Source organism: Streptomyces sp. NPDC000941 (assembly GCF_053599555.1).
In genome coordinates, this window is the sequence record NZ_JBSFMM010000088.1 from 1 (window position 1) to 44795 (window position 44795).

Below are 44795 nucleotides of genomic sequence, written 5' to 3' on the forward strand. Positions count from 1 at the left end.
CGGGCCGTCCTCACCGGACGGCCCGCCCATTCACTCACACTGTGGAGCTAAGGAGAATTGAACTCCTGACCTCCTGCATGCCATGCAGGCGCTCTACCAACTGAGCTATAGCCCCAGGTCTTGCTCCGCCCGGTCCCCCGGCGGCATCGCCTACATTACACGGACCCCACGGCCGTCTGCCAAATCGGTTTCCTTATGCCGTCGCGAAGGAATAGAAGCGCTTCAGGGTGCAGTGCTCGTCGAGGAGCCGTCCGTAGATCGGCTCCCCTTCGAGCTCCCTGTATGTCTCGATCGGGTCGCCCTTGATGATGAGCGCCCGGGCGCACTCCACACACCAGTACTGGTAGTCGGGGTTGAGCGGTTCCATGTCGCGCACGATCGGCGTCCCGCTGCCACACCAGTCGCACTTCCGGCTGTGTGCTCCCAATCTCACTCAGCTCCAGCTGTGGCCGCAGGCCGTACACACGTAGGAAACACCGCCGTTGTCACCAAGACCTTGGGATCCCCCTCCGGCCGCCGATTCTGCCATGGGAGGGCGCCCAGGTCAGCGGAGATACCTCACACGTATCACCAGACCAACAATCGCTCCGCACAGCGCCGCGCCCGCCAGCGCCAGACAGCTCACCCACAGGGCGTCCGCGGAGGCGTCCACGCCCGACCCGTGGCCCAGGAAGACCGCGCCGAAAACGGCGACGCCGCTCAGCAGGCCGAGTTGAGCGGATGTCACCAGCACCCCGCTGGCGTCCGCCGCGTCCTGCGGCCGAACGGTCGCCAACGTCCGGGTCAGCACGGGGCTGTAGGCGAAGGCGAGGCCCATCCCGACGCCCACCAGGGCGACGAACAGCCAGGCGCCGCCGTCGGACCCGTCGCGCAGCGCCAGCCCGACGCCGACGAACGAGACGGCCGCCAGCACGAATCCGGCCGGTACGGTGACGGGCTGCCAGCGCGACGGAAAGCGCTGCCAGTTGAGGCCGACGAGGCCGAACGCCACAGCGGTGGGCGCGAAGGTACAGCCGGCCCGCAGGGCGCTGTAGCCGAGCCCACCCTGCACATGCAGCGTCATCACGAACAGAAAGCCCCCGTTGGCCGCCATTCCCAGCACGATCCGCACGATCGCCAGCGGCATGCCCGGCGCCCCCGCCACCCGCGGCGAGATCAGCGGCGCCCCGCCACGGCCGGCCAGCCGGGCCTCGTACGCCGCGAAGGCCGCCGCCAGGACCGCGCTCAGGCCCAGCATGACCCAGCCCCACAGCGGCCAGCCACGCTCCTGGCCGAGCACCAACGGCACGGTGAACAGCAGCACCGCCGCCGCGAGCAGCAGCAGACCGGTCAGATCCAGGGTTCCGGACCGCCCCGCCGCCGCGCCACCGCCCGCGCCCGCGCCCGCACCACCGCTCCCCGCACCACCGCCCGCGCCCGCCGCCGGGCGCTCCTCGGCGCCGTCCAGCCAGCGCGGTCCCAGGACCAGCAGCGCAAGGCCGATCGGCACATTCACCAGGAAGACCGGGCGCCAGCCGGTCCCGAACAGATCCGCCTGCACCAGCGCCCCGCCCAGGACCTGCCCGACGGCCGCGCCGGAGGCCAGCACCGCCGAATAGGCGCCGAGCGCACGGGCCCGCGAAGCGCCCGTGAAGGTGCGCTGGATGAGGCTGAGCACCTGCGGCAGCATCACCGCCGCGCCCGCGCCCTGGATGAACCGGAAGGCGATCAGCGCCCCCGTGCCGGGGGCCAGCCCGCACGCCAGCGAGGCGGCGGTGAAGACCGTGAGCCCGGCGAGGAACGCCTGCCGGTGGCCGATCAGGGCGCCCAGCCGTGCGCCGGTGATCAGCAGCACGGCGTACGAGATCGTGTAGCCCGCGACGACCAGCTGCAGCCCGGCGCCCGAGGCGTGCAGATCGGTGCTGAGGGCCGGTGCGGCGACGTTGACGATGAAGACGTCGAGGACCGCCATGAGCTGCCCGACCAGGACGATCGTGAGCAGCCGGGCGGGCCCCGGCGCCCTGCGCCGGGGCCGGTTGTCAGTGGCATCGCTTTTACTGGATCCACCGGTGTCGTCCAGCGCGCCGGGCGGCACCGAAGTGGTCGGGGTGGTGTGTGTCATGGGTCGAGCCTGGAGCCGGGCCGGTACGGGTAACGAGAGCCCGCCGATGCTGGTACTGGCAGCACCTGGCAGCCATCCGCCGCGGCGGGGACCATGGCACGATGACAGCGAACACCCGCCGCCGACGGCCGGAGCTGGCCGCCTTCCTGCGCATCCGCCGCGCCCGGGTGACGCCCGCCGATGTGGGCATGGCCCCGGGTCTGCGCCGCCGCACGCCGGGGCTGCGCCGGGAGGAGGTCGCCCAGCTCTCAGGGGTCGGCGTGACCTGGTACACCTGGCTGGAGCAGGGCCGCCCGATCAACGCCAGCGCGCAGGTGCTGGACGCGGTGGCCCGCACCCTGCGCCTGGACCAGGCCGAGCGCGAGCACCTGTACCACCTCGCCGAGGTGCCGTACGTCCCCGACCTGGCGGACGAGGCGCAGACAGTCCGCCCCGAGGTGCAGGGCATCATCGACGCGATCGATCCGCTCCCGGCGGTGGTCTACAACGCCCGGTACGACCTGCTGGCGCTGAACGACACGTACAAGACCCTTTTCCCGTCGCTCGCGATAGCCCCCCGCACCGAGCGGAACGCGCTGTGGCAGCTGTTCTCCCACCCCGGCTGCTGCTCCATGTTCATCAACCGGGCCAATGAACTGCCGCTCATGGTGGCGACGCTGCGCGGCGCATACGGCCGCCATGTGGGCGAGCCCGCCTGGGAGGACTTCATCAACCGTCTGCTGGGCCTCAGCAAGGAATTCGCCCGGATGTGGCACAGCGGGGATGTCGCCCCACCGGGCTCCCGGATCAAACTCGTACGGCACGCCTCGGTCGGCGATCTGCGGCTGATCTCGACCTCGCTGGTGATCCAGGGGGCTCCGGAGAGCCGCGTCGTGGTCTACACGCCGAGCGACGAGCAGAGCCGGGCGTTGCTCGACCGGCTGCGCACGATGGACGACCTGCTCGTCGGCTGCCCCCGGCACGCCCGGCACGTCTCCGAGATCCTGGCGGAGCGGGCGGCGGCAGCGGAGATGGAGGCTGAGGCGGAAGCGGAAACGGAAACGAAAGATCCCGCCTCCCTGTGAGGGAAGCGGGATCGCCGTGGCCCAACTCCTGTGGAGCTAAGGAGAATTGAACTCCTGACCTCCTGCATGCCATGCAGGCGCTCTACCAACTGAGCTATAGCCCCGCTCTCCGTCGCGCCGAAGCGCTTCGAACGAGATGAAGCTTAGCCGGTGACCTGCCGGAAAAGGAAATCCGCCCAGTCGTCGGAAATCCGCTCAGTCGTCGTCGCCGAGCACCGGCTCCGGCAGCGACCCGGCGTTGTGCTCCATGAGCCGCCAGCCGCGCGCGCCCTCGCCCAGCACCGACCAGGAGCAGTTGGACAGCCCTCCAAGAGCTTCCCACGAATTCGGGTCGAGGCCGAGCAGCCGCCCGATGGTGGTGCGGATCGTGCCGCCGTGGCTGACCACGACGAGCGTGCCGCCGTCCGGCAGCTTGTCGGCGGCCTCCGCCACGACCGGCGCGGCCCGGTCGGCCACCTCGGTCTCCAGCTCGCCGCCGCCGCGCCGCACCGGCTCACCGCGCTTCCACGCCGCGTACTGCTCGCCGAACCGCGCGGTGATCTCCTCATGGGTGAGCCCCTGCCACTGCCCGGCGAAGCTCTCACGCAGCCCCGCGTCGTAGTTGACCTCCAGGCCCGTGACGGTGGCCAGCTCGGCGGCCGTCGCCTTCGCGCGGCTGAGGTCGGAGGCGACGATGGCGTGCGGCTTCAGCGCGGCCAGCAGCCGGGCCGAGCGGCGCGCCTGGACGACACCCGTCTCGGTCAGCTCGATATCCGTGGTCCCCTGAAAGCGGCGCTCGAGATTCCAGGCCGTCTGGCCGTGGCGCCACAGGACTATGCGGCGGCCACGGCCGCCCTGCGAGCCGTTCAGCGCAGCTCACCGTCCAGTCCGCCGAGCCCGACGTCGGCGGACTGTGCCTTCGCGTACTCCTCCCCCTTGCCGCGGGTGGCCTTGGCGTCGGCGGGCAGCTCCAGCTGCGGGCAGTCCTTCCACAGCCGCTCCAGGGCGTAGAAGACGCGCTCCTCGCTGTGCTGGACGTGGACCACGATGTCGACGTAGTCCAACAGCACCCAGCGGGCCTCGCGGTCGCCCTCGCGGCGCACCGGCTTGGCGCCCAGCTCCTTGTTCAGCCGCTCCTCGATCTCGTCGACGATCGACTTGACCTGGCGGTCGTTGGGAGCCGAGGCGAGCAGGAAGGCGTCGGTGATCGAGAGCACATCGCTGACGTCGTACGCGATGATGTCGTGCGCGAGCTTGTCGGCGGCCGCCTGGGCGGCGGCGTTGATGAGCTCGATGGAGCGGTCAGTGGCGGTCACAGGCAAGGCTTTCAGTCGGTGGGACGTGATACCCCAAGCGTCTCACGCCCCACCGTCACCCTGTCCGGCTATCTCGCCCCCGGTCAGCTCTTCGGCTTGTAGTCCGGGCCGAGGAGGACCGTGATGTCCGCGTTCGAGGCGACCTTGCCCTTCTTCGCCGCGGCGGTGGCAAGACCCAGCGTCTTGGCGACCTCCTTGGCCTGGGCGGCCTGCTTCGCGTCCGCGTACAGCACCTGCGAGGCCGCCTGCGGAGTGCCGCCCTGCTCGGCGGCGCCGACGACCGTAAAGCCGCCGTTGACCAGGGTGACCTGGGCCTCGTTGGCAGCGCCCCGCACCGAGCCCGCGTTCTTCACGCTGACCCGCGAGGCCGCCTCCTGGTCGGTGTTCTTGACCGCGCCGCCGAGGATGGTCTTGACCACCTTGTCGGTGGACTCCTCGCTGAGCGTGCCGTCCGGCTGGACCGGCAGCATGGTCGTGTCGTACGAACCGCCCTTGGCCTGCTCGGCCAGCCGGGCCAGCGATGCGCCGAGCGCCTTCTCGCTCAGCGACGGGTCCGGGATCTGGGCCAGCGACTCCACGGTGTTCGTGGCGCCGTCCTCATCGCTGGAGATCTTCTTCAGCGCCGCGTGCATGACCTGCCCGAAGCGCGCGAGCTGCTTGGTCTGCGTCTCACCCTGCCCGCGGTAGGTGGCGTACGCGACGGCGGCCTCGCCGCCCAGATCGCGCTGTTTGCCCCGCTCGACCAGCGGGTCGTCGCCCTTCGCGGCGCCCGGGACGGTGGCGTCGGCGTCGAGGGTGATGCCGCCGACCAGCTCGACCAGGTTCTCCAGATACGGGGTGTCCAGCCGCCAGGTGCCCTGGATCTTCGAGCCGAGCAGCGTGTTCAGGGACTCACGGGTGGCGTCGGAGCCCTCGTCGACCACCGACTTGCCCAGGGTGGTCGGGCCGCCGTCCTCGGCGGACAGGGCGAGCGCGTTCGGCAGCAGGACGGTGGTGCCCCGCTTGGTGGTCTCGTTGTCGACCAGCAGCGCGGTGGAGGTGCGCCCGCCCTTGGTCTCACGCAGATTGACCACGATCACATCGCGCTTCTGCGGTCCCCCGGCGGCGGCGGTGCCCTGCTCGTCGTCGGACAGGCCCGGCAGCTTGCCCGCGTACCAGAGGTAACCGACCCCGCCCACCGCGGCCAGGACCATGACCACCACCAGCGCCACCAGGCGGTTGCGGCCCTTGCGCTTGCGCTCGTCGCGCCGCTCGCTGCGGGTCTCGGCGAACTTGAGCCAGTCGATGACGTCTTCGGAGTCCTCGTCCGGCTCCTCGACGAAGGAGAACTGCTCGGTGTGGTACGCCTCGCCGTCGGACTGCTCGGCGGACTTCCCGGCGGGCTGCTGCGCGGACCCCTTGCCGGGTTGCCCATCGGGCTGCCGGTCGGCCTGTCTGCTGGTACGGGCGTCAGCCCGGGAGGGAGCCTGCTCACGCTCGGCGGGGCCGGGCTCCTGGTACGCGTCGCCCGGCGCCTGGGCCGGCGCCTGGGCCGGGGCCGCCGGGTCGCGCTGCGGGGGGACGTTCGGGCGCCCGCCGGGGGCGTAGGGCGTCTCGTAGGGGGCCGCGCCGTAGGGGGTGCCCTGCGAGGTGTCGTACGGGGCGTAGGGGGCACCGCCCAGCGGTAGCTGGGGGACGTAGCCCTGTGGCTGCTGTGGGTCCTGCTGGTGGGGGTACTGCTGCTGTCCGGCGTACGGGTCGTACTGCGGCTGTGCCTGCCCCTGCCCGTAAGGCTGCTGCGTCTGCTGCGCGTACGGGTCGTAGCCGTAACCTTCCTGCGGCGGCTGCTGCTGCGGCTGCCCCTGCGCATACGGGTCGTAGCCCTGCTGCGCGTCCTGCTGCGCGTCCTGCGGCTGGTACACCGGCTGGCCATAGGCGTCGTAGCCGTAGATCTGCGGGTCCTGGGGATAGGAATCCCGCGCGTACGGGTCGTACGGGTCCTGTCGGTCGTTCACCGGTGCCCCTTCAGCAGTCGTGCCGGTACAACTCGCGCTTGTCGATGTAGCGCACCACGCCGTCCGGCACCAGATACCAGACCGGCTCGCCGTGTGCGACCCGCGCGCGGCAGTCCGAGGAGGAGATCGCCAGCGCCGGCACCTCGACCAGCGACACCCCGCCCTCCGGCAGCCCCGGATCGGCCAGTATGTGGCCGGGTCTGGTCACCCCGATGAAGTGCGCGAGCGAGAACAGCTCCTCGGCGTCCCGCCAGGTGAGGATCTGGGCCAGCGCGTCCGCGCCGGTGATGAAGAACAAGTCCGCGTCACTGTTCAACGCGCGCAGATCGCGCAGCGTGTCCGTGGTGTACGTGGCGCCGCCCCGGTCGATGTCGATACGGCTGACCGAGAACTGGGGGTTCGAGGCCGTCGCGATCACCGTCATCAGATAGCGGTCCTCGGCCGGGGACACCTTCTTGTGGCTCTTCTGCCACGGCTCCCCGGTCGGTACGAACACCACTTCGTCGAGGTGGAACTGCGAGGCGACCTCACTGGCGGCGACCAGGTGGCCGTGGTGGATGGGATCGAACGTCCCACCCATCACCCCGAGCCGCCGCTTGGCGTGGCCCATCTGCTCTCCCATGCGAGCAGACCCTACTGGGCCCGGCCGGGCGCCGGGACCCATGGGGACTGTGACCTCGGTCAGCGGTCCCGGTTGAAGCGGGTGGTGACCCACAGCAGCAGGAGGAGGATCACCAGGGCCCCGCCGCCGGTCATGTAGGGGCTGATGCTCGGATGGTTGTCGACGTGCTCGCCCTCGGCGGCGAGGGTCGTCAGGGTGGCGTGCGCGGTGCTGAGAGCGGTCATCGCAGGCAGAACCTATCCGGATCGAGGCGGGCAAGTGCGTCCGCCACATCGTATGCGAGCCGGATCTCAGTCCTGCTTGTACCCGCGCAACAGGAACCAGGCCAGCAGCACGGCGCCCACGATGCCCACCACCAGGACGATGCGCAGCAGCGCGCCCGGCCCTCCGTCGTGCTTGGAGGTGGCGGCGAGCGCTTCTGTGAGACCAGTCATGTCGGGCATGCCTCCACGCTAACCCTCCCCCGGCCGAAGGCCCGCACCAGGCCCTAGGCTGGGAACAGCACGGACCAGCAGTCCAGCGAGGGGGCCAGATGAGCGACAGCAACACGCCTGGGGCCGGGAACGGCGCGGGCGGCGGACAGGAGCGGGTGCCGGGTCGTGACCGGCGGCGGTTCCCGGGCATCTCCTCGCGTGCGTACGAGCATCCGGCGGACCGGTCCGCGCTGGTCGCGCTGCGCAAGCTGACCGGCTTCGACACGATCTTCAGGGCGCTGAGCGGGCTGCTGCCCGAGCGGAGCCTGCGGCTGCTGTATCTGTCCGATTCGGTGCGGGTGAGCGACCGGCAGTTCGCGTACCTCCACGACATGCTCCGGGACGCCTGCTACATCCTGGACCTGGACAAGGTCCCCGCGATGTACGTCACACAGGACCCGCGGCCGAACGCGATGTGCATCGGCATGGACGAGCCGATCATCGTGCTCACCACCGGCCTGGTCGAGCTGCTGGACGAGGAGGAGATGCGGGCGGTCGTCGGCCACGAGGTGGGCCACGCGTTGTCCGGGCACTCCGTCTACCGCACGATCCTGCTGTTCCTGACCAATCTGGCGATGAAGGTCGCCTGGATACCGCTCGGCAATGTCGCGGTGATGGCCGTGGTGACGGCGCTGCGCGAGTGGTTCCGCAAGTCGGAGCTGTCGGCGGACCGGGCCGGGCTGCTGGTGGGGCAGGACCTGAAGGCGTCGATGCGCGGGCTGATGAAGCTCGCGGGCGGCCACCATCTGCACGAGATGAATGTGGACGCCTTCCTGGAGCAGGCGGAGGAGTACGAGGCCGGCGGCGATCTGCGGGACTCCGTGCTCAAGATCCTGAACATGCTGCCGCGCAGCCATCCGTTCACCACCGTGCGCGCCGCCGAGCTGAAGAAGTGGGCCGCCGGGCGCGACTACCAGCGGATCATGGACGGTCACTACGCGCGGCGCGACGAGGACAAGAACACCTCGGTCAGCGACTCCTTCAGGGAGTCGGCGAACCACTACGCGGAGTCGGTGCGCGGCAGCAAGGACCCGCTGATGGCGTTCGTACGGGATGTGGCGGGCGGTGCGGGGGACCTCGGCAGCAAGCTGCGCGAGAAGTTCACCGGCACCGGGGGCGCCTCGGCCGCCAAGGAGCCGCCCAAGGACGGCCCGGGCGGCTCGGGTGGCTCGGGCGGTCCGGGCGGTCCGGGCGGCTCGGGTGGCGACACCCCGCCCAAGGACGGTCCTGAGCCGGACCTTCCGTAACCGTCAGCGTCAGCGTCAGGAAGCGGAACCCGGCAGATGCGGCAGGGCTCCCGGGGACAGGACACCGCACAGGGAGGCCGTGGAGCGGCCTGAGCTGTACGGGTCCGTACCGGGCGGTGCGTCGCCCTTGGCGCTCTGCCCGGCCAGCAGCGGCCGCAGATACCCGGCGGCGTTCGCGGCGCATGCCTGCGGGCCCGCCAGCACGGAGCTGACCACCACCTCCAGGTGGTGGTCGCGCAGATCGTCACGGTCGAAGCGGAACCGCGTCTCGCGCCGCACCGTGAACAGCGAGGCGTGGTCGGTGCCGCCCTCATGGGGCCGCTTGACGGCATAGACGAAGGTGTGGTCGGCGGTGACCTCCAGCGTCGATGCGCTCCGCTCGGTGGCCGTCAGGGTGCCGTGCACCCGTACCGCCGGGGCGGCCAGCGCCGCCTCGGCCGGGTTGAAGCGGGTCAGCCAGCCGGTGGCCGCGTACCGCCCGTCGTCGGCCGGGTGCTCGAGGCTGTGGTCGAACTGGTCGAGCTGGTCCGGGTCGAGCAGCAGCCGTACGGACCGCGCCTCGCCACCGGTGAGCACGGCCGGGTCGAGGGCCGACTTGACGATGTATTCCTTGGCCGTGGTGAGCGCGCCCATCACCTGGCTCTCGGAGAAGCTGTGAGTGCGCCGCACACCGGGCAGGGTGACGCCCGCGGCGCCGGTGGCGAACGCCGCGGCCGGGCTGTTCTCGAACAGGGCCGCGGGCTCCCCGCCGGGCACCTGGCCGCGCGGCGCGAGCGGCACCACGCTGCTGCGCAGCGGCTCGACGGCCTGCGGCGGGGGGCTCTGGTACGGGTGACGCACACCCAGATAGACGGCGGCGGCGAAGGCGAAGGCAATCAGCAGCACCAGAATGACGGCCTGGCGCGAGGCACCCGCCCGCGCCCAGGCGTGCCGGCTGCGCACCGCTCTGGCGTGTTCCCCCATGCGCTCCTGGGCCGAGAATTCCTGGAGCCGGGCAGCGCGAACGAACGACTCGTCGAAAACGACGGAGCGATACTCGTCGTCACCGCCTCCCGGGACGCCCTCGGGTGTCCCCTCAGGAGGGTTTCCACGCCCGGTCATATCTCAAGAGTAGGTCGCGAGGGGCGCCGGTAAACGCGGTGATACTCCACAACTTCCGCTTACGGCGAGCGCGGCACGGTCGTCGCGGCGCCGGTCGGCTCGTCCGTGGCGGCGGCCCCAGCGGACTCATAGGACGAGGCCGGCTCCGACGGCTCCGACGGCTCCGACGGCTCCGACGGCACGGAGCCCGGGCGGTCGGCGGGTGTGGCGTCGACGCCGCTTGTGGCGGGCGGCGGCGACGGGTCCTGGCGGTTTCCGGAGGCGCCGCGGTAGACGGCCGTGAAGGCCAGCGCGACGACCCCTATGCCCATCAGAATCGCCAGCAGCCAGGCCACCGGGCGGTGCCAGCGGGCGTGGCCGCGGTAGGGGCGCCCGGCGCTGCCGTATCGGCCGTACGGGCCATAGGGGTCGTAGCCGTCCCGGCCGTGGCCGAATCCGTCGGCCTGGTCGCTGTCGGGGTCGGCGGCCTCGTCGTCGTATGCGCCATATCCGAACTCGGCGTCGCCGTCGGGGCCGTAACCGTCCTCGTAGAGCTCGTCCTCGGGAGAGACGCCGGCCGAGCGGCGGCGGGACGCCTCGGCGTCGGCGCGGGCCTGGGCGGCGGCCAGCATCCGCTCGATGGCGGTGGGTTCGTGAATCGCGGCGGATCGTACGAAGTCCTCGTCGAAGACCACGGCGGCGAACTCGTCGTTCGCTTCCCCGTGGCTGCGGTCTTCGGGCTCGTCACCGTCCGGGAACGGCTTGCCTCCCACATCGTCCGGCACCCATTCAGAGTAGACCGGACGGGTCAATTTGGGCAGGGTGAAATGCTATTCGGGGGAACAGGCACCTGGAGCGGAGCGGCGGAAGTCCACCCGACCGGAGTACCCCCCGAATGCCCGCGGCGTCCCCCGATCGGGGGACGCCACATGGGGGATGCGACGCGGATGCCGCAGCGGGGAATCCCGCTCAGCGGATGTGGCCGTCGCCGGTGACGATGTACTTGGTCGAGGTCAGCTCGGGCAGGCCCATCGGGCCGCGGGCGTGCAGCTTCTGCGTGGAGATGCCGATCTCGGCGCCGAAGCCGAACTGGCCGCCGTCCGTGAACCGGGTGGAGGCGTTCACCGCGACCGTCGTCGAGTCCACCAACTGGGTGAAGCGGCGGGCGGCCATCTGGGAGGTGGTGACGATCGCCTCGGTGTGACCGGAGGACCACAGCCGGATGTGGGCCACCGCGGCGTCCAGGGAGTCCACGACCGCCGCCGCGATGTCGTACGAGAGGTACTCGGTCTCCCAGTCCTCCACCACCGCCGGGACGACAGTGGTCTTGGAGCCCTCCAACTGCTCCGCGAGGGCCACCACCCGCTCGTCGCCGTGCACCGTCACCCCGGCCTCGGCCAGCGCGTCCAGCGCGCGCGGCAGGAACGCGGCCGCGATGTCCTGATGGACCAACAGGGTTTCGGCGGCGTTGCACACACTGGGCCGCTGCGCCTTGGAGTTCACCAGGATCTCGACCGCCATGTCGAGATCGGCCTGCGCGTCCACGTACACATGGCAGTTGCCGGTGCCGGTCTCGATGACCGGGACCGTCGACTGCTCGACGACCGTACGGATCAGCGATGCGCCACCGCGCGGGATCAGCACGTCCACCAGACCGCGGGCGCGCATCAACTCGGCCACCGACTCCCGGCTCTCGCCCGGCACCAACTGCACGGCGTCCGCGGGCAGTCCGGCCCCGCCGACGGCATCGCGCAGGACCTTCACCAGCGCGGTGTTGGAGTGGTACGCGGAGGACGAGCCGCGCAGCAGCACGGCGTTGCCCGATTTCAGGCACAGCGCGGCCGCGTCCACCGTGACGTTGGGCCGGGCCTCGTAGATGATTCCGACGACGCCGAGCGGCACCCGCACCTGGCGCAGATCGATCCCGTTGGGCAGGGTCGAGCCGCGCACCACCTCGCCGACCGGGTCGGGCAGCGCCACCACGTCGCGCACGTCCGAGGCGATGGCCCGCACCCGCTCGGGGGTGAGGGTGAGCCGGTCGATGATCGCCTGGCTCGTGCCCGCCTCGCGCGCCCGCGCCACGTCCACCGCGTTGGCCTCGACGATCTCCTTGGTCCGCACCTCGAGCGCGTCTGCCATCGCGAGCAGCGCGTCGTCCTTGGCCGCGCGCGGCAGCGGGGCGAGGTCGGTGGCCGCCACCCGGGCCCGGTAGGCGGTCTGGAGGACCGGGGACTTCGGCCAGGGGTCGGTGAGGGGCGAGGTGGGTGCGCTGGTCATGGAGTGAAGCCTACTGAGGGCTCGGCCGTATGCCGTCCGCCGTTCCGCTTTTCGAGACGGAATTCTCACGACGGGAACGGCCGAGCCGTATAGCAGGACACATCGGGCCACATAGGGGCCCTGCCGGTCCCTGCCAGTCCCTGTCGGCCCCTGTCAGTCCCTGTCGGCCCCTGTCAGTGCCCGTCAGTCCCTGTCAGTACGGGTGCACCCCTACCGACGCGGCCGGCGGCGGGCCGTACCCCTCCGCGATGCGCTGATGGTAGGTCTCGCGGTCGATGACCTCGAGGCCGACGATCTCCCAAGGCGGCAGCTTGGCCGTGGACCGGTGCTCGCCCCACAGCCGCAGGGCGACCGCCGCCGCGTCATGCAGGTCCCGGGCCTCTTCCCAGTAGCGGATCTCGGCGTGATCGTTGGCATAGCGGCTGGTCAGCAGGAACGGATGGTCATGCGCCAGCCGCTCGAGCGCCTGCCGGACGTCCCGCAGCGGGGCCTCCGCACCCGAGAGACTGAGGGTGACGTGCCACATCCGGGTGGCCTCACTGGGCACGCCCGGCGCATCCGCCACGTCCACCGCGCCGGGTGCCTCGCCCACCCCCGCGCCCATGGTCCCGACACTGGTCAGGGTGCGCCCCGCCGCTTCTTTGGGCAGCGCCGCCCCTTTGGACAGCGCCCCCGTTTTGGGCAGCGCCCCCGAGCGCCCTCGTCTCACCGGCGGCCTCCTGTTGCTCGCTGCTCCGCTCACGCACCGGCCGGAGCCGGTGTTGTGCTGCGGTTACCCACGGTTCGGTGTACGGGCCCACTGCCGGTGCGGCCCCGTGCAACAAAGTTGACCAGTCCGCGGGAGGCCGCGTGGCGATTTTCCGGAAGCTCTCCGTTGAATGAACGGACTTGTCGGATTTTCTCTCCCCTGAGTGACGTCCGTCACGCGTGCATCATGTGTGCAGCACGACCAGGTCGTCCCGGTGCACGACCTCGCGCTCGTACGCCGGGCCCAGCTCGCGGGCCAGCTCGCGCGTCGACCGCCCGATCAGCCGGGGGATCTCCTTGGCGTCGAAGTTGACCAGCCCACGGGCGACGGCCCGCCCCTCGGTGTCGCGCAGCTCGACCGGGTCCCCCGCGGTGAACTCGCCCTCCACGGCGGCGATACCGGCCGGCAGCAGCGAGGTACGGCGCTCCACCACGGCCCGCACCGCCCCGTCGTCCAGGATGAGCGCCCCGCGCGGCGCGGAGGCGTGCGCCAGCCACAGCAGCCGGTCGGCGGAGCGGCGGCCGGTGCGGTGGAAGAACGTGCCGGTGGGGCGGCCCAGCAGGGCGTCACCGGCCCGGCTGGCGGAGGTCAGCACCACCGGGACACCGGCCGCGGCCGCGATCCGGGCCGCCTCGACCTTGGTGACCATGCCGCCGGTGCCCACCCCGGAGCGGCCCGCACTGCCGATCGAGACGCCGTCCAGGTCCTTGGGTCCGGTGACCTCGGCGATCCGGGAGGTGCCGGGGGTGCGGGGATCCCCGTCGTAGAGGCCGTCCACATCGGAGAGCAGCACCAGCAGATCGGCCCGCACCAGATGCGCGACCAGGGCCGCGAGCCGGTCGTTGTCGCCGAACCGGATCTCGTCCGTGGCCACCGTGTCGTTCTCGTTGACGACCGGCACGGCCCCCATGGCCAGCAGCTGGTCCAGGGTGCGGGTGGCGTTGCGGTAGTGGGCGCGGCGGCTGGTGTCGTCGGTGGTCAGCAGCACCTGGCCGACCCGGCGCCCGTAGCGCGCGAAGGAGGCCGTGTAGCGGGCCACCAGCAGGCCCTGGCCGACGCTGGCGGCGGCCTGCTGGCGGGCGAGGTCGCGCGGGCGCCGCTCGAGCCCCAGCGGCGCCAGGCCCGCGGCGATGGCGCCGGAGGAGACCAGGACTATCTCCTTGCCCTCAGCGCCGCCGGGGCCACCTGGGCCGCCCGGGCCGTCTGCGAATTTGGCGAGGACGTCCACCAGCGCGTCGACCCGGTCGGCGTCCAGCCCTCCCGCCGCGGTGGTGAGGGAGGACGAACCGACCTTGACCACGATCCTGCGGGCCGCGACCACCTCGTCCCGTACCGCCGCCGACCCGTCCTGCTCGCTCACACCGCTCCCCTGCTCGTCCCCTGGTCGTGCGCGCCCTGAAGAGCGCTTCTTTCTACACACTCATCATGACAAGCGCGCAATGTACGTCAGCCCGGCCGCCGGATGCCCGCGTATATCAGCCCCTGGACGCGCCGCTGTTTCAGCCCCTGGACGCGCCGCCCCGACGAACACCCGACGAACCTCTGAAAGAAGGCCCCGACGGCCGTCCACGGGTCGCTTTCCGGCCGCCTGTGAGTTGCCCGGCAGTCGCCTCAAAGCCGTCCGGCGGTCGCCTGAGCGGCCTCGGGAGGCTCCTTTGGACCCGATTCGAGATGGTTGGCGCGGGCGCGGATTGTCACCGGGCCGGGCGGCGGCATACGGTCAGGGGTCCCCCCATACAGTTCCCTCGTCCTCCTGCCAGGAGCTCAACCCGTGCCCTCTGCCGGAATCGCCCCCCGCCGGGCCGTACAGCTGGCTGCGCTGCTCGCGATGCTGGTGTTCTTCACCACACAGCTCGTCGGCGCCGTGCTCCCGAACGTGCCCCTTCTGATCGCCGCCTCGGCGGGTGGCCTCGCGCTCGATCTCTATCTGCAGCACAAGCAACCTGGACTGCTGTCGCTGCTGGGCAAGGTCCGCCTCGACGTCACGGTGCGCCAGCTGTTCCGGGACATGCTCATCCTGGTGGGACTGCTGCGCATAGACGGCATCGACCCGCTGAACGAGCAGGCGCCGCTGACGGCCGGGCTGCTGCTGTTCTATGTGACGCACTTCGCCTGCCAGGCCGTGGCCATACTGGTCCGCCGCACCCGCCAGTTGCCGTTCGTCACCCGCAACATCGACGCGTCGGCGCTGCGGCTGAGCGACGCCCCGCCGCGGCTGTTCGCCCGCCAGCACGCCCGCCGGCTGGTCCGCCTGTCGATCCCGGTCACCGCGGGTCTGCTGATCACCGCGGGCACCAAGACTGCCGTTTGGGGCATGGTCGGCGTGGCCGTCGGTCTGCTGATCGCGGTCGCGGGCACCGTCCACCTGGGCACCTGGCTGCTGCCGCGCAAGCGGATGGCCGGTGAGGCCAAGGCGCTGGAGTGGCTGGACAAGTGGCTGGCGGAGTACCAGCCGACGGTCGGCATGTACTTCTCCGGCGGCACCACCTCCGCGTACCAGGCGAACATGTGGCTCTCCACGCTCGCCGCGCTCGACGGCAACCCGATCATCGTGCTCCGCGAGCGCTTCATGGTGCAGAAGATCGACGCGACGGACGTGCCGATCGTGTGCCTGCCCAAGGTCGCGCACCTGATGCGGCTCGAGCACTCCACGCTCAAGGTGCTGCTCCACCCGGCGAACTCCGGCAAGACCTCGCAGGTCCTGCGCATCCCGTCGATCAAGCACGCCTTCATCAACCACGGCGAGAGCGACAAGCTCTCCAGCTGCAACCCGTACGCCAAGGCGTACGACGAGGTGTGGGTCGCGGGCCCGGCGGCGCGTGAGCGCTACCAGCTCGCCGACATCGGCGTCGAGGACAAGGACGTGGCCGAGGTCGGCCGCCCGCAGCTGGCCCCGATCCGCCCCTACGCGGCCGCGGCCACCGGCGCGCTCGGCGGCGCCGGCGGGGAGGACTTCACCACCGTGCTGTACGCGCCCACCTGGGAGGGCTGGGACGGCAACCCGGGCAACACCTCGGTCATCCTCGCGGGTGAGAACATCGTCCGCGAAGTGCTGGCCGACCCCAAGGTGCGCCTCCTGTACAAGCCGCACCCGATGACCGGTTCGGTCGACCCGCGCGCGGGCCGCGCCAACGAGCGCATCATGGCGATGATCGCCGAGGCCAACACCAAGCGGAGCGGCGACCGGCCCGGCCCGGAGGCCGCCGCCGAACTGGCCCGTCGCACCGACGAGCTCAACCGCCTCACCAGCACCGCCTTCCGCCCCAGCGCGGACGAGATCGAGCGTATGAAGCTCCAGGGCGCCCCGGACAAGGACCGCGCCGCGGTCGTCACGGCGGCCACCACGGCCTGGGAGAACGCCTACTGGGCGTCGATGCCGGTGTGGGAGCACCAGATCGTCACCGGCCCCCGGCCGGCCATCTTCGCCTGCTTCAACCAGTCGGACCTGCTGATCAGCGATGTCTCGAGCGTGGTCTCGGACTACCTGACCAGCGAGAAGCCGTACGCGGTGGCGAACACCAGCGGGCTGTCCGAGGCAGAGTTCAAGGCGGGCTTCCCGACGGTGCGCGCCGCGACCGTCCTCACCCCGAAGGCGAAGGGCCTGACCACGCTCCTCGAAGCGGTCCGCGACCCGGCGAAGGACACCAACGTGGCCGCGCGCGCGGAGCTGAAGGTCCATCTGCTGGGCCCGTCCGACCCGCCGTCGCTGGTGCGCTTCAACGCGGCCGCCCAGGCCCTGTGCGCCAAGGCCGACGCCCGCCGGGCCCGGATGGCCACCCGCCTGGCGGACGAGATCCCCGCGCAGCGCGAGGCCAGGGACGCCGCCGAGGAGGCGGAGCTGGAGCCGGGCTCGCCCGAGGCGGAGGAGACGGCGGCGGTCTGACCCCGCCACCGCACGCCGCTTGACGCGTAGCGAAGGGCCCCGGGAGAACGCTCGGTTCTCCCGGGGCCCTTCGCCGTACGCACCACCGTCCGTACGCGCCCGCCGTGGCGGGGCCTGTCGTACGCACCGCCGTAGCGGGCCCTCAGGCGCCGTTAGAAGGGCTTGAACGCGTCGTACTCGTGCTGGGCCTCGTCCCGCTCCGCATCGCGCTCACGGCGGCGCTGAGCGGCCGGGCGCGGTGCCTCGAAGCGGTGGTCCTCGCCGCGGCGGCCGAGCATCTCCGCACCGGCCGTGAGGGTCGGCTCCCAGTCGAAGACGACGGCGTCGTCCGCGGCGCCGATGACGACCTCGTCGCCCGCCCGCGCCCCGGCCTTCACCAGTGCCTCCTCGACGCCCAGCCGGGCCAGCCGGTCGGCGAGGTAGCCGACGGCCTCGTCGATGTTGAAGTCGGTCTGGCGGACCCAGCGCTCGGGCTTCTCGCCCACCACCCGGTAGAAGCCGTCCTCGGCGACGACCTTGAAGCCCGCGTCGTCCACGGCCTTCGGGCGGATGACGATACGGGTCGCCTCCTCCTTGGGCTTGGCGGCCCGCGCGTCCCCGACGATCTTCGCCAGGGCGAACGAGAGCTCCTTGAGGCCGTGCCGGGAGACCGCCGACACCTCGAAGACCTGGTAGCCGCGGGCCTCCAGGTCCGGCCGGATGATGTCGGAGAGGTCCTGGCCGTCGGGGACGTCGACCTTGTTGAGCGCGACCAGCCGCGGCCGGTTCTCGAGGCCGCCGTACTCCCTCAGCTCCGCCTCGATGACGTCGAGGTCGGTCAGCGGGTCGCGCTCGGACTCCAGCGCCGCCGTGTCCAGGACGTGGACGAGCACCGAGCAGCGCTCGACATGGCGCAGAAACTCCAGGCCCAGCCCCTTGCCCTGGCTGGCGCCCGGGATCAGGCCCGGCACATCGGCGATGGTGTAGACGGTCGAGCCGGCCGTCACCACGCCGAGGTTGGGCACCAGGGTGGTGAAGGGATAGTCGGCGATCTTCGGCTTGGCGGCCGAGAGCACCGAGATCAGCGAGGACTTGCCGGCGCTCGGATAGCCCACCAGCGCCACGTCCGCGACGGTCTTGAGCTCCAAGAGCACATCCCCGGCATGGCCCGGCTCGCCCAGCAGCGCGAAGCCGGGGGCCTTGCGGCGGGCCGAGGCCAGCGCGGCGTTGCCGAGGCCGCCGCGGCCGCCCTGGGCGGCGACGAAGGTGGTGCCCTCCCCGACCAGGTCGGCCAGGACGTTGCCCTGCGTGTCGAGGACGACGGTGCCGTCCGGGACGGGCAGGACCAGGTCCGTGCCGTCCTTGCCGGAGCGGTTGCCGCCCTCGCCCGGTTTGCCGTTGGTGGCCTTGCGGTGCGGGCTGTGGTGATAGTCGAGCAGCGTGGTGACCGACTGGTCGACGACCAGGATCACATCGCCGCCACGGCCGCCGTTGCCGCCGTCCGGGCCGCCGAGCGGCTTGAACTTCTCGCGATGCACGGAGGCGCAGCCGTGGCCTCCGTTACCCGCGGCGACGTGCAGCTCGACGCGGTCCACGAAGGTGGTCATGACGCTGTGCCTCCAAATTAGCTACGTACCGAACGTCTTACGTACGGAATGTCTTAGGCGTAACGCACCGAGGGCGGACCCTCTTCCCCGTCACGGGGAAAAGCGGTCCGCCCTCGGAAAGGTGTGTGGTGTCGCCCCGGGCTGATTACTCAGCGACCGGAACGATGTTCACAACCTTGCGGCCACGCGCGGTGCCGAACTGCACCGCACCGGCGGCCAGCGCGAACAGCGTGTCGTCGCCACCACGGCCGACGCCCGTGCCCGGGTGGAAGTGCGTGCCGCGCTGGCGGACCAGGATCTCACCCGCGTTGACGACCTGGCCGCCGAAGCGCTTGACGCCGAGCCGCTGGGCGTTGGAGTCGCGACCGTTCCGGGTGGACGATGCGCCCTTCTTGTGTGCCATCTCTCCTCAGTCCCTTACTTCGCAGCCGCGTCGATGCTGGTGACCTTCAGCGCGGTGTGCAGCTGACGGTGGCCGATCCGCTTGCGGTAGCCGGTCTTGTTCTTGTACTTCAGGATGTCGATCTTGGCGCCCTTGTGGTGGTCCACAACCTCGGCCCGCACCTTGACCCCGGCCAGCACCCACGGGTCGCTGGTCACGGCGTCGCCGTCGACAACGAGCAGAGTCGAGAGCTCGACAGTGTCGCCGACCTTGCTGCTGGACAGACGGTCGACCTCAATGACGTCGCCCACGGCCACCTTCTGCTGGCGGCCGCCGGTGCGCACGATTGCGTACACGCGGTTCTCACTCTCTCGCTAGTAATCGGGACCTCTGATGCCAGCCGCTCCCCACCGACCCGCAGGGTCCGTGGTTCACCGATCACCTCGCAGCGCCACGCGTCTCCACGTGGGAATGCCCAGGCAACGGCGAGCGGCCTCTCCCGACAGAGCGGGAGGGATTTGCTCAGGGGGTTGGCGCACAAACGCCGACGGTCAAGATTACGGGGCCGGGACCAGGGGGTCAAACCGGGGCCGGGGCGGGGGTGTACACCGTGTGTCGGTGCACACCCCCGGCGCCCCGGCCCCGGTCCGGCGTGCTCAGTCCTCGGTGGAGGCCGTGACCGAGGACGGCGTCTGCTGCTCCGCCGCCGCGGTCTTCTTGGCCGCCGCCTTCTTTGCCGTCGTCTTCTTCGCGGCGGTCTTCTTGGCGGTCGTCTTCTTCGCGGCCGTCTTCTTGGCCGCCGCCTTCTTCGCCGGCGCCTTCTTGGCGGCCTTGCGGGCCGTCTTCTTCGCCGGCGCCGGGGCTGCCGCCTCCTCCGGCTCCACCGCGGCCTCGGAAGCCGCCTCAGGAGCTTCGGCCACCGTCTCGGGCTCGACCGCCACCGGCTCCGGTGCCGACTCCGGCGCCGAGTCCTGGGCGGCCGCGCTGACGACCACCACGGCCGCCTCCTCGGAGCCCGACGGCGAGCCCGCGGGAGCGGTCACCTTACGGGTCACCCGGCGGCGCGCACGAGGCGCGGACACCGGCTCCGGCGCCGCGACCGGCTCGGCCTCGGCCTTCGGCTCCTCCGCCGGGGCCGGGGCTTCCTTGGGCTCCTCGGCCGGCAGGACCACCACGGCCGCCTCCGGCCGCTCCGCGGCCTTCGGGGCGCCCGCGGGGGCCGTCACCTTCCGGGTCGCCCGGCGGCGCGTACGGCCACGCGTGGCGGCGGCCTCGGCCTCCGCGGCGCTGCTGTACAGCTCCTCGTCGGCGGCGAAGGTCACCGGCTCCGGCATGGTCTTGTGCTCGGCGGCCTCGTGGGCGGCCTCGGCCACCGTCTCCGGCTCGGCCTCGACCACGGCCGCCACGGCGGCCTCCACGACCTCGGCGGTCTCCGGGGCCTGCTCGGGCTCGGCCAGGTGGCCGGCGGCACCCTTCTTCTTCTTGCGCTTGCCGCCACCGCCGCCGACCGCCGTCGGCTGGTCCATGTGGACGATCAGACCACGGCCGTTGCAGTGCACACAGGGCTCGGAGAAGGACTCCAGCAGGCCCTGGCCGACCCGCTTACGGGTCATCTGGACCAGGCCGAGCGAGGTGACCTCCGCCACCTGGTGCTTCGTACGGTCCCGGCCCAGGCACTCCAGCAGGCGCCGCAGCACCAGGTCCCGGTTGGACTCCAGCACCATGTCGATGAAGTCGATCACGATGATGCCGCCGAGGTCGCGCAGCCGCAGCTGGCGCACGATCTCCTCGGCCGCCTCCAGGTTGTTCCTGGTGACCGTCTCCTCCAGGTTGCCGCCCTGGCCGGTGAACTTGCCGGTGTTGACGTCGACCACGACCATCGCCTCGGTCCGGTCGATCACCAGGGAGCCGCCGCTGGGCAGCCAGACCTTGCGGTCCAGCGCCTTCATCAGCTGCTCGTCGATCCGGTACGTGGCGAACACGTCGACGTCCGACGTCCACTTCTGGAGCCGGTCCGCGAGGTCCGGCGCGACATGTGAGACGTATCCGTGGATCGTGTCCCAGGCGCCGTCACCGCTCACGATGACCTTGGAGAAGTCCTCGTTGAAGATGTCGCGGACGACCCGGACGGTCATGTCCGGCTCGCCGTACAGCAGCGTGGGGGCGCCGCCGTTCTTCGCCTTCTTCTGGATCTCCTCCCACTGCGCCTGGAGCCGCTGGACGTCGCGGAACAGCTCGTCCTCGCTCGCGCCCTCGGCCGCGGTGCGGACGATGACGCCCGCGTCCTCGGGGACGATCTTCTTGAGGATCTGCTTCAGGCGCGCGCGCTCGGTGTCCGGCAGCTTGCGGCTGATGCCGGTCATCGAGCCCTCGGGCACGTACACCAGGTAACGGCCGGGCAGGGAGACCTGGCTGGTCAGCCGGGCGCCCTTGTGGCCGATCGGGTCCTTGGTGACCTGCACCAGAACGGACTGGCCGGACTTGAGGGCGGTCTCGATACGGCGCGGGCCGTTGGCAAGACCCAGCGCCTCGAAGTTGACCTCGCCCGCGTAGAGGACGGCGTTACGGCCCTTGCCGATGTCGACGAAGGCGGCCTCCATCGACGGCAGGACGTTCTGCACCTTGCCCAGGTAGACGTTGCCGACGTAGCTGTTCGACTGTTCCTTGTTGACGAAGTGCTCGACGAGGACGTTGTCCTCCATCACGCCGATCTGGGTGCGCTCGCCGTTCTGCCGGACGACCATCACCCGCTCGACCGCCTCACGGCGGGCCAGGAACTCGGCCTCCGTGATGATCGGCACCCGGCGGCGGCCCTGCTCACGGCCCTCGCGGCGGCGCTGCTTCTTCGCCTCGAGCCGCGTCGACCCCTTGATCGACTGCACCTCGTCGGCGCCGGACTCGGTCTCCTTCGCGCGCCGCTCCCGCGGCTCGCGGATCTTGACGACCGTACGCTCCGGGTCGTCGCCCGCCTCGGCCTCGGCGGCGTCCCCGCTGCGCCGGCGGCGGCGCCGACGGCGACGGCTGCTGCTGGAGCCCCCGGCGCCGGCCGTCTCGTCGTCCTCGTCGGCCTCCTCGGCCTCGCCGGCGGTCTGCTCGTCCGCACCCTCGCCCGGGTGCTCGTCCTCGTAGCGCTCGCCGGTCTCGCCCTCGGCGCTCTCGGCGTCCGCGGCCTCGCCCCGGCGGCGGCGCCGACCGCCACGGCGACGGCGGCGGGACGTGCGCTCGCCCGACTCCTCGTCGCCGTGCTCGCCCTCCGCGAGCTCGGCCTCCTCGGCGGTCTCGGCCGTCTCCTCGGCCTCGGCCTGCTCGGCCTGGGGGGCCTGGGGGGCCTGGGGGGCCTGGGGGGCCTGCGCGGCCTGGTCGTCAAACGCCTCGCCGCGGCGACGGCGACGGCGGCGCGCACCGCTGGTGGGCGCCGGCGGCTCGGCGATCCCGAACGCTCCCGCGTCCTCGGTCTCGTCCGTCTCATCCGCTTCGTCCGCCTCTTCGGCGGCCGCGGCGGCGGCCAGGGCCGCGCTCTCCGGCGTCTGGAACACCGGCTCGGTGAACACCGGCGCCTGGAACACGGCCGTCGGCGGCCGTACGGCCCGGCGCCGCCCCCTGGCCGGAGCCTCCGGCTCGGCCTCTTCGGCAGCCTGCGGAGCCTCGGCCTGCGGGGCTTCGGCCTGCTCGTCGGCGGTGGCTGCGGCCGCCGCGCGGGTCGCCCGGCGGCGGGTACGGGCGCGCGGCGCGGCCTCGGCGGGCTGCTCCGCGGCGGCGTCACCGGCGGCGCTCTGGTCGGTGGCGGTCTCGTCGGCCGGTGTGGCGGAGGTCTCGGCCACGGCGGTCACCTCCGGGGCCTCGGACTCGGTCGAGCCCGCAGCCGCGGTCGCCTTACGCGTCGCACGCCGGCGGGTACGCCGCGCGGGCGCGGCCTCTTCCGCCGCCTCGGCGGCGACGCCAGCGGTCTCGGGGATCTCGGTGGGCTGGGCGGCGGTCTCTTCCGCCGGGGCGGACGCCTTACGCGTCACCCGACGACGTCGGCCGACCGGCGCCACAGCCTCGTCGGCCTCGGAGGCTTCAGCACTCTCGTCGCTCGCGTCAGCGGCCTCGGCGGCGACAACGGGCTCGGCCGCCTCCGGCGCACCCGCCGGAGCGGACGTCTGGCGGGTCGCACGGCGACGCTTGCGCGCCGGTGCCGCGGCCTCGGCAGTCTCAGCGGACTCGGCAGGCTGCTCAACAGCCGCCTCGTCCGCCTCGTCCGACACGTCAGCGGCCTCGGCGGCGACAACGGTCTCAGCGGCCTCCGGCGCACCCGCCGGAGCGGACGTCTGGCGGGTCGCACGGCGACGCTTGCGCGCCGGCGCGGCGGCCTCCTCCGCGACCTCGGCGTCAGCCACCTCGGCGCCCGCGGCGCCGTTTTCAGCCGTCTCCGGCAAACCCGCCGGGGCGGTGGCCTTGCGCGTCGTCCGACGGCGCGTACGCGGCGCGGGCACCGGCTCCTCGGCCGGTGTGGCGTCCGCCGGTGTGGCGTCCTCGGCGGCGGAAGCGGACTCGGCGGCCGAAACCACCGTCTCGGCCGTCTCCGGCGAACCCGCCGGAGCAGTCGCCTTACGGGTCGCACGACGGCGCGTACGCGGCGCGGGCACCGGCTCCTCCGCCGAGGCCGACGCAGCCTCGGCCGACACGCTCTCGAGGTCGGTGGACTGGGCGGCCGGTATGGCCGGAGTGGCGGTCTGGGCCGCCTCGTCGCTCAGCATCCCCGCGGGCGGGCCGGCCGGCCGGGAGGCCGCGCGGCGGCGGCGCGGCGGCAGGGTGTCGCTGGGCGTGTTGTTCTCCGTGGTGTCCCTGGGCGCGACGGCACGCTGAGCGGGCTGTCCCAGAGGCTGGATAGGTTCGATCGGCTCAATAGGCTCGAGCATGCGGGCGTTTCTCCCGTCACGCTCCCGGGCGCCGCGTCTGCGTACGGCCGCAATCCGCGCTGTGCGCGATTGCCGCCGCCCGCGGCGCGGGCGCCGCACGGGAGCTGTCGTCTCACTCGCCGGGACCGGAAATGCCGGGACCGGCGAAAGTCTCCTGGTCAGTGCGCCTGCCGGACCCGGGTGGCTCCCTGGTGCATCGGCGGCGCGTCGACGGCGGTCCTACGCGGAACCTTCCGGCGCCATCGCGGCGGTCAGCCCGGCGGCCGTGGGTGGGGCGGCCAAGACTGCCTCGCGATCGGGCGCGAGCGGGTCGGTCACCGTGCCGGACTCCTCATCGAGCAGCCCCTGCGCCAGCCTGGTCACCGCTGCGGGGACCGGCGGCGCCAGGTCGGCCGTAGCGCGGAGACCGGACAGGACGTCGTCGGGTCGCACGGCAGGTGTCAGATGCCGTACCACCAGCCGCAGTATCGCACAGGCAGGGTCCCCCGGCCTATCGACCGGGGCCGTAAGGGCCTCGAGCCGGGCCACCGCGCCACGCGCGTCGAAGGACCGCAACCCATTTTTCGTCCTGCGCTCGACCTGGACCGTTTCGGCCACGAGGAAGGCGGCGACGGCACGTTCGGCCTCGTCCGGGTCGACTCCCTCGAGCCGGATCTCCCAGACGGAGGCCTGCAGCCGCTCGGCCAGATTCGACGTATGGGCCTCGACGGCGTCGATGACGTCGAGCCCGGGGGGCAGCGACTCGTCGAGGAGCCCGCGCAGCCCCTCGGGGTCGCGCGCCTCGGTGAGCTGGATCTCCAGGTACTCGGCCTCACTGCCCGTGCCGGTGGGTGCGGCATTGGCGTACGACACCTTGGGGTGCGGGGTGAACCCCGCCGAGTACGCCATGGGCACCTCGGCGCGGCGCAGCGCCCGCTCGAAGGCGCGCTGGAAGTCGCGGTGGCTGGTGAACCGGAGGCGGCCGCGCTTGGTGTAGCGCAAACGGATGCGCTGCACCGCGGGTGCGGGCGGCGGGCCTTCGGGCTGTCGCTTGCCCAGGGGTCCTTCTCCTTGCTGTCTGACGGCTGTCCGGACAGACGGCTGTCCGAACAGGCTGTCCGGCGCCGGTGGGCGGGCCGCTCACCCGAGCGGGTGGCGCGGCCCGTGCCTCTTCCAGCGTACTTGTCGGGCCGTGGGTTACTTGACGACCGACAGCGGCAGCAGCTTCCTGCCGGTCGGTCCGATCTGGATCTGGGTGTCCATCTGCGGGCAGACGCCGCAGTCGAAGCACGGGGTCCAGCGGCAGTCGTCGACCTCGGTCTCGTCGAGCGAGTCCTGCCAGTCCTCCCAGAGCCAGTCCTTGTCGAGACCGGAGTCCAGGTGGTCCCAGGGCAGGACCTCTTCGTAGCCGCGCTCGCGGGTGGTGTACCAGTCGACGTCCACGCCGAACTCGGGCAGCGTCCGCTCGGCGCACTCCATCCAGCGGTCGTAGCTGAAGTGCTCGCGCCAGCCGTCGAAGCGGCCGCCGTCCTCGTAGACGGCGCGGATGACCGCGCCGATCCGGCGGTCGCCGCGGGAGAGCAGGCCCTCGACGATGCCCGGCTTGCCGTCGTGGTAGCGGAAGCCGATGGAGCGGCCGTACTTCTTGTCGCCGCGGATCTTCTCGCGCAGCTTCTCCAGGCGCGCGTCCGTCTCCTCGGCGCTGAGCTGCGGCGCCCACTGGAAGGGGGTGTGCGGCTTGGGGACGAAGCCGCCGATCGAGACGGTGCAGCGGATGTCGTTCTGGCCGGAGACCTCGCGGCCCTTGGCGATGACCTTCGTCGCCATGTCGGCGATCTGCAGCACGTCCTCGTCGGTCTCGGTCGGCAGACCGCACATGAAGTAGAGCTTCACCTGCCGCCAGCCGTTGCCGTACGCGGTGGCGACGGTCCTGATCAGGTCGTCCTCGGAGACCATCTTGTTGATGACCTTGCGGATGCGCTCACTGCCGCCCTCGGGGGCGAAGGTGAGGCCGGAGCGTCGCCCGTTACGGGTGAGCTCGTTGGCGAGGTCGATGTTGAAGGCGTCCACCCGGGTCGACGGGAGCGACAGGCCGATCTTGTCTTCCTGGTAGCGGTCGGCCAGGCCCTTGGCGATGTCGCCGATCTCGGTGTGGTCCGCCGAGGACAGGGACAGCAGGCCGACCTCCTCGAAGCCGGTGGCCTTGAGGCCGCGGTCGACCATCTCGCCGATGCCGGTGATCGACCGCTCGCGCACCGGGCGGGTGATCATGCCCGCCTGGCAGAAGCGGCAGCCGCGTGTGCAGCCGCGGAAGATCTCGACGGACATCCGCTCATGGACCGTCTCGGCGAGCGGCACCAGCGGCTGCTTGGGGTACGGCCATTCGTCCAGGTCCATCACGGTGTGCTTGGACACCCGCCACGGCACACCGGAGCGGTTCGGCACGACGCGGGAGATCCGGCCGTCGGCCAGGTACTCCACGTCGTAGAACCTGGGCACATAGACCCCGCCGGTGCGGGCGAGGCGGAACAGCACCTCGTCCCGGCCGCCGGGGCGGCCCTCGGCCTTCCAGGCGCGGACGATCTCGGTCATCTCCAGGACGGCCTGCTCACCGTCGCCGATCACCGCGCAGTCGATGAAGTCCGCGATCGGCTCGGGGTTGAACGCCGCGTGGCCGCCCGCGACCACGATGGGGTGGTCGTCGCCGCGCTCCGCGGCGACGAGCGGGATCCCGGCCAGGTCGAGCGCGGTGAGCATGTTGGTGTAGCCGAGCTCGGTGGAGAAGGAGAGCCCGAAGAGGTCGAACGCCCCGACCGGGCGGTGCGAGTCGACGGTGAACTGCGGCACCTTGTGCTCACGCATCAGGGCTTCCAGGTCCGGCCAGACGCTGTACGTGCGCTCGGCGAGCACGCCCTCGCGCTCGTTCAGCACCTCGTAAAGGATCATGACGCCCTGGTTGGGCAGACCGACCTCGTACGCGTCCGGGTACATGAGCGCCCAGCGGACGTCGCAGTCGTCCCAGGTTTTGACGGTGGAGTTCAACTCCCCGCCTACGTACTGGATCGGCTTCTGCACATGCGGGAGCAGGGCCTCGAGCTGCGGAAAGACCGACTCGACAGACATCCGGGAGACCTTCGTGAGCTGGCAAGGGTGACCCTCAAGCCTAACCCGCCCGGCGGACACCCTTGACGCCGCTCATAGCGGCCCCTTTCCGGCCCTTCCGGCCCCTTTGGCCATACCCATGTATCACGGCCGCAGCGCCGCCCGGTGCTCCTCGCGCGAGACCTCGGCCCACAGCGCGGGCAGCTCCGCCTCCCGCCGGGCGGCCAGCGCCTCCTCCCGCCCGTACATGACACCGAAGGTGAAGTCCCGCTCCCCGGCGGCGTGTGCCTGCTCGGCCAGCTCGCGCAGCGCGTCGCGCGCGACGCAGCTGTCCTGGTGGTCGCCGAGCAGATCCTGAAGGTCGGTCATCAGACCCGCGAACGCCTTCGCGGGCTTGCCGAGCGCGGGGCGGGCAGCCTCGGCGGCGTAGCGGGCGCGCTTGGCCTTCTTACGGGCGTCGTGCATGGTGATGTCCCGGTCGTGTCCGGGGGGAGCGGCGAGGGCGGTGGTGACGAGGGCGGCGAGCCGTTCGTAGTCGCGCAGCACGGCCGCGAGGATCACGTCCTCGGCCGGCCGGGCCGCGGCGGGCCGCAGCGGCGGAGTGGCGGACAGCGCGTCCAGGGTGGTGAGCAGGGCGAGGTGGCGCTCGCCGTCGAGCACGCCGATCAGCCGCTCGCGCGAGCCGCGGCGGCTCGTCCGCGACCAGGTGCTCAGCCGCTCGGACAGGGGGCCGGTGCGCAGCTCGTCCGGGAGCTCGGCGAGCCGCTCCCCGAGCCGGGCGGTGAGCACTTCCCGGTCGCGGTCGATGCCCAGCTCGCCGGCCAGCCACTTCAGCTCGTCGCCGATGGGGTCCGTGACGGCTCGGTCCAAGACCTTGCGGTACGAACGGAAGCAGCTGCGCAGCCGGCGGGTGGCGACGCGCATACGGTGCACGGAGTCCGGCACGTCCAGGCGTACGGCGGGGTCGAGCGAGACGATGGCGGCGGTCTGGGCGCGGACGTAGGCGAGGACCACATCGCCCGCCGTGGGCTCGCCGGCCTTCTTCCCCTGCTTACCCGCCTTGCCCGCCTCGCCCGCCTTGCCGGCCTCGACCCCCTTGCCCGCCTTGATGGCCGCGCCCGTCTCGGCCAGCGCCCTGGCCAGCTTGGACGGGGCAGCCGACCGGCGCAGCCCCGCCTCCGTCAGCTGCGACTCGAGCGCGTCGAGGAACGCCGGGTCGCCGCCCGGGGCGAGCTCCGTCTCGACCTCCGTCCACTCCACCGGATCGCCCGGCTCCGGGGTCAGCCGGCGCGCCGTGACATGGTCGGCGGACAGCTCGGCGAGCAGGGCGCCATCGGCGTCCACGAGGTGTCTGACGTTCCGTTCGGACACCAGGCGGACCAGCGGTACGAGCGCCTGGTCGTGGACGCGGGAGCGGACGAGGGCCGCGAGCTCGGCGGGCAGCGTCTCCGACAGCGGGGTGCGGATCTCGTCGCGGGCGTCCGGTCCGGCCGGCAGCTTGAGGTGCCATCCGGCGTCGCTGCCGCCGGTGCGGCGGCGCAGCGTGATGCCGTCCGCCGCGAGCCGCTGGTCGACGGTGTCGTAGTACGTGGCGTCCAAAGTGGCCACGCCCTTGTCCACGACCCCGGCGACGTCGGCGACCCCGGTCACGTCGGGGAGCCGGCCGTCTTCGGGAGCCTCGTACTTACGCTCGATCTCACGCACCGTGTCCGCCATGACGTGAATGTACTGCCGTGCGGCGTTTGAGGGCAGCCCCCGGACGTCAGGCCGATACGGGGCGCTGCACCCGGATCGACTGCAGCAGACCGACCGCTATCCACACGGCGAACATCGACGACCCGCCGTACGAGACGAACGGCAGCGGCAGACCGGCCACCGGCATGATGCCCAGCGTCATGCCGATGTTCTCGAACGCCTGGAAAGCGAACCAGGCGATGATCCCGGCTGCGACGACCGTGCCGTACAGCTCGGAGGTGTCCCGCGCGATCCGGCAGGCGCGCCACAGCACGACGCCCAGCAGCACGATGATCAGGCCCGCGCCGAGGAAGCCCAGCTCCTCCCCCGCGACCGTGAAGACGAAGTCGGTCTGCTGCTCGGGCACGAACTGGCCGGTGGTCTGGGTGCCGTGGAACAGCCCCTTGCCGGTGAGGCCGCCCGAGCCGATCGCGATCCGCGCCTGGTTGGTGTTGTAGCCGACGCCGGCCGGGTCGAGGGCCGGGTTGGCGAAGGCGGCGAAGCGGTCGATCTGGTACTGGTCGAGCACTCCGAGCTGCCAGATGAGGACCGCGCCGATGACGGCCGCGCCGATCAGCCCCACCACCCAGCGGTTGGAGGCGCCGGAGGAGAGCAGCACGGCGAGCACGATGACCGCCATCACCATCACCGAGCCGAGGTCCGGCATCAGCAGCACGATCGCTATGGGCAGCGTGGCCAGCCCGAGGGCCTGGACGACGGTGCGGTGGTCCGGGTGGACCCGGTCCCCCGCGTCCACGCGCGCCGCCAGCAGCATCGCCATCCCCAGAATGATGGTGATCTTGGCGAACTCGGACGGCTGGAGGGAGAAGCCGCCGCCGATCACGATCCAGGCGTGCGCGCCGTTGATGGTCGAGCCGAGCGGGGTGAGAACGGCGAGGACGAGCACCACGGACAGCGCGTACAGCACGGGCACGGCCCCGCGCAGCGTGCGGTGGCCGAGCCAGATCGTGGCGATCGCGAGGACCAGCCCGATACCGGTGTTCATGGTGTGCCGGATCAGGAAGTAGTACGGGTCGCCCTGGTTGAGCTCGGTGCGGTTGCGGGTGGCGGAGTAGACGAGAACGGAGCCGATGGCGGACAGGGCGAGCGCGGCGAACAGCAGTATCCAGTCCAGTCGGCGCACCATCGAGTCGCGCGCCATGAGCTTGCCCCAAGTGCCGCGCTCGGGGGTGAACCGCCGCGTGGTGTACGTATGCGTGGACGCACTCATGACAGCTGCTCCCGCCTTCCGACCACCTCGATCGGCTTGCCCAGCGGCTGTGCCTGGATGGTGCCATCAGAGTCGATCTTGGGCAGGGTCGCCTGGGGCCGGGGCAGCAGCGCCTTCTTGTTGTCGATACCGCCCTTGGCGTTCACCCCGTAGAGCGCGTTGTAGATGTTGCGCACGGCGGGGCCGGAGGCGCCGGAGCCGGTACCACCCTGGGAGATCGTCATGACGATCGAGTAGTCCTTGGTGTACGTCGCGAACCACGAGGTCGTCTGCTTGCCGTAGACCTCGGCCGTACCTGTCTTGGCGTGCATCGGGATCTTGTCCTGCGGCCAGCCGCCGAATCGCCAGGCGGCGGTGCCGCGGGTCGCGACTCCCGCGAGGGCCTTGTCTATCTTGCCGCGCGTGCCCTGGGTCATCGGCAGCTTGCCGTGCGACTTGGGCTTGATCTGCTGGACCTTCTTGCCGTCGGCGCTGACGATCGCCTTGCCGATGGTCGGGTCGTGGAGCGTGCCGCCGTTGCTGATCGCGGCGTAGATGGTGGCCATCTGGATCGGGGTGACGAGCGTGTCGCCCTGGCCGATGGAGTAGTTCACGGAGTCACCAGCGCGCATCTTCATGCCTTCGAGGCAGTTCTCGTAGGCGATCCGCTGGCCGTAGTTCCCGCTCTTCTTGCCGTACTTGCACCAGGCGTTCTTGTTGGCCTTCCAGTAGTCCTTCTTCCACTGGCGGTCCGGGATCCGGCCGGTGACCTCGTTGGGGAGGTCGATGCCGGTCTCCTTGCCGAGGCCGAACTGGTGGGCGGTCTTGTAGAACCAGTCCGCCGGGTGCTTCTTGGGCTTGTTGCCGCCGTCCTTCTGCCACTGCTTGTACGAGAGGTCGTAGAACACGGTGTCGCAGGAGACCTCGAGCGCCCGGCCGAGGCTGATCGGGCCGTAGCCCCTCGACTCGAAGTTCTTGAAGACCTGGCCGCCGATGTTGAAGGAGCTGCTGCAGTTGTAGTTGCCGTCGAAGGGGTAGCCGGCGTTGACCGCCGCCGTGGTCGGGACCACCTTGAAGATCGAGCCGGGGGCCGACTGGCCCTGGATCGCCCGGTTCAGCAGCGGATAGTTGGAGCTCTTGCCGGTGAGCTTCTTGTAGTCCTTGCCGGAGATACCGCCGACCCAGGCGTTGGGGTCGTACGACGGGTTGGAGGCCATCGCGACCACCCGGCCCGTCTTCGCCTCCATGACCACGACCGCGCCCGCGTCCGCCTCGTACTTGCGGCCGGTGTTCCGGTCCATCTCCTTGCGGGCGTCCTTCATCGCCTGGGCCAGCTCCTTCTCGGCCACGGCCTGCACCCGGGCGTCGATGCTGGTGACGACGTTGGCGCCGGGCTGGGCCTTCTGGCTCTCGGCCTGGCCGATGACCCGGCCGAGGTTGTCGACCTCGTAGCGGGTCACCCCGGCCTTGCCGCGCAGCTCGTCGTCGTACTCGCGCTCCAGGCCGTTGCGGCCGATCTGGTCGGAGCGGAGCAGCGGCGAATGGCTGTCCTCGGCCTTCTTGATCTCCTCGTCGGTGACCGGGGAGAGATAGCCGAGCACCTGGGCGGCGTTGGCGTCGCCGGGAGCGGCGTAGCGGCGCACGGCGGTGGGCTCCGCGCTTATCCCGGGGAAGTCCTCTTCGCGCTCGCGGATCTGCAGGGCCTGCTTGGCGCTGGCCTCGTCGGTGATGGGGATGGGCTGGTAGGGCGAACCGTTCCAGCAGGGCTGGGGCGTCTTGGCGTCGCACAGCCGGACCTTGTCCATGACGTCCTTGGGCTTCATGTCCAGGACGCCCGCCAGGCGGGTGAGGACGGCCTTCCCGTCGTCCTTCATCTTCATCAGCTCGGTGCGGCTGGCGGAGACGACCAGACGGGTCTCGTTGTCGGCGAGCGGCACCCCGCGGGCGTCCAGTATCGAGCCGCGTACGGCGGGGTGGACGACCTGCTGGACGTGGTTGTTGGCGGCTTCGGCGGTGTATTCGTCGCCGTTGCGGATCTGGAGGTACCAGAGGCGGCCGCCGAGCGTGAGCAGCAGCGAGAAGACGAGGATCTGGATGGCGACGAGCCGGATGGTGACGCGCGGCGTCCGCCCGGTCTCGGGGATGTTGCTCACAGCGGCAGCCCCCACTGGTTGTCATGCCGGGGGCGTCGTCCCCCGAAAGAACGCGGCCTCACAGGCGCTTGACCCCCTTGAGGCGTCCCGTCCCCCGGTTGGCGGCCTTCATCAGGAGGCCACCGCGCTGGCTGCCGATGCGGGAGCCGCCGGAGGAGTCGGCCATCGGGTCGTTCTCGCTCTTTCTGGCCATCCCCATGATCAGCGGCACCGTGAACGGCGCCAGCAGCAGGTCGTACAGCGCCGCGGTGAACAGCAGCTTGCTCAGGCCCGCATGGCGGGCGGCGTCGTCGCCGACGAGCTGGCCGACGCCCGCGTACAGCAGCGTGCTGCCGATGGCCGCCGCGACGACCACCAGCATCGGCCCGGTGGCCGACCTCAGCTGGCCGGTCTCGGGCTTGGCGAGGCCCGCCAGATAGCCGATGACGCACAGCACCAGGGCGTAGCGCCCGGCCGCGTGATCGGCGGGCGGGGCGAGGTCGGCGAGTAGGCCCGCGCCGAAGCCGATGAGCGCGCCGCCGGTGTGGCCGTAGACGAGCGCGAGGCCGAGGACGACGAGCAGCAGCAGATCGGGGACCGCGCCGGGCAGCTGGAGCCGGGCGAGTACGCAGACCTGGACGACGAGGGCGATGACCACGAGAAGGGTCGACAGCAGGACCCGGTTCAGACGCAGCATCGGTCAGCTCCTGTTGGCGGAGGCGCTCGGCGACGAGGACGGTTTGACCGTGACGGTGACCGTGGGCGCCGGCTTGGGCTTGGCGGGCTTGGGCGGCAGCACGGTGTCCCGCGGGTTCTCGCGCGGCGGTTCGACGACGACGCCCACGATGTCGAGCTTGGTGAAGCCCACGTACGGGCGTACCACCAGGGTGCGGGTCAGATCGCCGCCCGAGGGGTCGACGCGGACCACCTCGCCGACCGGAACGCCGGGCACGAACGGCTTGTTGGCGCGGGAGCCGAAGGTAACGAGCCGGTCGCCCTTCTTGATCTTGGCCTTGCCGTTGAGGAGCTGGACGCGCAGCGAGCGGTCGCCCTGGCCGTTGGCGAAGCCGAGCTCGCCGGACTTCTCCATGCGGGTGCCGACGGTGAAGTCCGGGTCGATGGCCAGCACCACGGTGGCGGTCGACGGGCCGACGGTGGTGACCCGGCCGACCAGGCCGTCGCCGTTGATGACGGTCATATCGCGGCGGATGCCGTCCTTGCTGCCCACGTCGACGGTGACGGTCCAGGAGAAGCCCTGGGCCGCTCCTATGGCGATGACCTGGGCGCCCTTGACGCCGTACTGGCCGGCGCCCGCGGTCTTGCGCAGCTTGTCCAGCTCGACGACGCGGGCGCGGTTGCGGGCATCGCTGCCGAGCCGCTGCTTGAGCTCGGCGTTCTCCCGCTCCAGTGCGCTGATCCGGTCGTGCCGCTCGTCGGAGTCCCGTACGGCCGACACGGCGTTGCCGATCGGGTCGACCGCGGAGGCGACCCCTTCCTCAACCGGCCCGAAGACGGACGCGGCAGCCTGGCGGGCGCCGTCGAGGGGCGAATCCTCGCCGCCGCGGATATCCACCGTGATCAGTGCGAACGCGATGGCGACCAGCAGCACCAGGAGCAGCCGGCTCTCTCGTGTGTCCCTCACGTGCGGCGACGTGCCTTCCTCGTCGGAGTCGGACCGGCTACGGCTTTGTTGTGTTTTCTCAGCGGCTGCCGGTCATGGGGAGCCATATGCCTGTATATCAGTGAACCGCCGCTCCGCCGTACGGGAAGTCGGCCCCCCGTACGGCGGATTCACCGGATCGTCATCTGCGGGGCTGGGCGTCCAGCACCTGCTGCAGCGCCTCGAACTCCTCGACGCATTTGCCGGAGCCGAGCGCGACCGAGTCCAGCGGGTCCTCGGCGATGTGGATCGGCATACCGGTCTCCTGGCGCAGCCGCTGGTCGAGGCCGCGCAGCAGGGCGCCGCCGCCGGTGAGCACGATGCCACGGTCCATGACGTCACCCGACAGCTCGGGCGGGCACTTGTCGAGCGTGGTCTTGACCGCGTCGACGATCGCGTTGACCGGCTCCTCCATGGCCTTGCGGACCTCGGCGGCGGAGATCACAACGGTCTTGGGGAGGCCGCTGACCAGGTCACGGCCGCGGATCTCGGTGTGCTCCTCCTCCTTGCCCTCGAAGGCGGAGCCGATCGTGATCTTGATGTTCTCGGCGGTGCGTTCGCCGAGCAGAAGGCTGTACTCCTTCTTGATGTGCTGGATGATCGCGTTGTCCAGCTCGTCGCCCGCCACCCGGATGGACTGTGCGGTGACGATTCCGCCGAGCGAGATGACCGCGACCTCGGTGGTGCCGCCGCCGATGTCCACGACCATGTTGCCGGTGGCCTCGTGGACGGGGAGGCCGGAGCCGATGGCGGCGGCCATGGGCTCCTCGATGATGTGCACCTGGCGGGCGCCCGCCTGGGTGGATGCCTCGATGACGGCGCGGCGCTCGACGCCGGTGATACCGGAGGGCACGCAGACGACGACCCGGGGACGGGCGAGATAGCGGCGCTTGTGGATCTTCAGGATGAAGTAGCGCAGCATCCGCTCGGTGATCTCGAAGTCGGCGATCACGCCGTCCTTGAGCGGGCGCACGGCCACGATGTTGCCAGGGGTGCGGCCGATCATCTTCTTCGCCTCGGCGCCCACCGCGAGGATTCCACCGGTGTTGGTGTTGATGGCGACGACGGACGGCTCGTTGAGGACGATCCCGCGGCCCCTGACGTACACCAGCGTGTTGGCGGTCCCGAGGTCGACAGCCATGTCACGGCCGATGAACGACATGTTGTTCCCCATGAGGATGCGTCAGGCCTTCCCACTTGAAGCGTTTGCTTTTTGAGGTCGGCAGGATGTGGTGCGCTGCGAGGCGCGGAAGCTCTCATCGTAGTCACGCCCGCTCGAACACGCTGCGGGGGTCCTCCGCCATTGTCAGCAGAACACGGGCCCGCCCCCTGCTAATGGTGACGTCGTGTCGCGGGGATGCGTTCCCCCGATCGGCCCGCATATGCCAAAGGGCGGCCGAACAATATCGGCCGCCCCAGGCCAGGAGGGGTGACGATGTGATGAACGGTCAGCGATGAAGGTCAGGCGAGCCCGGGGAAGAAAATCTTGATCTCCCGCAGGGCGGACTCTTCGGAGTCGGAGGCGTGGATCAGGTTCTCCCGCACGATCGTGCCGAAGTCGCCACGGATGGAGCCCGGCGCCGCGGCGATCGGGTCGGTCGGCCCCGCCAGCGTCCGTACGCCCTCGATGACGCGCTCACCCTCGACGACCAGCGCGACGACCGGGCCGGAGGCCATGAACTCCACCAGCGGCTCGTAGAACGGCTTGCCCACGTGCTCGGCGTAGTGCTGCTCCAGAGTGTCGCGGCCGAGCTCACGCAGCTCCAGCGCGCTGATCGTCCAGCCCGCCTTCTTCTCGATGCGGCTCAGGACCTCGCCGATCAGTCCGCGTCGTACGGCGTCGGGCTTCAGAAGGACGAGCGTGCGCTGGGTCACTACGAGAACTCCTTTGGAACGTGGCATGCGGGTGATGCTGTGCCGCCGAGGCTACATGGGTGAACGACGGCCACGTTACGCAGTGTCAGCAGGGGCGGCGGCGAAGCGCGCCTTGGCCTCGTCGACCTTGCGGCCGAAGTGGACCGAGGCCCACCACAGCGCCGCGAAGGCCGCGCCCAGGATGTACATGGTGGTGACGATCGTGCCGCTCAGCACCAGGCCGATCTGCAGGGCCCAGCCGATGTGCACCGCGCCGGGGCGGCCGAGCATCCCGCACAGCAGGACGCACAGCGCCATGGCGATACCGCTGACCGTCCACACCGTGGTCGCGGACAGACCGGAGGTCTTCATGGCCACCAGCCCGGCGAAGCCGATCACAAAGAATTCACCGATCAAGGTGGACGCGCAGAGCGTTCGCATTTCAGCCCTTTCCCAGGAGCAGCCGGGCCTCGCCGACCGTGATCACCGACCCGGCCACCAGCACGCCCGCGCCGGAGTACTCGCCTTCTTCCTCGGCGAGCGTGATCGCCGCCTCCAGGGCGTCGTCAAGACGCGGCTCGACCTGCACCCGGTCCACGCCGAAGACCTCCACGGCGATGGCGGCCAGCTCGTCCGCGTCCATCGCGCGCTGGGTGGAGTTGCGAGTGATCACCACCTCGGCGAAGATCGGCTCAAAGGCCTCCAGGAGGCCGCGCACATCCTTGTCGCCGCTCGCGCCGACCACGCCGATCAGCCTGCTGAAGCCGAACGCCTCGGTGACCGCCTCGGCCGCCGCCCGCGCGCCGGCCGGGTTGTGCGCGGCGTCCAGGACCACGGTCGGGCTGCGGCGCACGACCTCGAGGCGGCCCGGGGAGGTGACGGAGGCGAAGGCGGTCCGGACGGTCTCGAGGTCGAGCGCCCGGGCGTGCTCCGAGCCGACGCCGAAGAACGCCTCCACGGCGGCCAGCGCCACCGCCGCGTTATGCGCCTGGTGGGCCCCGTACAGCGGGAGGAAGACCTCCGGATACTCACCGCCGAGGCCGCGCAGGGTCAGCAGCTGACCGCCGACCGCCACCTCACGGGAGAGCACGCCGAACTCCATGCCCTCGCGGGCGACCGTGGCGTCCACCTCGACCGCGCGCTTGAGGACCACCGACGCGGCCTCCAGCGGCTGCTGCGCCAGCACCACCGTGGAGTCCTGCTTGACGATCCCGGACTTCTCGGCGGCGATCTCCTCCGGTGTGGTGCCAAGACGGTCGGTGTGGTCGAGCGAGATCGGCATGATCACCGCGACCCCGGCGTCGATCACATTGGTGGCGTCCCAGACGCCGCCCATGCCGACCTCGACCACCGCGATATCGACCGGCGCATCGGCGAACGCCGCGTACGCCATGGCGGTGAGCACCTCGAAGAACGAGAGCCGGTGCTCCTGCGAGGCGTCGACCATGTCGATGTACGGCTTGATGTCCTGGTACGTCTCGATGAACCGCTCGGCGGAGATCGGCGCCCCGTCCAGGCTGATCCGCTCGGTGATCGACTGGACGTGCGGGCTGGTGTAGCGGCCGGTGCGCAGCTCGAAGGCGCCCAGCAGCGACTCGATCATGCGGGCGGTGCTGGTCTTGCCGTTCGTCCCGGTGATGTGGATCGAGGGGTACGCACGCTGCGGGGAGCCGAGGACGTCCATCAGCGCCTCGACGCGCACCAGCGAGGGGTCCAGCTTGGTCTCGGGCCAGCGCCCAGCGAGCTCCGTCTCCACCTCCCGCAGCGCCCGGTCCAGCTCCGGGTCGGCCGGGCGGGCGGGCACGCCGTCCCCCTGCGCCGGCCCCGACTGGGTCCGCAGCGTCCGGCTGCCGGCCTCGATCACGGCGAGATCGGGGTCGCGGTCGGTCTCGGCTCCGACGATCTCGTCGAACTCATCGGGCTCATTCTGGGGGCTCTCGCTCACGGTGACAGTCTACTTTCAGGGCTCGGCCGTCCTGCGGGGGCCGTATGGCTCACGCGCCCCTTTCTTCGCGGCTCGGTTCGCCTCCGGGCGCCTCAGCCCTTGTCGACGGTCGACCGTGCTCGGCCCTTCGTTCCTCAAGGCCTGCGCGCGCTCTCTCTTTCGACAGGGTCGCGCCCTTCGGCTCACTCGCCCAGCGCCGCCTTCATCACCGACTTGGCGATCGGCCCGGCCAGGCCGCCGCCGGAGATGTCGGCGCGGGCCGCACCGCTGTCCTCGACCACCACCGCGACCGCGATCTGATGGCCTTGCCCGTCAGTCGCGTAACTCACGAACCACGCGTACGGGTTGGCGCTGTTGTGCTCGCCGTGCTGGGCGGTGCCGGTCTTGCCGCCGACCGTCACCCCGGGGATGCGCGCGCTGGTGCCGGTGCCCCGCTCCACGACCGTCTGCATCGCGGACCGCAGCTGCTCGGCGGTGGCGGGCGACATGGCCCGGCTGTACGCGGCGGGCTCGGTCTTGTCCAGGGTGCCCCCGCTTCCGTCGGTGGTGCGGTCGACCAGATACGGCTTCATCAGCGTGCCGCCGTCGGAGATGGCCGCGGAGACCATGGCCATCTGCAGCGGGGTCGCGGTGACGTCGAACTGGCCCATGCCGCTCAGGGCGGTCTGCGAGGCGTCCATGCCGCTGGGGTAGACGCTCTTGGCGGCGCGCACCGGGATGTCGAGCCCGGAGTCGTCGAACCCCAGCTTCTTCGCCTGGGCCGCCACCTTGGACTGCCCCAGGTCGACCGCCATCTTCGCGAACACCGTGTTGCACGAGTACTGCAGCGCGGTGCGTATCGTCGCGTTCTTACAAGGAGCCGACGCGCTCTCGTTGGTCATATCGGTGACCGTGCCGGGCAGCCGGTACGGATCGGGGCTCTTGGTCGGCTCGTCGACCGAGTCGTAGAGCCCGTCCTCCAGCGCCGCCGCGGCGACGACCAGCTTGAAGGCCGAGCCCGGCGGATAGGTCTGGCGCAGCGCGCGGTTGAGCATCGGCTGCTTGTCGTCCTTCTGCAGCGCGTCCCACGCCTTCTGGTCGGCGGCGGAGGAGCCCGCGAAGGTGCCGGGGTCGTAGGAGGGGGTGCTGGCCAGGGCGAGGACCTTCCCCGTCTTCGGGTCGAGGGCCACGACGGCACCGGTCTTGCTGCCGAGCCCTTCGTACGCGGCCTTCTGCGCGGCGGGGTCGATGGTGGTGAGCACATCGCCCGCCGTGGCCCGCTGCCGGGTCAGCAGTTGGTCCGGGCCGGCCAGCCGGGAGTCCGAACCGTCCAGCACGCCCCGGTCCAGCGCCTCCAGCTGGGTGGTGCCGTACGTCTGCGAGGCGTAGCCGGTGACCGGCGCGTACAGCTCGCCGTCGGTGTAGGTCCGCTTGTACTTCAGGTCGCCGCCGGTGACGGCGGAGCCGGTGACCGGCTTGCCGCCGACCAGGATGTCGCCGAGCGGCCCGGAGTACTCCTTGATGGCCGAGCGCACGTTGTGTGCGTTGTCGTCGAGGCTGTGCGCCCGGGCCACCTGGACCCAGGTGGCCCAGATGAGAAGGGCCAGCACGAGCAGCAGGCTGAACACGGAGGCGCGCCGCAGCGGCTTGTTCATGGTGGCGGTGCTCCTTCCGGGACGTACGAGCGGATAACTCCCGGATCGGCGCTTTTGGTTCCCGGCTGTGACCCCGCACACGCGAAGCGCCCCCGCCGCCCTCGTATCGAGGGAGCGGGGGCGCCGGCCGGTCGGCTGCGCGGTCAGCCCTGGGGCAGGGCCGCCAACTGGGCGGTGATCCGGGCGATATCGGCATCGGCGATGGTCTGCCGCTGCCGGATCTTCTCCACGACGTGGTCGGGCGCCTTGGCCAGGAAGGCCTCGTTGTTCAGCTTCGCCGTGGTCTGCGCCTTGTCCTTCTCGGCCGCCGCGAGGTCCTTGGCCAGCCGCTTGCGCTCGGCCTCGACGTCGATCGCGCCGGACAGGTCCAGGGCCACGGTCGCGCCCGCGACCGGCAGCGAGGCGGTGGCGGCGAAGCCCTCACCGGCCGGCTGAAGCCGCAGCAGCGAGCGCATGGCGTCCTCGTGGGCCGCCAGCGGGGTGCCGGACAGGTCGAGGCGCGCCGGGACCTTCTGGCCGGGCTGCAGGCCCTGGTCGGCGCGGAACCTGCGGACCTCGGTGACCACCTGCTGGAGCGTGGTGATCTCCTGCTCGGCGGCGGCGTCGCGGAAGCCGCTGTCGCGCGGCCAGTCGGCGATGACGACGGACTCCCGGCCGGTGAGCGCCGTCCACAGCTTCTCGGTGACGAACGGGACGACCGGGTGCAGCAGCCGCAGCATCACGTCCAGCACCTCGCCGAGCACCCGCCTCGAGGCGTTGGCCGCCTCGCCGCCCTGCGCGAAGGTGGTCTTGGACAGCTCGACGTACCAGTCGAAGACCTCGTCCCACGCGAAGTGGTAGAGGCTGTCCGACAACTTGGCGAACTGGTAGTCCTCGTAGTGCGCGTCGACCTCGGCGACCACCGTGTTCAGCCGGGACAGGATCCAGCGGTCGGCCGCCGACAGCCGCTCGGCCGCGGGCAGTTCGCCCTCGACCGTCGCGCCGTTCATCAGCGCGAAGCGCGTCGCGTTCCAGATCTTGTTGGCGAAGTTACGGGACGCCTGGACCCAGTCCTCGCCGATCGGCACGTCCACACCGGGGTTGGCGCCCCGGGCGAGGGTGAAGCGGACCGCGTCCGAGCCGTACTGGTCCATCCAGTCCAGCGGATTGACCGCGTTACCGAAGGATTTGGACATCTTCTTGCCGAACTGGTCGCGCACCATGCCGTGCAGGGCGATGGTGTGGAACGGCGGGGTGCCGTCCATCGCGTACAGGCCGAACATCATCATCCGGGCGACCCAGAAGAACAGGATGTCGTAGCCGGTGACCAGGACCGAGTTCGGATAGAACTTCCGCAGGCTGCCGGTGTCCTCCGGCCAGCCGAGCGTGGAGAACGGCCACAGGCCCGAGGAGAACCAGGTGTCCAGGACGTCGCTGTCCTGGTGCCAGCCCTCGCCGGACGGCGGCTGCTCGTCCGGTCCGACGCACACGACCTCGCCGCCCGGCCCGTACCAGACCGGGATCCGGTGGCCCCACCACAGCTGGCGCGAGATGCACCAGTCGTGGAGGTTGTCGACCCAGTCGAAGTAGCGCTTGGCCATGTCCTCCGGGTGGATCTTCACCCGGCCGTCGCGGACCGCGTCGCCCGCGGCCTTGGCCAGCGGGCCGACCTTGACCCACCACTGCATGGACAGCCGCGGCTCGATGGTCGTCTTGCAGCGCGAGCAGTGGCCGACGGAGTGGGCGTACGGCCGCTTCTCGGCGACGATCCGGCCGTCGGCGCGCAGCGCGCCGACGATGGCGCTGCGCGCCTCCAGCCGGTCCAGGCCCTGGAAGGGGCCGTGGGCGGTGATGACCGCGTGCTCGTCCATGACGGTCAGGCTCGGCAGCCCGTGGCGCTGGCCGATCTCGAAGTCGTTCGGGTCGTGGGCCGGGGTGACCTTGACCGCGCCGGTGCCGAACTCCGGGTCGACGTGCTCGTCGGCGACGACCGGGATGCGGCGGCCGGTGAGCGGCAGCTCGATCTCGGTGCCGATCAGGTGGCGGTAGCGCTCGTCGTCGGGGTGGACGGCGACCGCGGTGTCGCCGAGCATCGTCTCGGCGCGGGTCGTGGCCACGACGATCGAGGCGTCGCCCTCGCCGTACCTGATCGAGACCAGCTCACCGTCGTCGTCCTGGTACTCCACCTCGATGTCGGAGATGGCCGTCAGACAGCGCGGGCACCAGTTGATGATCCGCTCGGCGCGGTAGATCAGCTCGTCGTCGTAGAGCTTCTTGAAGATGGTCTGGACGGCCTTGGACAGCCCCTCGTCCATCGTGAAGCGCTCGCGGTTCCAGGCGACGCCGTCGCCCAGGCGCCTCATCTGGCCGGAGATCTGCCCGCCCGAACTGGCCTTCCACTGCCACACCCGCTCGACGAACGCCTCGCGGCCCAGGTCGTGGCGGGAGACGCCCTCCTTGGCGAGCTCGCGCTCCACCACGTTCTGCGTGGCGATACCGGCATGGTCCATGCCGGGCTGCCAGAGCGTCTCATAGCCCTGCATGCGCTTGCGTCGAGTGAGCGCATCGATGATGGTGTGCTCGAAGGCATGCCCGAGGTGCAGGGAGCCGGTGACGTTGGGCGGGGGGATGACGATGGTGTAGGGCTCTTTGCCGCTGTTCTCGTCCGCCTCGAAGTAACCGCGCTCTACCCAGCGCTCGTACAGCTGCCCCTCTACATCGGCCGGCGCGTACTGGGTCGGCAGTTCGGGGTGGCTGTTGGGCCCGCTGTCGGGGCGCTGCTGAGAGTTCTCGGTCACGAGCGCAGTCTAAAGGGCCGCGGCACTCCGTTACGAACCCGTTGTGGCCCCGCCGCAAAGGGAGGGCAACGCGTCAGGAAGGATGTTGCGCACCTGTCATGCGCATCGATAGAGAGGGCACGATGAGCTACCACCAGCCGCCGCCGCAGCCCGGCCCCTACGGGGCGCAGCCGGGTCCGTACGGCGCCGGCCAGTCGCCCGTGCCCAATAATCCCTACACCCAGCAGCCCGGCTACGGCTACCCGCCCCAGGGCGGCCAGCCCGGCGGGCAGTCGGGCGGCTACGGAGGCTCCGGTACGTACGGGGGCTACGGCCAGCCGAGCCCTTATGGCCAGCCGAATCCGTACGCCCAGCCACCACAGCAGCAGATACCGCCGCAGCAGCAGATACCGGGCACCGGCTACGGCTATCCGCCGCCGCAGCCCCAGCCGCCCGTGCCGGGCCGCCGCCGGGGCAGAGCCGTGGGCATCGCGGTGGGCGTGGTGGTGGCCCTGGGGGCCGTGGTCGGCGGGGTCTACTACTTCGCGCTGGGCGGGGGCGACGACGGCCCGTTCAAGCTGACCACCCCGAAGACGGTCGCGGGCGACTACCAGCGCCAGGGAGCCGGTACGGACGAGAACGACCTGTCCGAGTCCGGCAAGAAGGACCTCCAGCAGGTGCCGGTCGTCAAGGATCCGCATCTGGTGGCGGCCGACTACCAGTCCTCCGGGAAGAACATGATGAAGTTCACCGGGGTCTGGGGCGATGTGACCGATCCGAAGCGGGGCGCGGACCTGTCCTTGGCCGTCATCGTCAAGGCGCTGCAGGACAACGGCACGGCGCAGGCCCAGGGCAGCGCCCAGGAGTTCTCCCCCGCCGGCTTCGACGGGGACGTCCTGAAGTGCCAGACGTTGAAGTTCACCTCGGATCAGGGATCCGTTGAGGCACCCGCGTGCGTCTGGGGCGACAAGGACACCTTGGGCGTCACCGTGATGGTGGACCCGGCGGCCGCGGTCCTGGGCGGCGGGGGCATGTCACTACGGGATGCCGCGGAGCTCACCGTCAAGGTGCGCAAGGACGCGCGCGTGGAGATCGACAGCTAGCTCAACAGCTAGCAACAACCGGCAACAAAGCGAAGAAGGACAGACATGAGCTACAACCAGCCGGGCCCGTACGGCCAGCAGCCTCAGCAGCCGGGTCCCTACGGGCAGGGCGGCGCGGCCGGGCAGCCCGGCTACGGCTACCCGCAGCAGCCGCCGCAGCAGGCCGGCGGCTACGGTCAGCCGAACCCCTACAGCCAGCCCCAGCCGCAGCAGCCGCCGCAGCCCCAGCCCGGGTACGGCTACCCGCAGCAGCAGCCCGCCGCCCCCTACGGCCAGCAGCCGTACGGGCAGCCGGGCATGCCCGGGCCGTACCAGCCGACGCCCCCGCCCGGCGGCGGCAACAAGAAGGGCCTGGCGATAGGCATCGGCGCGGTGGTTGTGGTGGCCGCGGTGGTCGGCGGGTTCCTGCTGTTCAACAACAAGGACGACGACAAGGGCGGCGGCGGCAACAAGGGCGGCGGCGACAAGAACGTCGTCGCCAACGACGGCAAGCGCTACAAGCTGACCGCGCCCCAGACCGTGGCGGGCGAGTACACCAAGGACGCATCCTCCGGTAGTGATGGGATTACCGACGAGGACGCGAAGGACTTCGAGAAGTTCGGCGTCACGAACGCAAAGTCGGCGAGCGGGGAATACAAGTCCGGCGAAGGCGTGAGTCAAAAGCAGCTGCAGCTCAATGGCGTCTGGGGCGAGGTGAAGAACCCCGAAGCGGTCGTCGACGGTGCCTTTACGAAGATTTCGCAGGAGGCGGAGAAGGATCCCTCAACGAGCGGTGGCATGAAGGCCGAGCTCGTGGGCAGCCCGCAGAAGGTCACCCCGGCCGGCCTGGACGACGCCGTGATGAAGTGCCAGAACGTGAAGTTCTCCGGCGGCACCTCGACCATAAAGAGCTTCACCATTCCGCTGTGCATGTGGGGCGACAACAGCACCATCGGCTATGTGGTGGTCTCCGACGTGTCGTCCGCGATCTCCGGCGGAGGCATGTCGCTCGACACCGCCGCCGACATCACAGCGAAGGTCCGCAAGGACGCCCGCGTGGAGATCAAGTAGCCGCCCGCTCAGCGAAGTTCACAGGCCGCAGCCCGGAGGGGATACCCCACACGATGAGCTACAACCAGCCGCCGCCGCAGCCCGGCCCCTACGGCGGAGGCCAGCCGGGCCCCAACCCGTACGGGGGCGGTCAGCCCAATCCGTACGGCGGGGCGCAGCAACCGCCCTCGGAGCCCAATCCGTACGCGCAGCAGCAGCCGGGCTACGGCTACCCCCAACAGCCGTCACAGCCACAGGGCTACGGCTACCCCCAACAGCCGGGCCCGTACGGCCAGCAGCCCCAGCCCCCCTTCCCCGGGCCCGCCGCGCCCGCCGGGAGCCGGAACAAGACCAAGATCATCGCGATCACGACGGCCGGCCTTGTGGTGGTCGGCGCGATCGTCACCGGCGCCGTGGTGCTCAACAAGGGCGACGACAAGCCCAAGGCGATGAAGCTGGTCACCCCCAAGACGCTGGACGACGGCACGTACACGCTGGACAAGGGCACCAAGGACCTGGAGAACGAGGGCACCAGCGTCCAGGACCGCATGCCCGAGGGCGCCACCTCGGTCCTGGCCCAGTACACCCGCGCCGAGGACTCCAACTCAGGGCTGGCCTTCTCCGGCGTGTACGGGGAGTTCAGCGACCCCGACAAGGTCCGCGACGAGATGTTCAAGGGCTTCTCGGGCGGCGGCTCCTCCCCGACGGTCGAGGAGAAGCGCAAGAAGTTCCAGCCCGAGGGCGCCGACGGGCCGAGCATCGAGTGCGAGGTCGTGAAGATGTACGACCGCATCTACGCTCCGGCCTGCGCCTGGGCGGAGAAGACGGACGCGGCGATGGTGCTGGATGTCAACGCGGAGAACACGACCGCGGACGACGCCGACATGGAGGCGTTCGCGAAGGTGACCGCGGGCATCTACAAAGCCACCCGCAAATCCGCCTGAGAGGCGCGCTGACGCCATAAGACGCGAGGAGGGCCCTTGGGGAGGAGATCCCCAGGGCCC

Annotated in this window: 36 protein-coding genes and 2 tRNA genes; 6 read left to right on the forward strand and 32 right to left on the reverse strand. The window is 70.9% G+C overall.

Features of this window, described 5'->3' with window-relative positions; genetic code table 11:
- Positions 1–42 precede the first annotated feature (42 nt).
- The 3 genes from ACWDSL_RS26500 to ACWDSL_RS26510 all read right to left on the reverse strand — a co-directional run bounded on the left by ACWDSL_RS26500 (position 43) and on the right by ACWDSL_RS26510 (position 2101).
- A tRNA-Ala gene (locus ACWDSL_RS26500) sits at positions 43–115 on the reverse strand.
- A 78-nt stretch (positions 116–193) separates the two neighbouring features.
- Positions 194–427, reverse strand: a complete 234-nt coding sequence (locus ACWDSL_RS26505) for a hypothetical protein (RefSeq protein ID WP_065959277.1) — start codon at positions 425–427, stop codon at positions 194–196.
- Between the two features lie 117 nt (positions 428–544).
- Positions 545–2101: an MFS transporter gene (locus ACWDSL_RS26510; protein WP_450489446.1), complete on the reverse strand. Its 1557-nt coding sequence runs from the start codon at positions 2099–2101 to the stop codon at positions 545–547.
- Between the two features lie 101 nt (positions 2102–2202).
- Here ACWDSL_RS26510 and ACWDSL_RS26515 point away from each other — a divergent pair, with 101 nt between their 5' ends.
- Entirely contained in the window at positions 2203–3165 is a 963-nt protein-coding gene (locus ACWDSL_RS26515; protein ID WP_450489448.1) for a helix-turn-helix transcriptional regulator, read from the forward strand.
- 31 nt (positions 3166–3196) lie between these two features.
- Here the strand turns inward: ACWDSL_RS26515 and ACWDSL_RS26520 are convergent.
- From ACWDSL_RS26520 to ACWDSL_RS26550, 7 genes are all read right to left on the reverse strand, one after another.
- Positions 3197–3269 (reverse strand) — tRNA-Ala (locus tag ACWDSL_RS26520).
- A 91-nt stretch (positions 3270–3360) separates the two neighbouring features.
- Positions 3361–4014, reverse strand: coding sequence for a histidine phosphatase family protein (locus ACWDSL_RS26525; RefSeq protein WP_450489502.1), 654 nt, complete (start codon positions 4012–4014; stop codon positions 3361–3363).
- Positions 4011–4460 (reverse strand): ribosome silencing factor, encoded by a 450-nt coding sequence (rsfS, locus tag ACWDSL_RS26530; protein ID WP_398529103.1) that lies wholly within the window; start codon positions 4458–4460, stop codon positions 4011–4013. The genes ACWDSL_RS26525 and rsfS overlap by 4 nt, the downstream gene beginning before the upstream one ends.
- Before the next feature lie 83 nt (positions 4461–4543).
- A complete protein-coding gene (locus ACWDSL_RS26535) occupies positions 4544–6454 on the reverse strand; it encodes an LCP family protein (protein WP_450489451.1) in 1911 nt (636 codons plus the stop codon).
- A gap of 10 nt (positions 6455–6464) precedes the next feature.
- Entirely contained in the window at positions 6465–7118 is a 654-nt protein-coding gene (nadD, locus tag ACWDSL_RS26540) for a nicotinate-nucleotide adenylyltransferase (RefSeq protein WP_450489453.1), read from the reverse strand.
- 17 nt (positions 7119–7135) lie between these two features.
- Positions 7136–7300: a hypothetical protein gene (locus tag ACWDSL_RS26545; RefSeq protein WP_450489455.1), complete on the reverse strand. Its 165-nt coding sequence runs from the start codon at positions 7298–7300 to the stop codon at positions 7136–7138.
- Between the two features lie 66 nt (positions 7301–7366).
- Positions 7367–7519 (reverse strand): hypothetical protein, encoded by a 153-nt coding sequence (locus tag ACWDSL_RS26550; protein WP_179285038.1) that lies wholly within the window; start codon positions 7517–7519, stop codon positions 7367–7369.
- Positions 7520–7608: 89 nt separating this feature from the next.
- Here ACWDSL_RS26550 and ACWDSL_RS26555 point away from each other — a divergent pair, with 89 nt between their 5' ends.
- Positions 7609–8796 (forward strand): M48 family metallopeptidase, encoded by a 1188-nt coding sequence (locus ACWDSL_RS26555; protein ID WP_450489457.1) that lies wholly within the window; start codon positions 7609–7611, stop codon positions 8794–8796.
- Between the two features lie 15 nt (positions 8797–8811).
- On the opposite strand, the gene ACWDSL_RS26560 is transcribed toward ACWDSL_RS26555, so the two are convergent.
- The 5 genes from ACWDSL_RS26560 to proB form a co-directional block, all read right to left on the reverse strand.
- Positions 8812–9897, reverse strand: coding sequence for an SCO2583 family membrane protein (locus ACWDSL_RS26560; RefSeq protein WP_450489459.1), 1086 nt, complete (start codon positions 9895–9897; stop codon positions 8812–8814).
- Between the two features lie 59 nt (positions 9898–9956).
- Positions 9957–10661, reverse strand: coding sequence for an SCO2584 family spore wall biosynthesis protein (locus tag ACWDSL_RS26565; protein WP_450489461.1), 705 nt, complete (start codon positions 10659–10661; stop codon positions 9957–9959).
- Between the two features lie 184 nt (positions 10662–10845).
- Positions 10846–12153, reverse strand: coding sequence for a glutamate-5-semialdehyde dehydrogenase (locus tag ACWDSL_RS26570; RefSeq protein WP_450489463.1), 1308 nt, complete (start codon positions 12151–12153; stop codon positions 10846–10848).
- 193 nt (positions 12154–12346) lie between these two features.
- Complete coding sequence (locus tag ACWDSL_RS26575; RefSeq protein ID WP_450489465.1) at positions 12347–12862, reverse strand: hypothetical protein; 516 nt, start codon at positions 12860–12862, stop codon at positions 12347–12349.
- Between the two features lie 223 nt (positions 12863–13085).
- A complete protein-coding gene (gene proB / locus ACWDSL_RS26580) occupies positions 13086–14261 on the reverse strand; it encodes a glutamate 5-kinase (RefSeq protein WP_450489467.1) in 1176 nt (391 codons plus the stop codon).
- Positions 14262–14672: 411 nt separating this feature from the next.
- On the opposite strand from proB, the gene ACWDSL_RS26585 reads away from it, so the two are divergent.
- On the forward strand, positions 14673–16784 hold the full coding sequence (locus ACWDSL_RS26585; RefSeq protein ID WP_450489469.1) for a hypothetical protein: 2112 nt from the start codon (positions 14673–14675) through the stop codon (positions 16782–16784).
- 152 nt (positions 16785–16936) lie between these two features.
- Here ACWDSL_RS26585 and obgE read toward each other — a convergent pair whose 3' ends face one another.
- The 17 genes from obgE to ACWDSL_RS26670 all read right to left on the reverse strand — a co-directional run bounded on the left by obgE (position 16937) and on the right by ACWDSL_RS26670 (position 41680).
- The gene (obgE, locus tag ACWDSL_RS26590; protein WP_450489470.1) at positions 16937–18370 is read right to left on the reverse strand and encodes a GTPase ObgE; all 1434 of its coding nucleotides are present in this window, start codon (positions 18368–18370) and stop codon (positions 16937–16939) included.
- 145 nt (positions 18371–18515) lie between these two features.
- Positions 18516–18773, reverse strand: coding sequence for a 50S ribosomal protein L27 (rpmA, locus tag ACWDSL_RS26595; RefSeq protein WP_014179696.1), 258 nt, complete (start codon positions 18771–18773; stop codon positions 18516–18518).
- Positions 18774–18787: 14 nt separating this feature from the next.
- Positions 18788–19108, reverse strand: coding sequence for a 50S ribosomal protein L21 (rplU, locus tag ACWDSL_RS26600; protein ID WP_450489473.1), 321 nt, complete (start codon positions 19106–19108; stop codon positions 18788–18790).
- A 300-nt stretch (positions 19109–19408) separates the two neighbouring features.
- A complete protein-coding gene (locus tag ACWDSL_RS26605; protein WP_450489475.1) occupies positions 19409–23653 on the reverse strand; it encodes an Rne/Rng family ribonuclease in 4245 nt (1414 codons plus the stop codon).
- A gap of 219 nt (positions 23654–23872) precedes the next feature.
- Positions 23873–24649 (reverse strand): TIGR03936 family radical SAM-associated protein, encoded by a 777-nt coding sequence (locus tag ACWDSL_RS26610; protein ID WP_450489477.1) that lies wholly within the window; start codon positions 24647–24649, stop codon positions 23873–23875.
- 180 nt (positions 24650–24829) lie between these two features.
- Positions 24830–26755: a TIGR03960 family B12-binding radical SAM protein gene (locus ACWDSL_RS26615; protein WP_450489479.1), complete on the reverse strand. Its 1926-nt coding sequence runs from the start codon at positions 26753–26755 to the stop codon at positions 24830–24832.
- Between the two features lie 123 nt (positions 26756–26878).
- Complete coding sequence (locus tag ACWDSL_RS26620) at positions 26879–28450, reverse strand: CYTH and CHAD domain-containing protein (protein ID WP_450489481.1); 1572 nt, start codon at positions 28448–28450, stop codon at positions 26879–26881.
- Between the two features lie 46 nt (positions 28451–28496).
- On the reverse strand, positions 28497–29699 hold the full coding sequence (rodA, locus tag ACWDSL_RS26625; RefSeq protein WP_450489483.1) for a rod shape-determining protein RodA: 1203 nt from the start codon (positions 29697–29699) through the stop codon (positions 28497–28499).
- A complete protein-coding gene (gene mrdA / locus ACWDSL_RS26630; RefSeq protein ID WP_450489485.1) occupies positions 29696–31831 on the reverse strand; it encodes a penicillin-binding protein 2 in 2136 nt (711 codons plus the stop codon). The genes rodA and mrdA overlap by 4 nt, the downstream gene beginning before the upstream one ends.
- Before the next feature lie 58 nt (positions 31832–31889).
- Positions 31890–32504 (reverse strand): rod shape-determining protein MreD, encoded by a 615-nt coding sequence (gene mreD / locus ACWDSL_RS26635; RefSeq protein WP_385611467.1) that lies wholly within the window; start codon positions 32502–32504, stop codon positions 31890–31892.
- A gap of 6 nt (positions 32505–32510) precedes the next feature.
- Positions 32511–33452 (reverse strand): rod shape-determining protein MreC, encoded by a 942-nt coding sequence (gene mreC / locus ACWDSL_RS26640; protein WP_450489487.1) that lies wholly within the window; start codon positions 33450–33452, stop codon positions 32511–32513.
- A gap of 160 nt (positions 33453–33612) precedes the next feature.
- A complete protein-coding gene (locus ACWDSL_RS26645) occupies positions 33613–34632 on the reverse strand; it encodes a rod shape-determining protein (protein WP_043491595.1) in 1020 nt (339 codons plus the stop codon).
- A 299-nt stretch (positions 34633–34931) separates the two neighbouring features.
- On the reverse strand, positions 34932–35345 hold the full coding sequence (gene ndk, locus ACWDSL_RS26650; RefSeq protein ID WP_450489489.1) for a nucleoside-diphosphate kinase: 414 nt from the start codon (positions 35343–35345) through the stop codon (positions 34932–34934).
- 75 nt (positions 35346–35420) lie between these two features.
- Positions 35421–35765 (reverse strand): DUF4233 domain-containing protein, encoded by a 345-nt coding sequence (locus ACWDSL_RS26655; RefSeq protein WP_014179684.1) that lies wholly within the window; start codon positions 35763–35765, stop codon positions 35421–35423.
- 1 nt (position 35766) lies between these two features.
- Positions 35767–37269 (reverse strand): bifunctional tetrahydrofolate synthase/dihydrofolate synthase, encoded by a 1503-nt coding sequence (folC, locus tag ACWDSL_RS26660; protein ID WP_450489492.1) that lies wholly within the window; start codon positions 37267–37269, stop codon positions 35767–35769.
- A 182-nt stretch (positions 37270–37451) separates the two neighbouring features.
- Positions 37452–38903, reverse strand: coding sequence for a peptidoglycan D,D-transpeptidase FtsI family protein (locus ACWDSL_RS26665; RefSeq protein ID WP_450489493.1), 1452 nt, complete (start codon positions 38901–38903; stop codon positions 37452–37454).
- Positions 38904–39046: 143 nt separating this feature from the next.
- Complete coding sequence (locus ACWDSL_RS26670) at positions 39047–41680, reverse strand: valine--tRNA ligase (RefSeq protein ID WP_450489494.1); 2634 nt, start codon at positions 41678–41680, stop codon at positions 39047–39049.
- A 98-nt stretch (positions 41681–41778) separates the two neighbouring features.
- Between ACWDSL_RS26670 and ACWDSL_RS26675 the strand changes: the two genes are divergently transcribed.
- The 3 genes from ACWDSL_RS26675 to ACWDSL_RS26685 are packed head-to-tail and all read left to right on the forward strand — an operon-like array spanning position 41779 to position 44735.
- Complete coding sequence (locus ACWDSL_RS26675) at positions 41779–42762, forward strand: hypothetical protein (RefSeq protein WP_450489496.1); 984 nt, start codon at positions 41779–41781, stop codon at positions 42760–42762.
- A gap of 45 nt (positions 42763–42807) precedes the next feature.
- Positions 42808–43812: a hypothetical protein gene (locus ACWDSL_RS26680; protein WP_450489498.1), complete on the forward strand. Its 1005-nt coding sequence runs from the start codon at positions 42808–42810 to the stop codon at positions 43810–43812.
- A gap of 53 nt (positions 43813–43865) precedes the next feature.
- The gene (locus ACWDSL_RS26685) at positions 43866–44735 is read left to right on the forward strand and encodes a hypothetical protein (RefSeq protein ID WP_450489500.1); all 870 of its coding nucleotides are present in this window, start codon (positions 43866–43868) and stop codon (positions 44733–44735) included.
- Positions 44736–44795: the final 60 nt, after the last annotated feature.

Bases quoted from the DNA above. Each gene is read 5' to 3' on its own strand.
- ACWDSL_RS26560 (WP_450489459.1), bottom strand. From the start codon at position 9,897: ATGACCGGGCGTGGAAACCCTCCTGAGGGGACACCCGAGGGCGTCCCG.
- ACWDSL_RS26545 (WP_450489455.1), bottom strand. From the start codon at position 7,300: ATGACCGCTCTCAGCACCGCGCACGCCACCCTGACGACCCTCGCCGCC.
- ACWDSL_RS26685 (WP_450489500.1), top strand. From the start codon at position 43,866: ATGAGCTACAACCAGCCGCCGCCGCAGCCCGGCCCCTACGGCGGAGGC.
- ACWDSL_RS26550 (WP_179285038.1), bottom strand. From the start codon at position 7,519: ATGCCCGACATGACTGGTCTCACAGAAGCGCTCGCCGCCACCTCCAAG.
- ACWDSL_RS26605 (WP_450489475.1), bottom strand. From the start codon at position 23,653: ATGCTCGAGCCTATTGAGCCGATCGAACCTATCCAGCCTCTGGGACAG.
- ACWDSL_RS26570 (WP_450489463.1), bottom strand. From the start codon at position 12,153: ATGACCAGCGCACCCACCTCGCCCCTCACCGACCCCTGGCCGAAGTCC.
- ACWDSL_RS26645 (WP_043491595.1), bottom strand. From the start codon at position 34,632: ATGTCGTTCATCGGCCGTGACATGGCTGTCGACCTCGGGACCGCCAAC.
- ACWDSL_RS26680 (WP_450489498.1), top strand. From the start codon at position 42,808: ATGAGCTACAACCAGCCGGGCCCGTACGGCCAGCAGCCTCAGCAGCCG.
- ACWDSL_RS26510 (WP_450489446.1), bottom strand. From the start codon at position 2,101: ATGACACACACCACCCCGACCACTTCGGTGCCGCCCGGCGCGCTGGAC.
- ACWDSL_RS26555 (WP_450489457.1), top strand. From the start codon at position 7,609: ATGAGCGACAGCAACACGCCTGGGGCCGGGAACGGCGCGGGCGGCGGA.
- ACWDSL_RS26675 (WP_450489496.1), top strand. From the start codon at position 41,779: ATGCGCATCGATAGAGAGGGCACGATGAGCTACCACCAGCCGCCGCCG.
- ACWDSL_RS26615 (WP_450489479.1), bottom strand. From the start codon at position 26,755: ATGTCTGTCGAGTCGGTCTTTCCGCAGCTCGAGGCCCTGCTCCCGCAT.
- nadD (WP_450489453.1), bottom strand. From the start codon at position 7,118: ATGGGTCCCGGCGCCCGGCCGGGCCCAGTAGGGTCTGCTCGCATGGGA.
- ACWDSL_RS26620 (WP_450489481.1), bottom strand. From the start codon at position 28,450: ATGGCGGACACGGTGCGTGAGATCGAGCGTAAGTACGAGGCTCCCGAA.
- ACWDSL_RS26665 (WP_450489493.1), bottom strand. From the start codon at position 38,903: ATGAACAAGCCGCTGCGGCGCGCCTCCGTGTTCAGCCTGCTGCTCGTG.
- obgE (WP_450489470.1), bottom strand. From the start codon at position 18,370: ATGACCACCTTCGTGGACCGCGTCGAGCTGCACGTCGCCGCGGGTAAC.
- rpmA (WP_014179696.1), bottom strand. From the start codon at position 18,773: ATGGCACACAAGAAGGGCGCATCGTCCACCCGGAACGGTCGCGACTCC.
- ACWDSL_RS26655 (WP_014179684.1), bottom strand. From the start codon at position 35,765: ATGCGAACGCTCTGCGCGTCCACCTTGATCGGTGAATTCTTTGTGATC.
- rodA (WP_450489483.1), bottom strand. From the start codon at position 29,699: ATGAGTGCGTCCACGCATACGTACACCACGCGGCGGTTCACCCCCGAG.
- ACWDSL_RS26515 (WP_450489448.1), top strand. From the start codon at position 2,203: ATGACAGCGAACACCCGCCGCCGACGGCCGGAGCTGGCCGCCTTCCTG.